The sequence below is a fragment of the Gammaproteobacteria bacterium genome (assembly GCA_013214945.1).
Taxonomy (GTDB): Bacteria; Pseudomonadota; Gammaproteobacteria; order Enterobacterales; family Psychrobiaceae; genus Psychrobium.
This window is the reverse complement of the sequence record JABSRT010000004.1, coordinates 57,672-115,342: the sequence shown is the minus strand read 5'-3', so window position 1 is coordinate 115,342 and position 57,671 is coordinate 57,672. Positions and strand designations below refer to the sequence as shown.

Annotated in this window: 54 protein-coding genes, 4 tRNA genes and 1 pseudogene (2 of these 59 cut by a window edge); 17 read left to right on the top strand and 42 right to left on the bottom strand. The window is 42.5% G+C overall.

Annotated elements, in window-relative coordinates; translation table 11 throughout:
- The 3 genes from HRU23_03735 to HRU23_03725 all read left to right on the top strand — a co-directional run.
- Nucleotides 1-527, top strand: the 3' portion of a protein-coding gene (locus HRU23_03735; protein ID NRA53229.1) for an ABC transporter ATP-binding protein. The gene continues 223 nt to the left of window position 1, outside the view; only the last 527 of its 750 coding nucleotides appear in the window; the start codon falls outside the window, past its left edge; its stop codon occupies nucleotides 525-527.
- Nucleotides 517-3,054, top strand: coding sequence for a hypothetical protein (locus HRU23_03730; GenBank protein ID NRA53228.1), 2,538 nt, complete (start codon nucleotides 517-519; stop codon nucleotides 3,052-3,054). Before HRU23_03735 ends, HRU23_03730 begins: the two co-directional genes overlap by 11 nt.
- A 204-nt stretch (nucleotides 3,055-3,258) precedes the next feature.
- Entirely contained in the window at nucleotides 3,259-4,359 is a 1,101-nt protein-coding gene (locus HRU23_03725) for an arginase family protein (GenBank protein ID NRA53227.1), read from the top strand.
- 66 nt (nucleotides 4,360-4,425) lie between these two features.
- Here HRU23_03725 and HRU23_03720 read toward each other — a convergent pair whose 3' ends face one another.
- Nucleotides 4,426-4,926: a hypothetical protein gene (locus tag HRU23_03720; GenBank protein ID NRA53226.1), complete on the bottom strand. Its 501-nt coding sequence runs from the start codon at nucleotides 4,924-4,926 to the stop codon at nucleotides 4,426-4,428.
- Between the two features lie 488 nt (nucleotides 4,927-5,414).
- On the opposite strand from HRU23_03720, the gene HRU23_03715 reads away from it, so the two are divergent.
- Nucleotides 5,415-5,666: a hypothetical protein gene (locus tag HRU23_03715; GenBank protein NRA53225.1), complete on the top strand. Its 252-nt coding sequence runs from the start codon at nucleotides 5,415-5,417 to the stop codon at nucleotides 5,664-5,666.
- A 564-nt stretch (nucleotides 5,667-6,230) separates the two neighbouring features.
- Here the strand turns inward: HRU23_03715 and clpX are convergent.
- From clpX to tig, 3 genes are all read right to left on the bottom strand, one after another.
- Nucleotides 6,231-7,508: an ATP-dependent protease ATP-binding subunit ClpX gene (gene clpX / locus HRU23_03710; protein ID NRA53224.1), complete on the bottom strand. Its 1,278-nt coding sequence runs from the start codon at nucleotides 7,506-7,508 to the stop codon at nucleotides 6,231-6,233.
- A gap of 97 nt (nucleotides 7,509-7,605) precedes the next feature.
- Nucleotides 7,606-8,217, bottom strand: a complete 612-nt coding sequence (gene clpP / locus HRU23_03705) for an ATP-dependent Clp endopeptidase proteolytic subunit ClpP (GenBank protein ID NRA53223.1) — start codon at nucleotides 8,215-8,217, stop codon at nucleotides 7,606-7,608.
- A gap of 414 nt (nucleotides 8,218-8,631) precedes the next feature.
- Nucleotides 8,632-9,939, bottom strand: a complete 1,308-nt coding sequence (gene tig, locus HRU23_03700; GenBank protein ID NRA53222.1) for a trigger factor — start codon at nucleotides 9,937-9,939, stop codon at nucleotides 8,632-8,634.
- Nucleotides 9,940-10,354: 415 nt separating this feature from the next.
- On the opposite strand from tig, the gene HRU23_03695 reads away from it, so the two are divergent.
- Entirely contained in the window at nucleotides 10,355-11,032 is a 678-nt protein-coding gene (locus HRU23_03695; protein ID NRA53221.1) for a DUF3334 family protein, read from the top strand.
- Nucleotides 11,033-11,480: 448 nt separating this feature from the next.
- On the opposite strand, the gene HRU23_03690 is transcribed toward HRU23_03695, so the two are convergent.
- From HRU23_03690 to HRU23_03675, 4 genes are all read right to left on the bottom strand, one after another.
- Nucleotides 11,481-11,557: transfer RNA gene (locus tag HRU23_03690), tRNA-Pro, on the bottom strand.
- Between the two features lie 56 nt (nucleotides 11,558-11,613).
- A tRNA-His gene (locus tag HRU23_03685) sits at nucleotides 11,614-11,689 on the bottom strand.
- 29 nt (nucleotides 11,690-11,718) lie between these two features.
- Nucleotides 11,719-11,795, bottom strand: a tRNA-Arg gene (locus HRU23_03680).
- Nucleotides 11,796-11,819: 24 nt separating this feature from the next.
- Nucleotides 11,820-11,896, bottom strand: a tRNA-Pro gene (locus tag HRU23_03675).
- Nucleotides 11,897-12,167: 271 nt separating this feature from the next.
- Here HRU23_03675 and folD point away from each other — a divergent pair.
- Nucleotides 12,168-13,025, top strand: a complete 858-nt coding sequence (gene folD, locus HRU23_03670) for a bifunctional methylenetetrahydrofolate dehydrogenase/methenyltetrahydrofolate cyclohydrolase FolD (GenBank protein ID NRA53220.1) — start codon at nucleotides 12,168-12,170, stop codon at nucleotides 13,023-13,025.
- Nucleotides 13,026-13,110: 85 nt separating this feature from the next.
- On the opposite strand, the gene HRU23_03665 is transcribed toward folD, so the two are convergent.
- The 10 genes from HRU23_03665 to HRU23_03620 all read right to left on the bottom strand — a co-directional run bounded on the left by HRU23_03665 (nucleotide 13,111) and on the right by HRU23_03620 (nucleotide 20,785).
- Nucleotides 13,111-13,281 (bottom strand): hypothetical protein, encoded by a 171-nt coding sequence (locus HRU23_03665; protein ID NRA53219.1) that lies wholly within the window; start codon nucleotides 13,279-13,281, stop codon nucleotides 13,111-13,113.
- A gap of 9 nt (nucleotides 13,282-13,290) precedes the next feature.
- Nucleotides 13,291-13,785, bottom strand: a complete 495-nt coding sequence (locus HRU23_03660; protein ID NRA53218.1) for a phosphatidylglycerophosphatase A — start codon at nucleotides 13,783-13,785, stop codon at nucleotides 13,291-13,293.
- On the bottom strand, nucleotides 13,782-14,744 hold the full coding sequence (gene thiL, locus HRU23_03655) for a thiamine-phosphate kinase (protein NRA53217.1): 963 nt from the start codon (nucleotides 14,742-14,744) through the stop codon (nucleotides 13,782-13,784). The genes HRU23_03660 and thiL overlap by 4 nt, the downstream gene beginning before the upstream one ends.
- 8 nt (nucleotides 14,745-14,752) lie before the next feature.
- Nucleotides 14,753-15,169 carry a transcription antitermination factor NusB gene (nusB, locus tag HRU23_03650; GenBank protein NRA53216.1) on the bottom strand — a complete coding sequence of 139 codons (417 nt, stop codon included), beginning with the start codon at nucleotides 15,167-15,169 and terminating at the stop codon, nucleotides 14,753-14,755.
- A 16-nt stretch (nucleotides 15,170-15,185) separates the two neighbouring features.
- Nucleotides 15,186-15,656: a 6,7-dimethyl-8-ribityllumazine synthase gene (ribE, locus tag HRU23_03645; protein NRA53215.1), complete on the bottom strand. Its 471-nt coding sequence runs from the start codon at nucleotides 15,654-15,656 to the stop codon at nucleotides 15,186-15,188.
- A gap of 234 nt (nucleotides 15,657-15,890) precedes the next feature.
- Nucleotides 15,891-17,000, bottom strand: coding sequence for a 3,4-dihydroxy-2-butanone-4-phosphate synthase (ribB, locus tag HRU23_03640; GenBank protein NRA53214.1), 1,110 nt, complete (start codon nucleotides 16,998-17,000; stop codon nucleotides 15,891-15,893).
- Nucleotides 17,001-17,141: 141 nt separating this feature from the next.
- Nucleotides 17,142-17,795, bottom strand: a complete 654-nt coding sequence (locus HRU23_03635) for a riboflavin synthase (GenBank protein ID NRA53213.1) — start codon at nucleotides 17,793-17,795, stop codon at nucleotides 17,142-17,144.
- Nucleotides 17,796-17,813: 18 nt separating this feature from the next.
- Nucleotides 17,814-18,923 carry a bifunctional diaminohydroxyphosphoribosylaminopyrimidine deaminase/5-amino-6-(5-phosphoribosylamino)uracil reductase RibD gene (ribD, locus tag HRU23_03630; protein NRA53212.1) on the bottom strand — a complete coding sequence of 370 codons (1,110 nt, stop codon included), beginning with the start codon at nucleotides 18,921-18,923 and terminating at the stop codon, nucleotides 17,814-17,816.
- The gene (gene nrdR / locus HRU23_03625; GenBank protein NRA53211.1) at nucleotides 18,920-19,375 is read right to left on the bottom strand and encodes a transcriptional regulator NrdR; all 456 of its coding nucleotides are present in this window, start codon (nucleotides 19,373-19,375) and stop codon (nucleotides 18,920-18,922) included. Before nrdR ends, ribD begins: the two co-directional genes overlap by 4 nt.
- A 159-nt stretch (nucleotides 19,376-19,534) precedes the next feature.
- The gene (locus HRU23_03620; GenBank protein ID NRA53210.1) at nucleotides 19,535-20,785 is read right to left on the bottom strand and encodes a serine hydroxymethyltransferase; all 1,251 of its coding nucleotides are present in this window, start codon (nucleotides 20,783-20,785) and stop codon (nucleotides 19,535-19,537) included.
- Between the two features lie 448 nt (nucleotides 20,786-21,233).
- Here HRU23_03620 and HRU23_03615 point away from each other — a divergent pair, with 448 nt between their 5' ends.
- A complete protein-coding gene (locus HRU23_03615) occupies nucleotides 21,234-21,992 on the top strand; it encodes a GGDEF domain-containing protein (protein ID NRA53209.1) in 759 nt (252 codons plus the stop codon).
- Nucleotides 21,993-22,034: 42 nt separating this feature from the next.
- Here the strand turns inward: HRU23_03615 and HRU23_03610 are convergent, their stop codons facing one another.
- The 3 genes and pseudogenes from HRU23_03610 to HRU23_03600 form a co-directional block, all read right to left on the bottom strand.
- Nucleotides 22,035-22,352, bottom strand: a complete 318-nt coding sequence (locus HRU23_03610; GenBank protein ID NRA53208.1) for an NIPSNAP family protein — start codon at nucleotides 22,350-22,352, stop codon at nucleotides 22,035-22,037.
- Between the two features lie 93 nt (nucleotides 22,353-22,445).
- A pseudogene (locus HRU23_03605) lies at nucleotides 22,446-22,670 on the bottom strand (DUF1272 domain-containing protein).
- A 42-nt stretch (nucleotides 22,671-22,712) separates the two neighbouring features.
- Nucleotides 22,713-23,141 carry a rhodanese-like domain-containing protein gene (locus tag HRU23_03600; protein ID NRA53207.1) on the bottom strand — a complete coding sequence of 143 codons (429 nt, stop codon included), beginning with the start codon at nucleotides 23,139-23,141 and terminating at the stop codon, nucleotides 22,713-22,715.
- Nucleotides 23,142-23,261: 120 nt separating this feature from the next.
- Here HRU23_03600 and HRU23_03595 point away from each other — a divergent pair, with 120 nt between their 5' ends.
- Complete coding sequence (locus HRU23_03595; protein ID NRA53206.1) at nucleotides 23,262-24,218, top strand: helix-turn-helix domain-containing protein; 957 nt, start codon at nucleotides 23,262-23,264, stop codon at nucleotides 24,216-24,218.
- A gap of 80 nt (nucleotides 24,219-24,298) precedes the next feature.
- Nucleotides 24,299-24,673 carry an MmcQ/YjbR family DNA-binding protein gene (locus HRU23_03590; GenBank protein ID NRA53205.1) on the top strand — a complete coding sequence of 125 codons (375 nt, stop codon included), beginning with the start codon at nucleotides 24,299-24,301 and terminating at the stop codon, nucleotides 24,671-24,673.
- A gap of 24 nt (nucleotides 24,674-24,697) precedes the next feature.
- Here HRU23_03590 and HRU23_03585 read toward each other — a convergent pair whose 3' ends face one another.
- Both HRU23_03585 and HRU23_03580 read right to left on the bottom strand, forming a co-directional pair.
- Nucleotides 24,698-25,495: an AraC family transcriptional regulator gene (locus HRU23_03585; protein ID NRA53204.1), complete on the bottom strand. Its 798-nt coding sequence runs from the start codon at nucleotides 25,493-25,495 to the stop codon at nucleotides 24,698-24,700.
- A gap of 16 nt (nucleotides 25,496-25,511) precedes the next feature.
- The gene (locus HRU23_03580; GenBank protein ID NRA53203.1) at nucleotides 25,512-25,973 is read right to left on the bottom strand and encodes a carboxymuconolactone decarboxylase family protein; all 462 of its coding nucleotides are present in this window, start codon (nucleotides 25,971-25,973) and stop codon (nucleotides 25,512-25,514) included.
- Between the two features lie 249 nt (nucleotides 25,974-26,222).
- Here HRU23_03580 and ettA point away from each other — a divergent pair, with 249 nt between their 5' ends.
- Nucleotides 26,223-27,887 (top strand): energy-dependent translational throttle protein EttA, encoded by a 1,665-nt coding sequence (ettA, locus tag HRU23_03575; protein NRA53202.1) that lies wholly within the window; start codon nucleotides 26,223-26,225, stop codon nucleotides 27,885-27,887.
- A gap of 151 nt (nucleotides 27,888-28,038) precedes the next feature.
- Nucleotides 28,039-28,392 carry a PilZ domain-containing protein gene (locus tag HRU23_03570; protein NRA53201.1) on the top strand — a complete coding sequence of 118 codons (354 nt, stop codon included), beginning with the start codon at nucleotides 28,039-28,041 and terminating at the stop codon, nucleotides 28,390-28,392.
- Between the two features lie 57 nt (nucleotides 28,393-28,449).
- Here the strand turns inward: HRU23_03570 and radA are convergent, their stop codons facing one another.
- Nucleotides 28,450-29,829 (bottom strand): DNA repair protein RadA, encoded by a 1,380-nt coding sequence (gene radA / locus HRU23_03565; protein ID NRA53200.1) that lies wholly within the window; start codon nucleotides 29,827-29,829, stop codon nucleotides 28,450-28,452.
- 199 nt (nucleotides 29,830-30,028) lie between these two features.
- Here radA and HRU23_03560 point away from each other — a divergent pair, with 199 nt between their 5' ends.
- The gene (locus HRU23_03560) at nucleotides 30,029-32,449 is read left to right on the top strand and encodes a PilZ domain-containing protein (protein ID NRA53199.1); all 2,421 of its coding nucleotides are present in this window, start codon (nucleotides 30,029-30,031) and stop codon (nucleotides 32,447-32,449) included.
- A gap of 127 nt (nucleotides 32,450-32,576) precedes the next feature.
- On the opposite strand, the gene serB is transcribed toward HRU23_03560, so the two are convergent.
- Nucleotides 32,577-33,347 (bottom strand): phosphoserine phosphatase SerB, encoded by a 771-nt coding sequence (serB, locus tag HRU23_03555; protein ID NRA53198.1) that lies wholly within the window; start codon nucleotides 33,345-33,347, stop codon nucleotides 32,577-32,579.
- Nucleotides 33,348-33,881: 534 nt separating this feature from the next.
- Between serB and HRU23_03550 the strand changes: the two genes are divergently transcribed.
- On the top strand, nucleotides 33,882-34,505 hold the full coding sequence (locus HRU23_03550) for a hypothetical protein (GenBank protein ID NRA53197.1): 624 nt from the start codon (nucleotides 33,882-33,884) through the stop codon (nucleotides 34,503-34,505).
- Between the two features lie 4 nt (nucleotides 34,506-34,509).
- Here the strand turns inward: HRU23_03550 and deoD are convergent, their stop codons facing one another.
- From deoD to prfC, 7 genes are all read right to left on the bottom strand, one after another.
- The gene (deoD, locus tag HRU23_03545) at nucleotides 34,510-35,214 is read right to left on the bottom strand and encodes a purine-nucleoside phosphorylase (protein NRA53196.1); all 705 of its coding nucleotides are present in this window, start codon (nucleotides 35,212-35,214) and stop codon (nucleotides 34,510-34,512) included.
- A gap of 24 nt (nucleotides 35,215-35,238) precedes the next feature.
- Nucleotides 35,239-36,453 carry a phosphopentomutase gene (locus HRU23_03540; protein ID NRA53195.1) on the bottom strand — a complete coding sequence of 405 codons (1,215 nt, stop codon included), beginning with the start codon at nucleotides 36,451-36,453 and terminating at the stop codon, nucleotides 35,239-35,241.
- Nucleotides 36,454-36,462: 9 nt separating this feature from the next.
- Nucleotides 36,463-37,803, bottom strand: coding sequence for a thymidine phosphorylase (gene deoA / locus HRU23_03535; protein NRA53194.1), 1,341 nt, complete (start codon nucleotides 37,801-37,803; stop codon nucleotides 36,463-36,465).
- Between the two features lies 1 nt (nucleotide 37,804).
- The gene (gene deoC, locus HRU23_03530) at nucleotides 37,805-38,578 is read right to left on the bottom strand and encodes a deoxyribose-phosphate aldolase (GenBank protein ID NRA53193.1); all 774 of its coding nucleotides are present in this window, start codon (nucleotides 38,576-38,578) and stop codon (nucleotides 37,805-37,807) included.
- Between the two features lie 101 nt (nucleotides 38,579-38,679).
- Entirely contained in the window at nucleotides 38,680-39,504 is an 825-nt protein-coding gene (locus HRU23_03525) for a TatD family hydrolase (protein ID NRA53192.1), read from the bottom strand.
- Between the two features lie 147 nt (nucleotides 39,505-39,651).
- Nucleotides 39,652-40,563 (bottom strand): porin, encoded by a 912-nt coding sequence (locus HRU23_03520; GenBank protein NRA53191.1) that lies wholly within the window; start codon nucleotides 40,561-40,563, stop codon nucleotides 39,652-39,654.
- 1,309 nt (nucleotides 40,564-41,872) lie between these two features.
- Nucleotides 41,873-43,453, bottom strand: a complete 1,581-nt coding sequence (gene prfC / locus HRU23_03515; protein ID NRA53190.1) for a peptide chain release factor 3 — start codon at nucleotides 43,451-43,453, stop codon at nucleotides 41,873-41,875.
- Nucleotides 43,454-43,653: 200 nt separating this feature from the next.
- Here prfC and HRU23_03510 point away from each other — a divergent pair, with 200 nt between their 5' ends.
- Nucleotides 43,654-43,965: an SCP2 sterol-binding domain-containing protein gene (locus HRU23_03510; GenBank protein NRA53189.1), complete on the top strand. Its 312-nt coding sequence runs from the start codon at nucleotides 43,654-43,656 to the stop codon at nucleotides 43,963-43,965.
- Between the two features lie 44 nt (nucleotides 43,966-44,009).
- On the opposite strand, the gene HRU23_03505 is transcribed toward HRU23_03510, so the two are convergent.
- The 3 genes from HRU23_03505 to HRU23_03495 form a co-directional block, all read right to left on the bottom strand.
- Nucleotides 44,010-44,252, bottom strand: a complete 243-nt coding sequence (locus HRU23_03505; GenBank protein ID NRA53188.1) for a GlsB/YeaQ/YmgE family stress response membrane protein — start codon at nucleotides 44,250-44,252, stop codon at nucleotides 44,010-44,012.
- 123 nt (nucleotides 44,253-44,375) lie between these two features.
- Nucleotides 44,376-44,960, bottom strand: coding sequence for a YceI family protein (locus tag HRU23_03500; protein NRA53187.1), 585 nt, complete (start codon nucleotides 44,958-44,960; stop codon nucleotides 44,376-44,378).
- A gap of 45 nt (nucleotides 44,961-45,005) precedes the next feature.
- The gene (locus tag HRU23_03495; GenBank protein NRA53186.1) at nucleotides 45,006-45,539 is read right to left on the bottom strand and encodes a cytochrome b; all 534 of its coding nucleotides are present in this window, start codon (nucleotides 45,537-45,539) and stop codon (nucleotides 45,006-45,008) included.
- Between the two features lie 495 nt (nucleotides 45,540-46,034).
- On the opposite strand from HRU23_03495, the gene acnB reads away from it, so the two are divergent.
- The 3 genes from acnB to HRU23_03480 all read left to right on the top strand — a co-directional run bounded on the left by acnB (nucleotide 46,035) and on the right by HRU23_03480 (nucleotide 50,155).
- Nucleotides 46,035-48,632 carry a bifunctional aconitate hydratase 2/2-methylisocitrate dehydratase gene (gene acnB, locus HRU23_03490; GenBank protein NRA53185.1) on the top strand — a complete coding sequence of 866 codons (2,598 nt, stop codon included), beginning with the start codon at nucleotides 46,035-46,037 and terminating at the stop codon, nucleotides 48,630-48,632.
- Between the two features lie 96 nt (nucleotides 48,633-48,728).
- Complete coding sequence (locus HRU23_03485) at nucleotides 48,729-49,241, top strand: NUDIX domain-containing protein (GenBank protein NRA53184.1); 513 nt, start codon at nucleotides 48,729-48,731, stop codon at nucleotides 49,239-49,241.
- A gap of 146 nt (nucleotides 49,242-49,387) precedes the next feature.
- Nucleotides 49,388-50,155 carry an enoyl-CoA hydratase/isomerase family protein gene (locus tag HRU23_03480; protein NRA53183.1) on the top strand — a complete coding sequence of 256 codons (768 nt, stop codon included), beginning with the start codon at nucleotides 49,388-49,390 and terminating at the stop codon, nucleotides 50,153-50,155.
- Between the two features lie 33 nt (nucleotides 50,156-50,188).
- Here HRU23_03480 and HRU23_03475 read toward each other — a convergent pair whose 3' ends face one another.
- The 7 genes in view from HRU23_03475 to HRU23_03445 are tightly spaced (at most 48 nt apart) and all read right to left on the bottom strand, a layout consistent with a single transcriptional unit that may run on beyond the window.
- Nucleotides 50,189-50,482, bottom strand: coding sequence for an antibiotic biosynthesis monooxygenase (locus HRU23_03475; GenBank protein ID NRA53182.1), 294 nt, complete (start codon nucleotides 50,480-50,482; stop codon nucleotides 50,189-50,191).
- A 48-nt stretch (nucleotides 50,483-50,530) separates the two neighbouring features.
- Nucleotides 50,531-51,829, bottom strand: coding sequence for a putative O-glycosylation ligase, exosortase A system-associated (locus tag HRU23_03470; protein ID NRA53181.1), 1,299 nt, complete (start codon nucleotides 51,827-51,829; stop codon nucleotides 50,531-50,533).
- Nucleotides 51,822-52,895, bottom strand: coding sequence for a glycosyltransferase family 4 protein (locus HRU23_03465; protein NRA53180.1), 1,074 nt, complete (start codon nucleotides 52,893-52,895; stop codon nucleotides 51,822-51,824). The genes HRU23_03470 and HRU23_03465 overlap by 8 nt, the downstream gene beginning before the upstream one ends.
- Nucleotides 52,892-54,781, bottom strand: a complete 1,890-nt coding sequence (locus HRU23_03460) for an amidotransferase 1, exosortase A system-associated (GenBank protein NRA53179.1) — start codon at nucleotides 54,779-54,781, stop codon at nucleotides 52,892-52,894. The genes HRU23_03465 and HRU23_03460 overlap by 4 nt, the downstream gene beginning before the upstream one ends.
- Nucleotides 54,782-54,799: 18 nt before the next feature.
- Nucleotides 54,800-55,891 carry a glycosyltransferase gene (locus HRU23_03455; protein NRA53178.1) on the bottom strand — a complete coding sequence of 364 codons (1,092 nt, stop codon included), beginning with the start codon at nucleotides 55,889-55,891 and terminating at the stop codon, nucleotides 54,800-54,802.
- Complete coding sequence (gene xrtA, locus HRU23_03450) at nucleotides 55,888-57,411, bottom strand: exosortase A (GenBank protein NRA53177.1); 1,524 nt, start codon at nucleotides 57,409-57,411, stop codon at nucleotides 55,888-55,890. The genes HRU23_03455 and xrtA overlap by 4 nt, the downstream gene beginning before the upstream one ends.
- Before the next feature lie 12 nt (nucleotides 57,412-57,423).
- Nucleotides 57,424-57,671, bottom strand: partial view of a FemAB family PEP-CTERM system-associated protein gene (locus HRU23_03445; protein NRA53176.1) — the final stretch only. It continues 793 nt past the right edge of the window; only the last 248 of its 1,041 coding nucleotides appear in the window; its start codon lies beyond the right edge, outside the window; its stop codon occupies nucleotides 57,424-57,426.

Sequence of the window (57,671 nt, the reverse complement as noted above, 5' to 3'; positions counted from 1 at the left end):
TAGACTCACCAAGCCAGGGTCAAGTATTCCTCGATGGCGCGCCATTGCACCAGTTAGATGAAGAGCAACGAACCAATGAACGCAGAAAAAAAGTCGGCTTTATTTTCCAGTCTTTTTTACTGTTACCAGCCTTAACCGCACTAGAGAACATTATGCTGCCAGCGCAACTGGCTAATATTGCCGATGCCGAGCAAAAAGCGCGGCAGTTGCTTGTTGACGTAGGCCTGAGCGAGCGCGCTAATCACTACCCAAATCAATTGTCGGGTGGCGAACAACAACGTGTAGCAGTAGCACGAGCGTTTATTACCGCGCCTAAAATATTATTCGCCGACGAGCCGACCGGTAATCTAGACAGTGAAAATGGTCATCGGATAAGCGAACTGATGTTCAAGTTAAACCGTCAGCATTTAACCACCTTGGTATTAGTCACCCACGATCAGAAACTCGCCAGTCATTGCCAGCGTGTGTTAAACATGGATTGTGGCACCATCATTAACACCGAAAAAGAGCTTTCCGATGTGGTTTAAACCTGCCAAACAAATGCTTATAAAGCAGCTAAAACGCGGTGAATTAACAATTTTGATAGTCGCAATTGTGCTGGCGGTTAGTTCGGTATTTTCGTTAAGCGGTTTTGGCGAACGCTTAAATTTAGCATTGACCCAAAAAAGCAGTGATTTTTTAGCCGCCGATCGGATATTGTCCTCGGCCCATCCCCTGCCCGAATCATTATTAAAGCAAGCAGACAACTATGCATTGCGTCACGCCCAATACTTAACGTTTAACTCGGTGGTCTTTAGCGATCAGGAGATGACGTTAAGCAATAGCAAAGCGATTGCGGGTCCTTATCCATTACGGGGCCAACTGCGAGTTAGCCAGCAGCCGTTAACCGACGCCAGACTAGAGCAACAGGGCGCCATAATTTCAGGCCCGCCACCGCGCGGGGAAGTATGGGTTGCACCTGAGATCCTGATAAAATTAGACGTTAGCATTGGCAGTCTAGTCGCCATTGGTGAGTCAGATTTTATTATCTCGGGCATTATTACCTTTGAACCCGACGCAACCTTAAACATTTTCGCGATGGCGCCACGCATTATTGTTAATTTAGCCGACATTGCGGCCACCCAAATTGTTCAACCCGGCGCAAGGTTACAATATCGCTATTTATTTAGCGGCACCGATGCCCAGTTAAAGTCGTATTATCAGGCGATAAAACCGTCATTGCAAAGCAACCAAAGCTGGCAAGACATCAAAAATGAGCGATCACCACTGGGTCATGCGCTAGAGCGTGCTAGTCGTTTTTTAATGTTAGCGAGTTTATTAGGGATTATTCTCGCCGCGACCGCTATTTTTGTCACGGCATCAAGCTATAGTCAGCGTCAACTAGACACCGTCGCGTTATTAAAAACCTTAGGCACACCAGACCGAGTTATCGTTAAAATGTTTACCTTTCAACTCGCAACGATCCTTGGTGGCAGTATCGTCATTGGCTTGATCGCAGGTTATGTCTTGCAGCAATCAGCCTTTGCGTTAGTCGGCTATTATTTACCCCAGAGTTTACCGCAAGACTTACCTGGTATTAGTGTAAATTCCATCGTGATTAGTGTATTAACCGGGCTTATTTGCACCATTATGTTCAGTGTCACACCAATGCTCAAACTGTTTCAGGTACCAGTTATGCGGGTGATAAAACGCGACCTCACCGGTGGTCACAATAACCGCTGGCTCAACGGCGTCATCTTTTCCGTCGCGATATTTTGCTTGCTGTGGCTCTACAGCAAAAATTTCACCCTCAGTTTTATTATTTGGCTAGTCGCTGTCATCATCGGCCTGCTGTTAAGTGTCTTGGCCGCCGTTTTTATTGGCCTATTACATCGACGCAAATTTAACGCCGCCAGCCCATGGCAGCTAGCCATTAGCTCGCTGCACCAGCGAACATTACAAGCCAGCAGCCAGATTGCCAGTATCGCAATTGCAATTATGCTGATGTTAATTATTACTTTGCTTAACAATGAGTTGGTTGATGAATGGCGCAAGCAGATCCCAAGTGATGGTGCGAACCATTTTTTAGCGAATATCACCCCAGATCAAATAGGCCCAATTAAAGCTCTGATGAAGCAGCATCAGATTAAAAATAGCGATCTATACCCGGTGACCCGCGGTCGGGTTTCTGCAATCAACCAAGACAAAATTAGTGGCTATGACAGTGAAAACAAACCTCACTCTCAGGCTAACAACACTGGCCGAAAAGGCTTTGGTCGCGAATTGAATTTAACTTGGCGTACCAACAGGCCGACCAATAATCCATTAGTTGCCGGACAATGGTGGCAAGGTGATGAAACCGAGAATTTAGTGTCGATTGAGCAAGGCGTCGCCAAACGCTTATCGATTTCGCTTGGCGATCGGCTGACCATTTTAATCGGACAAGACGAGTTAACCGCACACGTGAGCAGCATTCGAAAAGTGAACTGGCGCAGCATGAGCCCGAATTTTTTATTGATATTTAATCGCGCAGCACTTGGTCACGTCCCTTCAACCTATATATCATCATTTTATTTACCGCGCGACCAACACCCAATGCTCGATACGTTACTGCGAAGTTATCCAACCCTCTCAGTGATCAAGGTTAATCGAATTATTAATAAGCTGCAGACAATTATTGAACATGTCGCCCTCGCGCTAATGTATATCATGGTGTTAGTGGTTTGCGCTTGTTTATTGGTTTTATTGGTCCAAATTCAGGCAAGTTATCAACAGCGCCATCAAGATTTAGTGATTATGCGAACCTTAGGCGCAAGTAAAAAACTGCTGCAACAGGCGATTAGATTAGAGTTTTTGATGATGGGCGCATTAGCCGGCTTTATTGCCAGCTTAACCACAGAGTTAGCGTTATGGTTAATTCAAACCTATGTCATTGAAATGACTTGGCAGCCGCACCCTTACCTATGGTTGCTGGCAACGCTTGGCGGCGCGGTGTTTGTCGCACTGGTTGGCACCCGAGCCTGCCGACAGTTAATGATATTATCGCCCAGTCAATTGATTCGGAATTTATCCTAGTGTTAACAAAAAGCAAAATAAATTAACTTTGATTTTTATGCTGCAATTGGCACGATTGCAGCCATTATCTGCTGGCTTTTGCATAGTTACTCGTAAATGCGCATAGCCATTCATTACGAGTAAGCGCCATGGCCGAGTGACACTTGATAAAGTTGAGACTTCTGATTAAATAGCCCGATATTTGTAACATTCGCAGGAGTCCTTATGACTAATTGGTCACAATTACAGACAAAAATAAATCAATGCCTTTGCCCTCCAGGCAATGGGGTATTTACGGTTAATACGGCGCAAGAACGTAAAGCGTCCCTGCATAAGCACCTTTATGGTTCAACTGAAAATGTTGAGCAAGCGTGGCAGCAACAAATTACCGAGCTGGCACAAGACAACCGCCCCGCTCTGTTAGGTGTTTGCAGTGATACCGGTGGTGGCATTTTACGTGGCGCCAACTGGGGACCACTATTTTTACGCCAAGCGTTGATCGCGAGTGAATTTAAAACCGATTATTTTGATCTGGGCGACATTCGCGTCATTCCTCACCTGCTGCATGATAAATATCTCAATGAAGCGACTATCAGCAATTGTCGTAAAGCGCTTTATGGCGATGCTAATTCAAGTTTACCGGTAAGTCCGCTTTCTATTACCGAAGATTTCTGTGACGATTTTTATCAGACCTTTCCAAACAAAAACCTTTTTGCCATTGGTGGCGATCATTCAGTCAGTTACCCACTGGTAAAAAGCTACTTAAAAGCAAAAAAAGCCCAAGGTAAAAAGGTCGCGCTAATCCATTTTGATGCTCATACCGATTTATTGGTTGAGCGTTTAGGCATCGACATCTGTTTTGGCTCTTGGGTTACCCATATCCTAGACGATTTACCAAGCCGCGACATGGCATTTCAGTTTGGGATCCGTTCATCTGGCAAACCGCGCGAGCATTGGGAGTCAACCTTTGGTGTTCGCCAGTATTGGACCAAAGACATCAATGAACGCGGCGCTCAAACCGTTGTTAGTGAAGTCATTGAAAAGCTTCAGGCCAATGGTATTGAAGAGCTGTACGTCAGTTTTGATATTGATGCACTCGATGCTCATTATGCAGCAGCAACAGGCACCCCTGAGCCCGACGGACTATCACCAAGCCAAGCCGTCACTATTTTGAGTGAATTGGCTAAAGTCTTTAAAATAACGGGGGCTGATATGGTTGAGATTGCACCATTTTTAAATACCAATGAAGACGGTGGCAACGATCGCGAGAAAACCCTCGCGGCAGGTAGTGAGATTAGTGCGCTATTAATTAATGCAATGAGTTAACTAACTCTCTCTCCCTATCAAGGACCACATAAGGTCCTTGATAGGGAAAATCATCATTCAAGCTGCTTAGAAGTTTAGTTTGACATCAATGCCCATCAGTAATCTCTGCTCTTTCTTCTTAAATTCAATCTGCTGCCATTGTGCCTTAAGTGAAATTCGCTTATTTAAGCGCCAATGAGTAGAAAGGCCCCAGTAAAGTGAGTCCTGTTGTTTCGACAAAATATATTCATTATTATTGGCTGACCATGATAAAAGTCCGGCATTTCCTGACACAATAAAGCGATCATAAACCTGGGTGCCAATCACCAAATTAGTCGCTGTTACTGCTTCATCTTTATTCACTAAGGTTAATTGCCGCTGGTCAAGCCCGACTCCGATATATTGATTGAGCCAAAATGAAAGGTCGGTATTGTTCATGGCCATATAGTCAGTTTGAGCAGCAGAAATGTTAATGTCGTTAAGCGGTTGATCGGCTCGGACATTCGCACTAACAAAAGACCAGCAAAACACCATCAAAACTAAATACTTTGGCGTAAAGTGCAGGCGTTTAATAGCATATATTGTCATCAAGGTTCCTAATGCAATGGATACTACGTTTATATTAGTTCTATATTAAAATAGATGCGTAAGTTTTACTGCCGGAACTTAGCGCGTAAGAGATTTAAAGATGGCCAAATGAGTAAAGATTGTCAAGTGCTTTGCTTAATTTTAAGTCAAACTTAAGACAAAATAGGACGATATGTGTATTTTCCCTTAATAATAATCGAGCAAAAACTAGCCAAAATATTGCATTTCCAAGGCCAATAGTCTGGTTTTATTACCATTACTGGAATGCTATAAACGTCCAGTAGATTAGATTTTAATACGTTTAAAAAAGATTCATCGCAAGCTGGTGAACAATGATTGACAACGACCAAGATCTAAATGATAATGATTATCACTAAGGGATAATTAAGGGCTCTCTAATGATTTGGTTACTCATTACAACATTCTACTCCAGCATACTAATATTCGTTTCGTTAGGGGACCCTAAGTCCTCTCAACAAAAAAACCCCTTGTTTACGCAGCAAATTGCAAGCCTATGTCGTATTATCGGCATTGTTAGCCTAGCGTTTACCGGGGTATTATGGGTAACACTACACGGTTGGCAATACGGACTTATAGCCTTGGTAACGACGGCTATAGCTAACTTTTCATTGCTTTTCTTTACGAAAAATCGTTTAAGCCAAGTGGTCGCTGGCACAACGTTGTTAATTGGTTGTAGCTTTTTAGTCACCACGATTAAAATGGTTACATTAAGTATTTAATACCGCTTTCTACGTTGTACTAAAGTGTTGTCATTTGAACAGCAAGTCGTCGTAAATCCATCGCTACATCGGCGGAGTTCCTGATGCCAATGGCATCAGGATTCGGCCTGCGTTCGGGGCTCTGGATCAGCATCCCGACAATTGCTCCTCGATAACTGCTCCTGCGTCATTTTAGAGTCGTTCATCCCTGAACTACTGCATTACTCTAGTTACGGCCGTCCATAGCCTAAATGCATTGTCCTCATGTCTTACATTCGTGTAAGAACATGCTGCTCAAGCAGGCTTTATCCAATACCAACCCTTTCAATCGACTACGAGCATAGGCAACAGTTAAGGAGAACAGAGCCGATGGTATTAAGTGACTAGTCAATTGATAGTAAAAGAAACGAATGAGAACAAGGGATTTATTTACATGTGTAGTCACTCTACATGGAAAATAAATAACGCTGTTGCCTACAGGACGTAGATAAGGGGCTGATTTCTTAATTATCGAAGCGGGTAATAGTCTATTATTGAAGATAAAAAAAAGGAGCCAATGGCTCCTTTTTTGTGCTCTAATTAAGATTAATCTTGAGCAGAGGCTGTTTTTGACTGGTTTTCATAGATTAAAATCGGGGCAGATTCACCCTTAATTACCGAGTCATCGATAACACATTTAACCACACCTTCAATCGATGGTAAGTCATACATCGTATCAAGTAATACTTGCTCTACGATTGAACGCAAACCACGTGCACCTGTTTTACGAGCCATAGCCTTGGCAGCAATAGCTGTTAGGGCGTCTTCTCTAAATTCAAGCTCGACTCCTTCCAATGCCAATAACGCAGCGTATTGCTTAGTTAGTGCATTTTTAGGCTGACATAGAATTTGAATTAATGCTTCTTCGTCTAACTCAGTTAATGTCGCAACAACAGGTAAACGACCGATAAACTCAGGAATAAGACCATACTTCACTAAATCTTCCGGCTCAACCTTAGCAAAGGTATCCGATAAACTCTGTTTGTTAACGTCTTTAACCTGCGCGCCAAAACCAATGCCAGAGCCAGTATGAGCGCGTTGCTCAATCACTTTGTCTAAGCCAGAAAAAGCGCCGCCACAAATAAACAATATTTTAGAGGTGTCGACCTGTAAAAATTCTTGCTGTGGGTGCTTACGGCCCCCTTGTGGAGGTACCGCGGCAATCGTTCCTTCAATGAGCTTAAGCAATGCTTGTTGCACGCCTTCACCTGAAACATCACGAGTAATTGACGGATTGTCTGATTTACGTGAAATCTTATCAATTTCATCTACATAAACAATACCACGTTGTGCTTTTTCGACATCGTAATCACACTTTTGCAACAACTTTTGTATGATATTCTCAACATCTTCCCCGACATAACCGGCTTCGGTTAGCGTGGTAGCATCAGCCATGGTAAAAGGCACGTCTAACATTCTTGCCATTGTTTCGGCTAATAGCGTTTTACCACTACCGGTTGGGCCAATGAGTAAGATATTACTTTTGCCTAACTCAACGCCTTGAGACTTATCAGCGTTTTGTAAACGCTTATAGTGATTATAGACAGCCACCGATAACACTTTTTTCGCATGTTGCTGACCAATCACATAATCGTCTAAATTAGCACGGATTTCATGTGGCGTAGGCAGTTTATCTGTCTCGCTCGCTTCGATCTTTTCTTTTACTTCTTCTGTAATTATGTCAGTGCATAAATCAACACACTCATCACATATATAGACAGAAGGACCAGCAATTAACTTACGAACTTCGTGTTGGCTTTTGCCACAGAAAGAACAATATAGCAGTGTTTTGCTATCGCTATCGCCTTTGGTGGTGTCGGTCATTGAGTATCCTCACTGGATAAAATATTTATATTACGAGTGTATTACAAACTGAGCCGAAACCCAACACTCGGGTGTGCAAAAGGAGACTTTAAACCAATTAACGTTTAGTCAAAATTGAATCAACTAAACCATAATCAACTGATTGTTGAGCGCTCATAAAGTTATCTCTATCAGTGTCTTTCTCAACGACTTCAAGTTCTTGGCCAGTATGTTCAGCCAACAAGCTATTTAATTTATTCTTGATGCCTAAGATTTCTTGCGCATGGATGGCAATATCAGAAGCTTGGCCTTGGAACCCGCCAAGTGGCTGATGAATCATCACGCGAGAGTTAGGTAAACAATGACGTTTGCCTTGCGCGCCGCCTGCTAATAGGAATGCGCCCATGCTAGCAGCTTGACCAATACAAACAGTGCTTACGTTTGGCTTAATAAATTGCATTGTATCGTAAATAGCCATACCAGCAGTTACAGAACCGCCTGGCGAATTGATATATAGGAAAATATCTTTATCTGGATTATCAGCTTCAAGAAATAACAATTGAGCAACCACAAGGTTAGCCATATTATCTTCTACTGGGCCAACCAAAAATATAACACGCTCTTTCAACAAACGTGAATAGATATCAAACGAACGCTCTCCCTTAGGCGTTTGTTCAACAACCATAGGCACTAAAACGTTTTGTGGTGACAAGTTATAATTATTTTGCATTAATTTATATCCCTAAAAATTCCTGTTATGTAATTATTTATACCTGTAAACAACGATTTTATAAAGTAAAAATTCACTTACATTGAAGTTTAATGCCGATTTAAATATACAACTGGCTTTAATCAACAAATCATCGCCCTGAACGGGTATTTTAATCGACCAAACCCTTGGTCTGCACTAGCTGTTATTATCAGTGTGCGCAATAACCGACCGCCGTGCAAGCTCTTACTGTCAAATGCCATACCATTGCACTGTAATGCATTGGCGGCAACAGTAAAGCCCCGAGCTTGGCTATTAAGTATTTTCATCATACAGGTAGTAATTTATTCAGCTTAACAATAAGTCATACCAGCTAAATACAAAAAACTCGCATGGGTGACCCCATACGAGCTTTATTTTATATTAACGAATTAATTAAGCAGATTGCTGCTGGATCATATCGTTAAATGCTTTTGCCGCTTCAGTAACTGTCGCTGCTGCAAGAATAAATTCAATTGCTTGATCTTCTACAGCAAGATCTTTCATTTGCTGCATTAATTTTTCGTCGCTGTTGTAGTAGTCGACTACTTCTTTTGGATCTTCGTACGCAGCTGCCATGCCATTGATCATTTCTGATACTTGTGCATCGTTAGCTTCAAGCTTGTTAACTTTGATGATTTCACCTAGTAACAGACCAACTTGAACGCGACGTTTTGCTTGCTCTGCAAACAATTCATCAGGTAGTTGTGGCATGTTTGCTGGGTCAACTTTACCACCAAAACGCTGCATCGCTTGTTGACGTAAAACATCAACTTCGCCTTTAATTAGCGCAGCTGGTACTTCAATTTCGTTTACTTCGATTAAGCCATCGATAGCTTGCTGCTTAACGTTAGATTTTACTGATTGAGTCAGCTCGCGTTCCATGTTCTTACGCACGTCAGCTTTCAGCTTCTCAACACCACCTTCCTCAACACCGAATTTTACTGCAAATTCGTCATCAAGCGTTGGCAACGTTTGGCCTTCAACTGTCTTTAAGTTCACAGCGAATACCGCTGATTTACCTTTAAGGTTTTCAGCGTGGTAATCTTCAGGGAATGTTACTTCGATATCAAACTCTTCACCGGCTTTGTGGCCGATAACTTGCTTTTCAAAACCAGGGATCATGCGTTCTTCACCTAGGTTTAAAGTGAAATCTTGTGCTTTTCCGCCTTCGAAGTCTTCGCCGTCAATTGAACCAGAGAAGTCTAAAATAACACGATCGCCTTTCTTAGACTTACGTGCTACTGACTTGAAAGTAGCGTGTTGCTTAGTAAGCGTCACTAACATTTCTTCTAAATCTTTGTCAGTTACTTCAACGATTGGCTTTTCAACTTTAACTTGATCTAAGTTTTTAACTTCAAATTCAGGGTAAATTTCAAAAGTCGCAGTAAATTCTAAATCAGAACCGTGTTCGTTTTTAACGATATCTAATTCTGGCATTCCAGCTGGGTTTAATTTTTGTTCTACAACAGCGCTGTAGAAGTTACGCTGCATTAATTCACCAGCTACTTCTTGACGTACGGCAGCGCCGTAACGTTTACGAATAACAGTGGCAGGTACTTTACCTGGACGGAAACCGTCAATACGCTGAGTCTTAGACAATTGGCCAAGACGGGTTTTTACTTCAGTATCTACTTGCTTAGCTTCTACTGTAATGGTTAGACGGCGCTCTAGGCCCTGAGTCGTTTCAACTGAAACTTGCATCTGCATACCTCAAATATATCAATAGGCCCTGCGGGCTCGGTCTTTATAGTTAAATAACCATAAATGTAAAATTTCACGTTACGAAAGCACCGCGCCAAATGACGACTAATATACTCCACAGTAACGAGACTAATATTTCGGACGCGACATTATAACGATGCTACCCCATAGAGTCGAGTATCACGTAAATATAGTTTAATGTCATCAAGCTACTTTATTAGGGCTGGCGGGCAAAAAAACAAGGGCTTGTCGATTTTTTTTCTAAAAAACCTCTATTTAATCCAAAAATCATCGCTATCGCCATAATTAAACGGCGTAAAGTATCTAAGTACTTTGTTGTAGATTTCAATTTGTTTTTTATTGTATATTATCTAATATATTGGCATTTAAATTACAATGAAGGACGGAAAAATACATGAGTAAAACAACTGTTGTAACAACCGACGATATTCTGCTTAAATTATGCAACTCGGTCTCGGGTGTACTAAGCGCGGCAACCCATAAAAAAATTAATCATGCAGCGATGGTCCAAAAAATTGCTCGAACCAGTTTAAAACCTGATATTGGTTGTTTCGTTATTTTTGACGGTGGTTTCTCAGGGCTAGTAATTATCAACTTCACCGCGGCATCAGCCATGGAGATTTATCGCGACTACCTAATTAGCATGAGCATGCCAGAAGAAGAATTAGCCAAAAATCACTTGTCTGACGACGTCAGTAATGTGATGGGTGAATTGATGAATCAAATTCTAGGTAAATTTATTGCTACGATAAGTCGAGATCTGCAAACATCGATAAACCAAAGCCAACCTAAAATGTTAACGGTTAACCAACAGCTTACTATTTCAATAGAATCAAATCTTTATCAGCCAATTTCTCGCCGAGTTTCGTTTACAACAGCTCAGGGTAATGTGTTTTATCTTGAATTTTCTATTGATCAAACAGAATTTATTCAAATAAAAGAGTTTGAAGAAGCGGATCAAGAATACGATCCAGACACGTTAATTGAACAGCACCAAAACATTCCACAAGTTACTGATACCCCTGTTGAAACTAGTAGCGAAATAGACCTAATGGACGAATTAGGCATTTAACGTTTATTTCTATAATTGAGCATCACCTTGGCCCTATAGCAACTGATGGGTCAAGGTTTATCAACACCCCTCCCCTACCAACTCGTAAAGCTAATGACAGTAAATTCTTATCCTGTTGTGCATTGACACAATTTATTGAGCCGAGACGATATCTGTGTGCCCTAATCATTTTTGTAATGCTAGAGAAAAAACATCGACTAAAATACAATGAACTAATAATACCAATTAAATTTATGATTTTGTTATGCGTCGAGAGAATTAATTAATGGGATTGGTATAACATTTAATTGTAATGAGAAATTGGACAATGCAGGTATAAGTTGGTTTGATTTTGAAACTAGAATGAAACTTGAATTTAAAACAGAGAATTTATTTATTTTTATTGAAATTTAGCTATGGGTTTTACTTAGATTGGAACTGGAAGTTTTACTAGATGGGTTAGAAAAAGTGGTCGGTGATAGAGGATTCGAACCTCTGACCCTCTGGTCCCAAACCAGATGCGCTACCAAGCTGCGCTAATCACCGACATATTTTCTATCTTACTGCCAAGGTTTTACACTTGGGTTTTCTTTGCAAACTAATGGGGTGGCTAATGGGGCTCGAACCCACGACAACCGGAATCACAATCCGGGACTCTACCAACTGAGCTATAGCCACCACTGAGTATTGCTTACTTACTAAATTAATGGCGCACCCGGCAGGACTCGAACCTGCTACCCACGGCTTAGAAGGCCGTTGCTCTATCCAGATGAGCTACGGGCGCTCTGCACACTTAATTTAAAATAAGTGGTCGGTGATAGAGGATTCGAACCTCTGACCCTCTGGTCCCAAACCAGATGCGCTACCAAGCTGCGCTAATCACCGACATAATCTATTACCTTAACAACCTAGTTAATCTAACAAATTGTTATCTACAAGAATTACTCCTTGACGACGGAAGCGGATATTACAGAGGTTATTCCCAGCCGTCAAACCTTTTTCGACAATTAATTTCGTTCGCTCATTTAGCATACAACAGGGCTAGTAGCCCCTGCTTTGCTTTTAATATCGAGATTAATAATAACATTGATCGTAGTCACACTTTTGCAGGTATGGCATAATAGCCGCTCTTGAATTTAAGGAAATAAATAGGTCGATGAGCGCTCGGATTATTGATGGCAAAGCCGTTGCACAAAAAGTACGAAATAACGTTGCGAATGAAGTAGCAATCCTTAAAGAAGCTGGCCAACGGATCCCAGGCTTAGCCGTGATCTTGGTTGGACTAGACCCAGCCTCTCAAGTTTACGTCAATAACAAACGTAAAGCCTGCGAACAAGTAGGCTTTATCTCACGTTCGTACGATTTACCTAGCGATACGTCCGAGGAAAGCTTACTGGCGCTTATTGACGAGCTTAATGATGATCCAAGCATCGACGGTATTTTAGTGCAGCTACCGCTACCTGGTCATATCAATACCATAATGGTACTTGAGCATATTCTGCCGCATAAAGATGTTGATGGTTTTCATCCCTACAATATTGGCCGTCTTGCGCAACGTAACCCGGCATTACGTCCTTGCACGCCTAAAGGCATCATGACGCTGATTGAATCTACGGGGATCAAAACTCATGGCTTAGATGCTGTCATTGTTGGCGCTTCTAATATCGTCGGCCGACCTATGACGCTTGAGTTGCTACTCGCAGGCTGCACCACAACTACTTGTCACCGCTTCACTAAAAACTTAGAACAAAAGGTTCGTGCTGCTGACTTATTAGTCGTTGCAGTAGGTAAACCAGGTTTTATCCCAGGAGAGTGGATTAAAGAAGGCGCGATTGTGATCGATGTTGGGATCAACCGCCTCGACAATGGTCGTTTGGTTGGTGATATCTGTTTTGATGTTGCTAAAGAGAAAGCGGCTTGGATCACCCCAGTTCCTGGTGGCGTCGGCCCAATGACCGTGGCTACCCTAATTGAAAATACGTTAATTGCAGCAAAGAATCATCAGAAAAATTAATCATAGTAGTTAATTAACCAGAATTCAGGTTAACTAAAAAAGGCGTTGATAATATCAACGCCTTTTTTGATCTCGCCACTTGCTATTATTGTCGCGCTAACCAGCGCTCAACAATTAATACCACCACCGCCAAGACACACCAGCTAACCAATAGCAGAATAGCCAAAACAGGGAAAGGCAACACGTCAAACAGTGCCATGATAACAAACGCGACAACTAGTGCGGCAAATAACCAGTGCGTTGCAATATTTCGCATTATAGCTCGCTAGCCCAGTGGGTAATAAGCATGAATACCTTGCAAACAAATTGCTGCAAAAATACCGGCTAAAACATCATCAATCATTATGCCAAAGCCACCTTTAACATGACGATCTAGTAATTTTATTGGCCAAGGTTTGAGAATATCAAAAAATCGAAACAGCGCAAACCCAATCAGAACAGCCAACCAACTAACAGGTGCCGCGATTAAGGTAATTAACATGCCAGCAATTTCGTCCCACACAATCGCACCATGATCATGTACCGCCATGTCATTGGCCGTTCTTTCACAAAGCCAAAAACCGACGACAGTGATAACCAATGTAATCAGCAGATATGCGGTCAGCGACAAATCCATCATCAAATAGTACAACGGAAAGGCGGCCAATGTGCCAAAAGTTCCCGGCGCTTTAGGGGCTAAACCCGTGCCAAAACCAAGGGCTAAAAAATGAATAGGATTAGTAAGAGATAGCTTAGCTAAGCTAGGATCACGATGTTTCAAAAGTGGCTAAACCCCTTGATATCAATAGTGGCTGGTTTATTGTTTTTAACAAACTCAACCCCACTACCATTATGAATTTGGCCAACACAATGAACCGAGACTCCGGTATGTGCTAGCAGCGTGTCAAGTGAGCCTAATGCGGCAGGCGGCACGGTAAAGCACAGTTCATAGTCTTCACCACCACCAAGTCCAAGCTTGATCCCCAGTTCATGGTCCGTATTGGCCAACAAGGCATCAGACAACGGAATGCTGTCAATATCGATCACGGCCTTGTAGCCTGATGCTTTGGCAATATGACCAACATCGGCCGCTAAGCCATCAGAAATATCAATCGCCGCTGTCGCGACACCACGTAGCGCTTGGCCGGCCAATAACCTTGGGGTCGGGTAATAATGCTTTTTCAGTAATTTATCGTGATCGTCTGGCGATAATTCTACCGTACCAGCTAAGCTTTGCAGCCCGAGAGCTGAATCGCCTAAATTACCAGTGACACAGATCCAATCACCAACATTAGCACCACTACGCGTCAATTGCTGGCCTTTAGCGACTTGCCCTTGAACGGTCAAAGTCAGGCTTAAAGGCCCTTTCGTGACATCACCACCAATGAGTTGAATATTAAAGTAGTCAGCCGCTTCAAAAAAGCCGGCACTAAAACTTTCAAGCCAAGTTTCATCGACTGATGGCAGTGTGATCGCTAACGATACCCAGCTTGGGGTTGCCCCCATGGCCGCCAGATCACTTAAATTGATAGCTAAGCTCTTGTAACCAAGGGCATGAGCAGGAATGTCAGGAAAGAAATGAACCCCAGATACTAAGGTATCTGTGGAAACAGCCAGTAATTGTTCAGCCTGTGGCGCTAACAAAGCGCAGTCATCTCCAATAGGTAAAACGACATCCGTTCGTTGCTGTTGGCGGTTTTTAAAAAACCGCTCAATTAGCTCAAATTCACCACAAGCCATAAAACCTACTATTTTTGTTTACGCAAACGCGCTAAAGTTTTATCTAAAACACCGTTAACAAATTTATGGCTATCGTCGGCAGCAAATGCTTTAGCCAGCTCAATAGCTTCATTGATAATCACTTTAAATGGTGTGTCTGATAAATCTCTTAATTCGTAAGTTGCTAGACGCAGAATAGCGCGATCAATTTGATCAACTTCATTAACACCACGATTTAAATAAGGACGGTAAATATCATCAAGGTCGAAACTATTTTGGGTTACCCCAAGTAGTAACTTACGGAAATACTCAACATCGACCCCTTTAATGTCGTGGTTAGTCAAAAACTCAAGTTCAACTTCAGCCACGGCATTATCCGTCATTTGCCATGAATAAATGGCTTGTAGTGCAAGACGGCGTGCCTTGCGGCGTTCAGATGGTTTCATCTACTTCTCTTCCTATTTATGCGTCTAGCTGACGCATTACATTAATCATTTCTAAGGCACTAAGCGCTGCTTCAGCACCTTTATTTCCGGCTTTAGTTCCTGCACGTTCAATAGCTTGCTCGATCGTGTCGGTGGTTAGTACTCCAAAGGCTACTGGAATAGTATATTGCATAGCAACCTGTGCTAAGCCTTTATTACATTCACCAGCAACAAATTCGAAATGAGGCGTACCGCCACGAATAACTGCACCTAGGGTAATAATTGCATCAAACTCACCTTTAGCAGCAACTTTTTGAGTTGCCACTGGTAATTCAACAGCACCAGGAACACGAACAAGAGTGACATCATCTTCACTCATGCCACCAACGCGCAGTAACGTATCTAATGCGCCTGACACAAGTGAATCAACGATAAAGCTGTTAAAACGTGAAACAACAATTGCCACCTTGGCATTTTGAACCTGAAGATTACCTTCAATAACTTTCATGATTTGACCTTATTTCTATCAATATGCTGGTTTATGTATTCCCAGAACACTAGGTGATAGCGCTGGAAAAAAGTGCCGCAATGATAACACAGCATCTGCAAAAAACGCATCAGCATTATGCGTAAAGAGTGGCTAAAGTGATCTAGGGCTAAATTTTAAACAAAAAAAGACAAGCCAGTAAAATACTGCGCTTGTCTTTTAATAAATTTGCGAACAAATTTTTAGTATTAATGGTTAGTCAGCAATGTACTCAACCACTTCCAGACCAAAGCCAGATAACGCATGATAACGTTTAACTGAACTCAACAAATTCATTTTACTAACGCCTAGGTTAGCTAAAATTTGCGATCCAACACCAACGCGACGAGAAGTGCCCTGCCATTTAGCAGCCACTGGCTTTTCGCCGTTGTCTTCTAGCTCAAACGCTTTCAACTGCGCCAATACTTCTTCGTTGCTTTGCTTATTTGCGAGCAAGATTAATACGCCATTTTGCTCGGCAATACGCGCCATCGCTTTATCTAATGGCCAGCTCCGGTTTTGTGAGCGATCGCTTGCTAACAAATCATTAAACGTGTTTTGCAAGTGAACCCGAACGTTAGTCACGCTGTCGCTATCGATATCACCTTTAATCATCGCGTAGTGCAGTTGATCATCAATCGTGTCACGGTAGGTTACTAAGTCAAACTCACCGTAACGAGTCGGTAATTTACACTGTGACTCTTTAATGATAGTCGTTTCGTTAGCGTTACGGTATTCGATTAAATCAGCGATGGTGCCAATTTTAATTCCGTGTTGCTCAGCAAAAATTTCTAAATCAGGACGTCGCGCCATGCTGCCGTCTTCTTTTAAAATTTCAACAATCACACTGGCCGGTTCACAACCCGCTAAGCGTGCTAAATCACAGCCAGCTTCAGTATGACCAGCGCGGGTTAGCACGCCACCATCTTGCGCCATCAGCGGAAATATATGACCCGGCTGCACAATATCGGCCGCCGTTGCATTAACACCTACTGCCGCTTCCACAGTGCGCGAGCGATCAGCGGCTGAAATTCCGGTTGTGACACCCGTAGTCGCTTCAATCGACACGGTAAAGTTAGTCGAAAACTGTGCTTTATTGGCATCAACCATCAACGGAAGGTTAAGCAACTCACAACGTGCTTTGGTCAACGTCAGGCAAATTAAGCCGCGACCATGCGTTGCCATGAAGTTAATCCCTTGTGGAGTGATTTTATCTGCCGCAATAATAAGGTCGCCCTCATTTTCACGATCTTCATCATCCATTAAAATAACCATTTTTCCTAAACGGATATCTTCGATAATGTCTTCAATTTTGTTCAATGCCATGACGAAACCTTAAGTATGTGCTGCTAAAGCTCTTATGAGAGCGAAATACGACGGACGATAATGATTAAATCGTTTTTTACAGGTAGATAGTTTGTTATACATGTGTTTGAACCCGACCTTTTTCAAGGCCTAGTTTAACATTTATTTTAAAAAACCGCTGCGTGCTAATAAATCCATGGTGACCGAACCTTGCTGCTCTTGCTTATTCACTTGCATTAGCCGTTCAAGGTAACGCGCAATTTGATCAACTTCCAGATTAACTCGGCTGCCAATTCTAAATTGGCTAATGGTTGTTTCACTCGCGGTATGTGGCACGATAGTCAAACGTAAACTGTCTTGCTCAAGCCCATTAACCGTCAGGCTAATACCGTCAACAGTAATTGAGCCTTTGTGCGCAATATAGCGCATTAGCTCAGTCGGTGCTTTAATCCAATAATCGGTGCTACGGCCATTGCTAATAATCCGCTCGACAGTGCCAACACCATCAACATGACCACTGACCATATGGCCGCCTAACCTTGTGGTTGGCGTAACGGCTTTTTCTAAATTTATTTTTTGACCGAGCTGATAATTGGCAAATCCGGTCAAACGTATTGTTTCAGACGACACATCAGCAAAAAAACTGCTGGGGGTTAATTTAACGACGGTTAAGCAAATACCATTACTGGCAATGCTATCGCCCAATTTTACATCGGCTAAATCTAGACCATTGGTGCTAATTTCTACTTGATAATCACTGCCGCAATTTACCAATTTTTTCAGCTGACCTACCGCTTCAATAATTCCAGTGAACATTGTTTTTTCTCAATTTATTTAATAATTAGGCGTGGCCACAATCCGAATATCACGGCCGACCATGCGTACATCGTCAAACGTCAGCTCAACTAACTGATCCATTGCGCTCATCTGTGGCAAGTTAAATAAACCTTTGCCCAAATCGCCAATTAATTTTGGCGCCTGATATACCACAAGTTTATCAACTAACTGCTGACTTAACAAAGCGCCACATAAGCCAGCACCCGCTTCCACCCATATCGAATTAATGCTGCGGTTAGCCAATATTTTTAATACCTGGCTTAAATCAAACTGACCGTCTCCTGCAATTATCAATTGCTCGACATGCTGGGGCCACTGATTATTATCTTGTGCTCTGCGCACTAAAATAATCGGCGATTTTATGCCGACCATTTTATGGCTAGGTAAAATCTTGTTGCCGCTGTCAATGACTACCCTAATAGGTTGGCGTAACTGCGCTTGATTAATAACATCACGGACGCCACCGAGTTCATCCCAGCGTAAATTCAAGCTTGGGTTATCGCTTAATACGGTGTCAGAGCCGGTTAAAATTGCGCAATGCTGGGCCCTAAACTGCTGAACATCAATCCGGGCATCAGGGCCGGTAATCCATTGGCTAACGCCGTTATTTAGCGCGGTGCAACCATCGAGAGTTACCCCTAACTTAACGGTTACCCAAGGCATGTCAGTGGTCATGCGTTTAATAAAACCCGGGTTAAGTGCTTGTGCCTGGCTCTCTAACAAGCCAGAGCTTACTTGTATGCCCGCTTGTTCGAGTTTGGCGATACCACGCCCTGCCACTTGCGGATTAGGATCAACCATCGCAATCACAACTCGGGTAATGCCAGCGTCAATTAAGCCATTGGCGCAAGGTGGTGTTCGACCAAAATGACTACACGGCTCAAGCGTAACATAGGCCGTTGCACCAACGGCCTCAGATCCTGCCTCGCGCAATGCATTCACTTCAGCATGACCTTCACCGGCGCGCTGATGATAACCACCGCCAATGATTTGCTTGTTTTTAACTAAAATACAGCCGACATTCGGGTTAGGCGACGTCGTAAAGCGGCCTAACTTAGCGAGATTAATCGCCTGTTGCATGTATTGGCGGTCGCATTGCTCACTCATTCGTTGTTATCCAGCTTGGCTATCTCTTTACCAAATTCTTCAACATCTTCAAACGCGCGATAAACCGAGGCAAATCGAATGTAAGCGACTTTATCAAGCTGCTTTAATTCGTCCATCACTAAATTACCAACAAAAGCGGTTTCAAGTTCGCGCTCACCCGTTGCGCGCAGTTTCGATTTAATTTGATGAATCGACTGTTCAATCAGATCAATGCCGACAGGGCGCCGTTCAAGAGCCCGCAACATGCCGTCACGTAACTTGTCTTCATTAAAGGGCTCGCGCGCGCCGGTGGTTTTAATAATTCGAGGCATCACCAACTCAGCTTGCTCAAACGTGGTAAAACGCTCCTGACAGCTGGTACATTGACGACGACGACGTACCTGAGCACCGTCGGACACTAGACGTGAATCGATAACCTTGGTTTCACCGGCTCGACAAAATGGACAATGCATAACTTACCTTAACCCTTACCGTGACCAACAAAACTTAATTATGAACAAACTGTTAGGTTAGCTGGTTAGTACAGCCAAAAACGAATAATGGCCGCCAAAGCGACCATTATACATATTCTCAGATAAGGGGTGTACCCTCGTGACAATTAAGCCAACTGATTAGCCATATACAGGCAAACGAGCACAAATTTCTAACACGCTTTTCTTAACGCGCTCAGTAACTGTTTCGTCACCGATGTTGTCAAGAACATCACAAATCCAACCCGTTAGTGCTTTAGTATCGCTAACTGTAAAACCACGACGAGTAATAGCTGGCGTGCCTAAACGCAAACCTGACGTGATAAACGGTGAACGCGGATCATTAGGAACCGAGTTTTTGTTTACCGTAATAAATGCACGACCCAACGCGGCGTCAGCATCTTTACCAGTGTAGTCTTTACCGATTAAATCAAGTAATAATAGGTGGTTAGTCGTACCGTTAGACACTACTTTGTAACCACGTTCGATTAATACTTCAACCATTGCATTAGCGTTATCTAATACCGCTTGCTGATAAACTTTGAATTCTGGTTGTAACGCTTCTTTAAATGCTACCGCTTTAGCCGCGATAACGTGCATTAATGGGCCACCTTGACCACCAGGGAATACGGCTGAGTTTAATTTCTTTTCTACCGCTTCGTTTGCACGAGCCAAGATTAAACCGCCACGAGGACCAGCCAGCGTTTTATGGGTAGTCGTCGTTACAACATCAGCAATGGGTACTGGGTTCGGGTAAAGACCCGCAGCAACAAGACCTGCAACGTGAGCCATATCAACGAATAAGTAGGCACCTACTTTATCGGCGATGTCACGAAAACGCTGCCAATCAACAATGCCAGAGAATGCTGAGAAACCAGCAATAATCATTTTAGGCTTGTGCTCAAGTGCCAATGCTTCAACTTGTGCGTAATCAATATCACCCGCGTCATTTAAGCCGTATTGCTTGGCGTTATATAATTTGCCAGAAAAGCTAACATGAGAACCGTGAGTTAAGTGACCACCGTGAGCCAAGCTCATACCTAATACAGTATCGCCGTGCTCAAGTAGCGCTAAAAATACCGCTGAATTAGCTTGTGAACCTGAGTGCGGTTGCACGTTAGCGTAATCGGCACCAAATAATTCTTTAGCACGGTCAATCGCTAAAAATTCAGCTTTATCAACGTACTCACAACCACCGTAGTAGCGCTTGCCCGGGTAACCTTCAGCATACTTATTAGTAAGCTGTGAGCCTTGTGCTTCTAAAACACGAGGACTACAGTAGTTTTCTGAAGCAATTAATTCAATGTGCTCTTCTTGACGGGTAGTTTCTTGGGAAATAGCTTCAAACAATTCAGGATCGAAATCGGCAATGGTCATATCACGTTTAAGCATCATTAAGCTCCGCAGATAGTTAATATAAAAAATAATGGCGCTATTCTACCTGCCAAACGTTATAAATCCTAGCCAAAATCAGCCTTTTTCAATTCAAAAATGTCTAGTGTTATATCTTAATATTATGATAGCCATCACGGACTAATTTCACGTTAAGGTGGTGACTGAGTAAGTCTCTGCTTAATTCACCACAAAGTGAGTAATTTTCGTATTAGCAGGCGCTGCTATGTCTACTTAATTGACTATAAATACCGGTGTTTATGTGGCCAATATCCCCCTAATATTTAAGGTCTTGTCCCGATCTTAATCCCTCAGATCGTATTAGCAGCCACTCTCTGGTCAAAATTATCCGTCATATTTACAACGAGCGACTATAATTAGCGACTAACCAAAACACCAGCCGCTGTTAATGGTCTGTGTAAAATGGTTATAACAAGGATTTAACCCCATGAGACATCGACTAGAGCCGCTTGGCCGAGGCAACTTGGTCTTATTAATCACCTGTTTGGCTATTATTTTAACCCTCAGTCTTAACACGGCTATTATTTATTTCATTACTCATAATTTTGAACATTTATTGCGATCTAACATAAAAACTTTTGTCATTGCATTAATTGTTACGCCCTTGCTGTCTTGGTACCTCGTTGGCTTATTATACAAATTAGATAAACTTGAAAAAGAAATGACCTTTCTTGCCTCTTACGATTCATTAACCGGGCTTTTTAATCGCCGAGCTTTCTTTGTATCTTGTGACATCGCTTATAACTTGGCACAGCGCAACCAACAGCCTTACAGTATTCTTGCAATTGATATGGATTTTTTTAAACAGATAAATGACCAGTTCGGCCATGCTTGTGGCGATAAGGTACTGGCTGAGTTTGGCGAGTTATTAAGTCAAATGTGCCGTGAAAGCGACATCAAGGGTCGACTCGGCGGCGAAGAGTTTGCGGTATTTTTGCCTAACACCATTTGCTCCCAAGCCGAGGCGTTCGCCGAAAAGTTACGCCAACAAATCCATAATCAAAAGCTCACTCACCAAGATAATAAGATCAGCGTGACAATAAGCATTGGTATATCTACCAGCCCAGCTCATGAGTTCATTAAAGTAGAGCAAATATTAAACCAAGCCGATGAAGCGCTTTACCAAGCGAAAGGCCAAGGCAGAAATATCGTTGCAATATTTAAAACGGATCCTGTCACGGCGTAGCTATTGCGAACAATTGACACCCATCGCCGACTAATCAGTCAATTAACTGAAAACGGGTCGTAAGAAACTACGCTCATAGCTGACAATACAGCGTGTTGCTTGGGCGTACTCAAATGCCGCGATACATCTATTATCTTTAGCCGCCTTGCAGCGGTAAATTTCATAAGCGCCAAGGCTTGGAAAACTAAATATCGCCAATGCAATATTATTGGCCCCTTCCGATGGCAAGAAATAGCCAAGATGATTTCCGCCAAACTGATTCACTAACGGGATCCATAATTTTGCATAGTGTTCGAATTCAACCAGTTTATTTGGATCAATCACATAACGTAAATAACAAGCGACTGTATGTTCAACAATACCCTCTTCTATGATATTCGGTTCTGTGATACTCGGGCCTGTGATATTAGCTTCAGTGATACTCTGCTCAGCGGCTTTACCAACCCTGCGATGTGCTTTTAATACCCGCTCGGTTGACGCAGGGTTATTTACTAATGCAGCGGCTGGCCTGATCGGTCGTGGCACAAAATTACCAGCACAGTTTGGACAAGTAGCATTTAACACAGTGCTGGCGCAATGCGCACAAAAAGTACACTCGAAACTACAAATAACTGCCTCGGTTGATTGCGGTGGCAGGTCCTTGTCACAGCATTCGCAATTTGGTCTTAAAACTAACATTACAATTCCTTAGCTTAAAAATTAGAAAAACAGGCTATTACGTTATTCGACAGTAACGGATTGCAGTGAAGACACATCAGCTTGAACCAAAGAGAACCCCTCATCTAACCAGCCAGTAACACCGCCAATCATTTTTTTGACCGGCCGATTAAGTTTTGCCAATCTAATCGCCGCTTTTTCGGTGGCATTGCAATGTGGCCCGGCGCAGTAAACCACAAAGAAGCTATTGTCGGCGAAACCCACCAAAGACTCAGCCGTAATTTTTTGCACTGGCATGCTAAGCGCTCCAGCGATATGAGCTTGTTGATACATAACCGTACCTCTGACATCAAACAACACGAAGTCTTGCCGGTTATTGCTGATGGCATGGTGAACATCCCAGCAATCCGTTTCATATTTAAGTAAGTTTTCAAAATGGGCTAACGCGTCTGCACTAACTGCTGCAGCGGGCCTAGAGACGGCTGATGACATATTGGGTGATCTCATTTATTGATTGAATACTTATCTTAGCCAGTTACTCGCCCATTCATAATTGGCTTATAAGACACATTACGTTAAGATTAAGCCAAGCTCCATGTCAGGTATAAAGTTATCAATAAAGTCGCGATATTAAGCTATCAAAATGTCTCTTTGTTTGAGCTAGGGTGTGCTACTGAATTTTTTACCCTGCCCAGACCCGAGTATGACAACTGGTATCAAGGTGAAGTGGTCAGCTTTACTGACTCGCTCGTCTCATCGGCCGGCGGCATTGAACTGCGCGTTAAAAAAATTGATAACTTAGCTGACTATAATATTTTGGTTATTCCAAGCTGGGATCCCATCAATCCCGAATTATCCGAGCACATAAAGCAATTGGTTGTCGATTTTCATCAGCAAGGCGGCAAGCTATTATCTTTTTGCTCCGGCTCTTTTTTCATTGCACAATGTGGCCTGTTGGCCGGCCGAGATGCCACCACTCACTGGCGTTATGCCGACAGGTTTAAACAAAACTATCCCGACGTCCGATTTGTTAAAGATGTACTTTATGTTTATCAAGATCGCATTGGCTGCTCAGCAGGCAGTGCTGCAGCGCTCGATTTTTGTCTTGAAGTGGTCAGGCGAGACTTTAGCCATCAAATTGCCAACCAGATAGCTCGGCGTTTGGTGATCCCAGCCCACCGTGATGGCGGTCAATCGCAATTTGTCGAAACCCCGATGGTCGAACATCAGTCGCTGTTTGCCAGTACTTTAGACTGGGCGATTGAAAATTTACAGCGCCCAATGAGTATTGACGAAATGGCGACAAAATCAGCCATGTCACGGCGTAGTTTTGATCGCCATTTTAGAGCAAGTATTGGAATGAGTCCCAAAGAATGGCTGACAAGCCAACGATTGCAACTGGCCAAATCCTTGTTAGAAAGTACTAGCCACACTATCGAGCATATATCAGAGCAAACGGGCTTTAATAATGCGATGAACATGCGACATTATTTCCGCCAACAACTGTTGATTTCACCAAGCCAATATCGACGCCAATTTTCGACGAGACCAACCAATACCACAGCTTAAATTGGCCGTGATTAATACTATGACTAATATCGATGAATAATACAGATGACTAATACCGATGAATAAGTGCGGGAATAAACATGACATATGATCAATTCAATATTTTTTGCGGCTCTTTGCCTGTTACTTCACACGTTGTGCAATGGGGCAATTCTGATGTCTGGAAAGTGGGAGACAAAACGAGTGGTAAAGTATTCGCTATTGGTGGTTGGGGCAACGGTGATAACCCCGCATTTACCTTTAAAACCTCGGCGCTCAATTATGAATTTTTAAAACAACAGCCGGGTTATCGACCAGCGCCCTATTTTGCCAACCGCGGCATGAAATGGATTCAGGCTTATGACGTCACACAGGATCCCGACGCGCTACAATATTACCTTAAAGAATCGTATCGCTTAGCCTCTTTGAATTTGACCAAAACCAAGCAACGCGAGCTGGGGCTGAATCAGCAATAAAAGATCAGCGGTTGCAAATTAAATTTACGCTTTTAGCAACAGAGTAAATTTTTTCGGTGTGATTTGGGCAATATTTTTAAATTCTCGCGTCATGTGAGCCTGATCGGTAAAGCCCTTTTCTAACGCCAGAGTTGCCAAATCAATATCAGGATTATGTTTAAGTGAGTTACGGGTATCATTAACACGCATAATCCTTTGATAATGTTTGGCGGTAATGCCAAGCCATTTTTGACATTGACGTTCGAGTTGCCGTTGACTTAGCCCGATATTGCCACTGATTTTTGCAATGTCGCCCGTTAAATGCCCCGTCGATTGACGCCTTTGTAAGTCATCAAGTGCTTGGGTCAATGAGTAAGGAGGCGATTGCGCTACACCGAGCAACTGATGTAACCAACGATATAAGATAACGATTTGTGCGTAATGACCGCTGACCTTGCTTAAATCGTTAAACAAAGCATTAAGCGCTGGCAAATGCTGACCTTGCGGCTCTAAAGCCAGCGACTGTTCGGCAAACACGGTCAATACTCCCAGAGCTGCCGCCGGATGAAAGCGCACCCCCACCAGTTGTGAGCCTGGCGCCAGGCTAATGGTCTGCGCTTGTGTCGACACGGGTTGCAAAATCACTCCCGGCGAATGTGTCACCCCTGCCAACTCAATGTTTCTCGTTAAATTAAATATAATACCGCTGCCAGCATCGCCATATAACCACCGAGTCAGCGACTGCTGCTGGTTTAGTGAGGTCGATGCAACCCACAACCCCTGGATATGGGTCGATAATAATGCTTGAGGCTGAAAGAGTGTAAAATCGATACTGGACTCCACGTGATTTATAACGGCTTTAACTGGGCTGATAAATGCCAACTTCGGGTTTAAAGGCTTTGACAATTCTATTCCAACTGTTGATGGCATTAACCGCAATCGTCAAATCAAACAAACCACGCTCACCAAAAATTTTAACCGCCGCTTGATAATCTGCATCGTTTATTGTTTGCCCGCTGGTAACTGACTCACTCCATGTTAAAGCACTTTGCTCATGCTGGGAATATAATGGCATATCGCGCCAGGCGCTTAAGCCGATAATTCGCTCGGATGTTTCGCCAAGCTTAAACGCATCTTTGGTATGCATGTCGATGCAATAGGCGCATTGGTTAATTTGAGAAATTCGCAGTTTAACTAACTCCCAAATTGCCATTGTCACGGTATGCTCGCTCGTGAACTGCTGGTTTAGGTATTTTTCCTGTTCAATTAAGATCGTCATCGCTTGCGGTGATATCGTGAAGTGATTTAATCGTTTTGTCATGATCTTGCCTCTGGTTAAAAACTTAATATTAAATATTTAACCAGCACGTTTATTGAATATTTTCGACATTGTGCCAACGAACCTTACGGATCAAGCGATCAGTAATGCAGTTCAATCGACTGCTGATTTATCGTTTATTGACCAAATAACTTGCCGCGTAGAGTACCAAGCTAATTAGCCATACACTGATTACGATTTTTTGTTTACACTAGTCCTAGACTCAAAATTGATTAACGCTAAGGAACCACAATGGCTCAATTTATTTATTCAATGCATCGGGTTGGCAAAGTCGTGCCACCGAAAAAGCATATCTTAAAAGACATTTCTCTCAGCTTTTTTCCTGGCGCAAAAATTGGTGTGCTCGGATTAAACGGTTCAGGTAAGTCAACTTTACTGCGCATTATGGCCGGACTTGATACCGATATTGAAGGTGAAGCTCGTGCGTTGGCCGATATCCGAATTGGTTACCTGCCGCAAGAACCCGTATTAGATAATGAAAAAACAGTGCGCGAGTCGGTCGAAGAAGCTTTTAAAGAGGTTAAAAATGCCTTAGTACGGCTAGATCAGGTTTATGCTGAATACGCCGAAGAGAATGCTGATTTTGACAAATTAGCCAAAGAGCAAGGCGATTTAGAAGCATTAATTCAAACGCAAGATGGTCATAATCTTGATAATGCCCTTGAACGTGCGGCCGATGCACTACGCCTGCCTGATTGGGATCGTAAAATAGGTATATTGTCGGGTGGTGAACGCCGCCGAGTCGCACTTTGTCGTTTACTGCTTGAAAAACCCGATATGTTATTGCTTGATGAGCCAACCAACCACCTTGACGCAGAATCAGTGGCATGGCTGGAACGTTTCTTACATGATTACCCAGGCACGGTGGTCGCCATTACCCACGATAGATATTTCCTCGATAATGTCGCAGGCTGGATCTTAGAGCTAGACCGTGGTCAGGGCATTCCATGGGAAGGTAATTACTCAAGCTGGCTAGAACAAAAAGACGCCCGCTTAAGTCAAGAAAAATCACAAGAGAAAGCCCGCCAAAAATCGATTGCCAAAGAGCTGGAATGGGTTCGCTCAAACGCAAAAGGTCGCCAAGCAAAAAGCAAAGCACGGATGTCACGTTTTGAAGAACTAAACCAAGCTGATTTTCAACTGCGTAATGAAACCAACGAGCTCTTTATTCCACCAGGACCACGCCTTGGCGATCAGGTTATTGATATTAACAACCTGACTAAGTCTTATGATGGCCGAGTGCTGATTGACGATTTAAGCTTTAGCATTCCCAAAGGGGCTATCGTTGGCATTATTGGTCCTAACGGCGCGGGTAAATCGACCCTGTTCAACATGATCACCGGCCGTGAGCAGCCAGACTCTGGCACGATAGTCATTGGCGACTCAGTAAGTTTAGCCAGTGTCGACCAGTTCCGCGATGACATGAAAGACTCCAATACCGTATTTCAAGAAATTACCGATGATCAAGACATTTTAACCGTCGGTACCTTACAGATCCAGTCACGAGCTTATGTCGGTCGCTTTAACTTTAAAGGCGGCGATCAGCAAAAACGCATTGGTGATTTGTCGGGTGGCGAACGTAACAGAGTACACCTAGCTAAGTTACTCAGAGCGGGTGCCAATGTTATTTTACTCGATGAACCAACCAATGATCTCGATGTTGAAACCTTACGTGCACTCGAAGATGCCTTGCTTGATTTCCCGGGCTGTGCCTTGGTTATTTCTCACGATCGCTGGTTTTTAGATCGAGTCGCCACCCATATCCTTGATTATCGTGACGAGGGTAAGATAAATTTCTATGAAGGAAACTACAGCGACTACGAAAAATGGCTCAAGGAAACCTTAGGTGAAGCCGCCACTCAACCGCATAGAATAAAATACAAACGTATTTCATAAGTCCGACTATACTCAGTGTAAATCATGGTTGAGGTCTGTTATCGCCTGCTTCAGCCATTGATTTAAAACAAAAAAAACTTGCCAATCACGCCTTAGCTATCTTAGGCTATAATTAGAAGGGTTTTTTGAAAATAATCTAGGGATCAGGACAATGGAAGAAAAGCGACTATTTCAACGGATACTCTTTAGCCACGACGCCACTTTGGTCGATGCTACGGGCAAATGGCCAATTCAGATCCTGGATCTGTCGCTTCATGGTTTCTTATGCACCGAACCGGCTAATTCAACTATGCAGCTTAATCATCTTGCCAGCTTAGTGCTAAAACTTGATGATCAACACAGCATTACCATCAATGCCAAACTTGTTCATATTGATAATCAGTTACTTGGTTTTGATAATCACGATATCGATATTGATAGCATTTCGGAACTAAAGCGACTGGTTGAACTCAACCTTGGCAATGATGAGTTGCTGCACCGTCAACTTGCTGAGTTAGCCCGTTAATCATCAGCATTTTCAAAATTGATGTTCTCAATGCGAAAATAAACGGGCTAGCCAAGATCAAAAAAGCGCCTCAATTGCTTGGGTTAGTTTTTTAACTCCAATAACTTCCATGCCGGCGGGTAATATCTTAGGCACATTAGCAGCCGGTACTATCGCCCTAGTAAACCCGTGCTTGGCCGCTTCGTTTAAACGTTCTTGACCACTGGGCACCGGTCTTATTTCCCCCGCTAAGCCAACTTCGCCAAATACCACTAAGTTATGCGGCAGCGCCTGGTTTTTAAAGCTCGACATCATCGCCATCAATAACGCTAAATCAGCGGCAGTTTCGGTAATTTTCACCCCACCAACGACATTGGCAAATACATCTTGATCCGACATTTGAATGCCTGCATGACGATGTAATACCGCTAATAAAATAGCCATTCTATTTTGCTCAAGACCCACCGCTATCCGCCGTGGATTAGGCATTTGTGAGTAATCGACTAACGCTTGCAACTCAACCAATAAGGGCCGCGTTCCTTCCCATAGCACCAATACCACAGAGCCCGGACTTTCTTCGTCGTCACGACTTAAAAAGATTGCTGACGGGTTAGTGACTTCTTTTAAGCCTTTGCCCGTCATCGCAAACACACCTAATTCGTTGATCGCGCCAAAGCGATTTTTATGACTTCGCATTGTTCTAAATCGACTATCAGTCGTACCATCAAGCATAATCGAGCAATCAACGCAGTGCTCTAATACCTTGGGCCCAGCCAGCGCACCGTCTTTAGTGACGTGACCAACTAAGAATATTGCCACCCCAACTTGCTTGGCAAATCGGGTTAAAAAGGCAGCTGATTCTCTGACTTGCGCGACACTACCTGGGGCCGATTGAATATCGCCCACATGCACAACCTGAATCGAGTCAATCACCATAATTTTAGGCCGTTCTCTATTGGCGACTTCACAAATAGCTTCCACTGAGGTTTCAGACAACATTTTCAGTTTGTCAGTGGGTAATCCTAAGCGGTTGGCCCGCATGGCAACCTGTGATAGCGATTCCTCCCCAGTGACATACAAAGCCGGCATGTTAGCCGCCAATCGACACATCACTTGCAGTAACAAGGTGCTTTTACCTGCGCCAGGGCTGCCGCCGATTAAAATAGCGGAACCTGGCACTATTCCCCCGCCGAGCACTCGATCAAATTCCTGATAGCCGCTCGGAATTCGTGGCAACGCGGTTAATGAAATTTGATCCAAGGTTTGCAATGTATTATCACTCGCTCCTGCATAACCAGAAAAACGATCACTGCGCTCATTCGCTTTGGTATCTTTCGCTGTCTCAAGACGCATTTCCGTAATAGTGTTCCACTCTTTACAGGCACCACACTGCCCTTGCCATCGGGCATGCTCGCTGCCACAATCATTACAGACATAAACTGATTTTATCTTTGCCATAGCTCTCATTTATTATTTGTACTTTAGGCGCACTTTTTGCATGATTCATTATTAAACATCAGCACAATAAATTGCACGTACTACCCTTGATGGCGCTAATTTATCACGATCATGGTTATTTTTTTAGTATTTGTGCGTTACGATAATAAATTACCCCCTGATGTACAGAATATTTTCATGATTTGAGGCACCGAATTAAATGACGACAGAGACTGAACACAAGCTGCTTCAAACAGTAATCCCTTATTTTAATGAACAAAATTTTGACACTCGCTTTGATCGAGCGACTCATCAATTGTCAAAATCTCAACGCTTTTTATTAAAAATGGAACTTAAACGACTATTTGCCCCGTGCCCACGTAGCATCGACTTACGCGGTAAAGTAGACACCCCTTGCCAACCGTTTGAACATTTAGGTAAAACTCATTACTTAGATCCAACCGCTCTTGAATTGTTTGAGCATTCATTGGCAACGTATAACAGCTATACCATGGGGGTATATGAAGAAGTCACCAATGCACAAAACAGCTATCGCGCGAAACAACAACAACAAGATCAGACGCGTCGTGATAAGTTAAAAAATCAACATTTGCGCGTAACCCCAACTAATACAACAGAACAAACCCTGCCACTTCATCATAGCGAACTTATCTCGTTAAGCGATTTTCATCAGCGTTGTGAAGAACGTATTAATATCGTAACAAAAATCCAAACTCGCTTGTTCAACGGCCACCACTTGCACGGGATAACGTCGAATGTATCTGTAAGTGGCTGCAAAATTAAAATACCAGCTCAGTATCAGATCAGCATAGATCAAACTATTTATATTAATTATTTAGCTATTGAGCGTAACGATGAGCAACAACTGATTAAGGACATCGCTTATACTGTGCTAGGGGTTACTCAACATAATGATATGTTATGGATTAATTGTGTGCGTCAGCATAAAGATATGGCAGTATCACAATTCATCCATCAATTTATTAAAGCTCAGCGTCAAGCCTCAACCGTTGATACTTCGCATATTATCGAAGCAATTCGAAGCATTGGTTATCAGCAGCTTCTTATAAATAAAGTATCGGGTATTCCGTTGTTTTTTAGTCAGCACGACAATCAATATAAGCTTGAGTTGGCCTTATGTAATTACGATAACAAACAAATTTTAACTTACTGGCAAAATCAAAGTAATCTGCAAAAAATCGCTGCTGCTTTCCCAACAAAACGCTTAAAGCAATTATTAGCGGGTTCGTATGATATTCACAGCACCATTTTATATTGCTTTACCCATGTAGCCCGAGGCAAAAAATATTTTTACAGTGCCACCGCACAAGAATTAGCACAAACTGGTTTATTTGATTTATTCAGCTCTTTTGGCGGTGCTAAAGACAGCTGGCAGGTTTACCAACTGACCTTATGCCCAACCATGAATTATCAATGGCAATTACCTGAGGTACTGCCAACTCATTTGATTAAACAAGAAAAGATATCAGCAGAGCAACACAAGCACTTACTAAAGTTGCACAATATCGAAGTAATGGCTTACTTAATTCCAATATCAGATCAAACGAGTAAAACTCTCTATCAGCAGCGAACAGTCGCCAATAGAGACCTTTCCCAATTAAAACAATTTGGTCACAGTGATTCGGTACCTGAAGGGCTTAGTTTGATCGACACCAATCAATTTGCCCTGCGCCTAGAAGACAGATACAGCTATCAAACAAAAGTATTTCTTCACCATAACAAAGAAGTAGTCACTGGAAAAACCATTGATTTTTCAACCCAAGGCATGCAAATTCAACTGACACGTTCTATCGCTTGCCAAAAGCAAGATACCGTTAACATTCAAATGCCATTGTTAGAGCGCTCTTCAGGCAGTGAAAAAGCATCCTTTATCAGTTACGAAGTGATGCGAGTTACCCCTGACGGTAAAACGTTGAACCTGAAAGTCATCAGCTCAAGCGAGTACAGCGATGGTCCCAAACAGCTTTATTTACTAATAAAAAAGAATAAACATAAATTAACGGCGCAAGTTTCACCGCCACCGCTATTAACTAAATCTCTTAATTTACTGTTTTCTAATCATATTAGTAGTTTATATTTGATGATCGCCAAGCAAGGTATCAACTATAAAATTGCCAAAGTGGTTAAGCCATCTGACAGTAATCGTCTGTTTAATTTATTCTCGGTATTATCGGCCGATCCGCAATGGTGCAATATGGCGCCCTTAACCAGAAACAATTTGTTTAAGGCCATCTTTGAGCAGCCGATCAAACAGCTATCATCTACACCGATAAGCATCACTAACGAAATATATATTCAACTTAACCGCGGTACTCGTGGCAGCGAATATACTTATGTCACGAAAATTGCTGCGGAACTTACCACGGAAGAGCAGCACCGAGAGTTTATAGAACAACCACAAGGCCAGTTTTACGCGATTAGAGTAGCGGTTAAATTAACCGATAAAATTGATTATAAATGCGTGTCACGAGAAATTATTTACGCGGCTAAGCAAGCCAGTTTTAAAACCCGCCAATTGCAGGCTGAACTTGACAGCATTGTCGCGGTTGCCGAACTAATCGATATTACCGAGGAAGTAAAAAATCGTTATAGCCAATAACGGGGCTATAAGTTGCCTTGCAGAGTTGGAGCGAAGAGATGAGCGCAAAGATGAACGGCAGAAAAATACTGGGCTAATTAAACGGCCGAGTATTTGACTGCGTATTGGTTCATGGTGTCTCGAGCAATTACCTAGTCAGCAACGCGATTACAGCGCCTAAATCACCCTGATTAATTGTAATGCTCGCTTGCTGCTGCACTAAAGGTTTAGCATGAAATGCTATGCCTAAACCAGCTTGCTCCATCATCAGCAGGTCATTGGCACCGTCACCAATCGCAATCGTTTGGCTTAATGGCACATTGTATTTAGCCGCAAGTTCAACCACTGTTTCAGCTTTAACTTGCGCATCAACAATCCGCCCTGTCACCTCACCAGTTAACGCGCCATCGCAAACTGAAAGTACATTAGATACCGCATCATCAAGCCCCAATTGCTGTTTTAAGTTATCAGCAAAATAGGTAAAACCGCCCGAGGCAATCGCCACTTTCCAGCCGCTGGCTTTAAACTGTGCAACGAGTTCGACCATGCCTGGCATTAAGGGTAAATCGGTCGCAATGCGGTCAAGTAACGACAATTTAATGCCTTGCAGCTTAGCAACGCGCGCTCGTAAACTTTGAGCAAAGTCTAATTTCCCCTGCATCGCTAGCTCAGTTATCTGTGATACTTCTTCGCCAACCCCAGCTAATTTGGCTATTTCATCGATGCACTCAATAGTAATACTGGTTGAATCCATGTCCAGTACCACTAGCCCTGGCAAATCAAGCCGTGGTAATTCGCGTACCACATTCACGTCGCCCCCCCATTGAGCCGCAATGGCGTTCAAAGAGACCAAGTCAAGATGGTTGTTAGACAGTAATTCAAAAGATTGGCAATTAAGTGTTTGTTTAATTGGCAACATCGCTAACAGATTACTTGCAGCATACTCGCAACAACGCGTAAACAGCTCACGACTAATCACTGGTGCCGTAATTACCAAGCGTTCGAGCGCCGCTGGCCAAGCAATTTGTTTTGCCGATATACTTAATAATGGTTGGACCGTTGGTACCGCATCGTTGCAGGGCAACAATACGGCTGGCACACCACTCTCACCAATCGCAACACAGGTTTTACTGTGATGCTCGCCAGACAAATAATCATAAACATTTAAAGAATCAGCAACATAAGCATTATACTGTGACACAACAACCCCTTCGACAATGAAATTTTGGATTAGACTTGCTAAAAAACGACACTAACCTATCAAAAAATAACAACAATTGATATTAGCAAATAATATTAACTTGCCGGCCTTTTGTCTTTTCAAATAAATAATTACCTTTTATTCAAATAGCTAGTAGTATTTCAAAGTGAAGACTAACCGTGTAACTCTCGTTTAATATAACCTGAGTACCGGATAAACTAATCTTAAACGGACAAATTTTAAGGAACGGCAGTGATCAGCATTCGAGCCCTTAACAAGCACATTATCATTAATCGCTTAAGTCAGTTATCGCTGGCGATTTTGCTGTTACTCTTTTTAGCCAGCTTGTTGTGGTTTTCTGACCAACAATCTCAGCAATTACGCCAGCAGCAACAGCAAGCAGTAACTGAATTACTGAAACAACAACTTGGCCTCGCGGCAACGATGGGGCTTAAATTAAATCAGCAACAGCAGTTGCAATGGTTAGCGCAATCACTGAGTGAGTCTCCGCTACTTAATGGGGTATGGATCCACCGAGCTGATGGCACATTAATGGCCGAATCAACTAAGGCAATGCCCGGCGAGTCAATCTTGCTGGTGACTGAAGTGCGTCAGGATAAGTTGCTTGGTTATTTAAAACTAAGCCTCAATAAAAATGAATTTATTGCGCCAATTGTCGCGATACAGCAACAGCAATTGCAATGGCATCAGTGGTCTTTAGTACTGGCAGGTATTATTGGTTTTTTATTAGCACGCGCCTTGTCGCAAAAGCGAGCACGCTATCAGCTAAGAAATTCTGTGTGGCGTAATCAAAAAAAACAGGCTGCTAAGCAACAACTTATTGCACATAACAGCCCAGACATAAGCGAAAAATAACGATTTAAATCAGCGACTCTAGCGTCAATTCAATCATGTCATTGAACGTGGTTTGACGCTCTTGCGCTGTAGTGACTTCGCCAGTTCTGATATGATCAGAAATGGTGACAACACAAAGTGCATTAGCGCCATATTCAGCAGCAACACCGTATAAACCCGCCGCTTCCATTTCAACTGCCAACACATTCATCTTTTCACAGGTATCAAACATCGTTTCATTAGGTGAATAAAATAAATCTGCGGTATAAACATTGCCGACCTTAGCACTGACGCCTTTGGCTTTAGCCGCAGTAACAGCGTTAGCCAGTAGCTCATAATTGGCGATCGCGGCAAAGTCGTGCCCTTGAAAACGACCACGGTTAACGCCTGAGTCAGTACACGCACCCATCGCAATAATAACATCGCGAATTTTAACGTCTAATGAAATAGCGCCGGCAGTGCCAACACGGATCAGGTTTTTAACCCCGTACTCAGTAATAAGTTCTTTGGCGTAAATAGAAATAGACGGAATGCCCATGCCGGTGCCCATCACAGAAACTTTTTTACCTTTGTAAAAACCGGTGTAACCCAGCATGTTGCGAACGTCATTAACCTGAACAACGTCGGTTAGAAATGTATCGGCAATGTATTTTGCACGCAGCGGATCGCCTGGCAACAAAATTGATTCGGCAAAATCGCCAACGTTGGCACTAATATGTGGAGTAGCCATAAGGTATCCTTTATGTATTAATTGTTATAAAAACGACTTGCCATAAGCAAGTGGCTCAAGTTGTAAGTAAGTCGCAATGCTTTGTCCGATGTCGGCAAACGTATCACGCAGGCCAAGATCGCCACCGGGAAATGATCGGCTGAAAAAGATTACCGGAATGTGTTCGCGGGTATGGTCACTGCCAGGCCAAGTGGGATCACAGCCGTGATCAGCGGTTAACACCAGTAAATCATCATCGCCCATTTGGGCAATAAATTCTGGTAACCTTGTATCAAAATATTCCAGCGCTGCGGCATAACCAGCAACGTCGCGGCGATGACCATAAGCCGAATCAAAATCAACAAAGTTAGTAAAAATAATGCTGTTACTTGGCGCCGTTTGATGCGCGATTAAGGTAGCATCAAATAAATCGGCTAATCCGGTCGCCTTAATTTTTTGAGTAATGCCTTGCTGAGCATAAATATCAGCTATTTTACCGACACTTATAACCTCGTGTCCGGCATCAGCCGCGAAATCAAGTAAGGTTTTTGACGGTGGCAACACCGAAAAGTCACGGCGATTACCGGTTCGGGCGAAATCACTGGCGTCATTGCCAATAAACGGCCTGGCTATCACGCGACCAATGTTATAACTCTCGAGTTCTTCACGCACAACCAGGCACAGCTCTAGCAGCGGCTCTAAGCCAAAGCTTTCTTCATGACAAGCAATCTGAAATACGCTATCACTTGAGGTATAAAATATCGGCTTGCCAGTCGCCATGTGCTCAGCGCCCAGTTGTTCTAAAATGGTGGTGCCAGAAGCATGACAGTTGCCTAAAATACCCGGTAAATTACAACGTTTAACTATGGCAGCAATTAACTCCTCGGGAAAAGAATTTTCTAGCTCACTAAAGTAACCCCAGTCATATAATACTGGCGCACCGGCAATTTCCCAGTGTCCGCTTGGGGTATCTTTACCTGAACTAATCTCTTTGGCGTAACCGTATTTAGCGATTGGCGTTATTGATTGATCAAGTCCGGCCGGAAAATAATCCGAGCTGCCAAAACAGGCATGGCCTAGCCCCAGTTTATTTAGATTAGGTAAGGTCAGCAGCCCTTGCCGGTTTACATCGGCTTTACCGCTGGCGCAAGCTTTAGCAATGCTGCCAAAGGTATTTGCCCCGACATCACCAAAATCGATCGCGTCTTCACTGGCACCAATGCCCAGCGAGTCGAGCATCATTATTGTTACACGTTTCATCTTGACCCCTTATTGCTGATAGCGAATCACTTCATGCACTGTTGGTAACGAAGCCGGCAGCTCAGTGGTCGAGTCAGCAATGACAATAGACTGTTCAATCATACTCTGTGCACGGTTAAAGTCATCCATCGTCGCCGCATGGACCATGGCAATCGGCTGCTGGTTATCAAGGTGCTGACCAACGGTTGCAACGCCTGACAAACCAACTGAATAATCGATAATATCGTCAGCACGGCGGCGACCACCACCAAGTTCAACCACACTAAGTCCAATTTGGCGAGTGTCGATCCGCTGTAAAATACCGCTTTGCTTGGCAAATACTGGGCGAATAATTTTCGCTTGCGGCAAATACTGCTGATAATTATCAACAAAATCAACTGGGCCACCAAGTTTAGCAACCATTTTGGCAAACACTTCCGCCGCCTGACCGTTGCTTATCACCTGATTAACTTTGATCCGTGCCAATTCGTCGGTCGCCGCCAAGCCGCTTAACGTCAGCATTTCTGCCGCTAACGCGACCGTAACTTCGTGTAAACGCGGGTTGTGCAGTTCATTACGTAAATATTTAACCGCGTCGACCATTTCAACGGCGTTGCCGGCACTTGCTGCTAATAACTGATCCATGTCGGTAATTAGCGCGCTGGTTTTTACCCCTGCGCCAGTAGCAACGTTAACAATGCTGTGCGCTAATTCCTGTGCTTGACCCAATTCGGCCATAAATGCGCCACTGCCAGTCTTAACATCCATCACTAGGGCATCAAGACCTGCGGCCAGTTTTTTAGCCAAGATAGAAGCCGTGATCAATGGCACAGACTCCACGGTCGAAGTCACATCGCGAATACCGTATAAACGTTTGTCGGCCGGCGCTAAGTCACCGGTTTGGCCAATAATCGCAACACCAACTTCTTTCACGGTATCGCGAAATAGTGCGTTGCTCGGCACGGTCGTGTAACCAGGAATAGCGTCGAATTTGTCTAAGGTACCGCCGGTATGGCCCAAACCACGACCAGCGATCATTGGCACATAACCACCACAAGCGGCGACAATAGGCCCCAACATTAAACTCACTAAATCGCCAACGCCCCCAGTCGAATGCTTATCAACCACCGGGCCGGCTAAATGTAACGATTGCCAATTAAGTACTTCGCCAGAATCACGCATGCCTTTGGTGAGGGCAATTCGCTCTTTCATGGTCATATTCTGAAAATAGGTTGCCATGGCAAACGCACCGATTTGCCCTTCACTGATGCTGTTGTCGGTAATGCCAGCAACAAAAAAAGCGATTTCAGCATCGGTTAGCTCTTGGCCATTACGTTTGCGTCGAATAATTTCTTGTGGTAAATATTGCATCTTAATATCCTTGTGATTTCGCCATATTATGTGATTTATCTAAGGTATGAAGTAAATTATCTAATAAACTGCTGGCGCCAAATCGGAAGTTTTCTGGCCCAATCCATTCGCTAGACAAACTTGACTGAGCGATTGCAAGATAAGCAGCAACATCTACAGCATTTTTAACACCGCCAGCGGCTTTAAAGCCACAATGGCCACCTGTTTCAACAATCGCTTCAAACATCGCCTGTGCCGCCTCAAGGGTGGCATTAACCGCGACCTTGCCGGTTGAGGTTTTAATAAAATCGGCCCCAGCCGCTATCGCGATTAAACTCGCTTCTTTAATTAAGGCGGGATCTTTTAATTCACCGGTTTCTAAAATGACTTTTAAAATGACCTGTTCGCCACATGCTTTTTTACAAGCCTGGACCAATTGACTGCCTATCTCGCGATCTCCGCCAAGTAATGCTCGGTAAGGAAAAACAACATCAACTTCATCTGCGCCTAACGCAACCGCTTGGGCTGTTTCATTAACAGCTGCTGCAACGTCACTATTGCCGTGCGGAAAATTAGCGACGGTAGCAATTAATACATCGGTTGATTTTAATTGACGCAGGGTTTGCTTAGCAACTGCAATGAACTGGGGATAAATGCAAATAGCAGCGGTTTTACCCGCGGGTGATACCGCTTTATGACAAAGTTCAATCACCTTTTGCTCGGTATCGTCGTCATTGAGCGTGGTTAAATCCATTAATTGGATCCCATAATACGCGGCGCGTTCAAGATCAGTCATTAGACATTCCAGTAAAGAATTATAAGTTATATCAAGATTAGTTGGACAGCGAGGTACGAGTCAAATTTGGGCTGATTTAAAGTTCAACAATTGCTATGTGATCACATTTGTAACAAAAACATTTCGCGACAATTAGTTGTTGTCGTCGCAGCTATTGTCGCTAAATCGGTTCCGGTTAACTCACTCAAGGTTTGTGCAATCAGCGCAATATTAACAGGTCGATTCACTTGGCCTTGCATGCCATGCAATGGCATGTCTGGGGCGTCGGTTTCTAAGACTAGATTGACCAAATCAAGCTGACTAACCAAGCCGCGTATTTTGCTCGCTCGTGGGTAAGTAATCACCCCGCCGATCCCAAGCTTAAAGCCAAGTTTTATAAACTCATTGGCCTGCACGGCACTGCCACTAAAACCGTGCACCACGCCGCCACGTTTAAGCTTAAAACGGCGTAGTTGCTTTAAGAGCGGATCATAGGCTTTATGGGCATGACAAATCACCGGTAATTCTAACTCACTGGCTAATTTTAGTTGCGGCACTAATACTTCGAGTTGAGCATGTAACGGCGTATCAATCGCACCATCAAGACCAATTTCACCAATCGCGATAATCTGCTGGCGATTGCTTGTTGCCAAACTCACTAAACGTTCAAGTTGATTATTAGCTTGCAAAAAATAAGGGTGAATGCCCAAAGCCGGATAAACATGCTGATGTGCTAGGCCTAATGCCAACACAGCTTGCCAGTTGTCGCAGCTAATGCTCGGTACTATTATTCCGTCAACCCCGACCGCTTTAGCGGCTGAAATTTGTAACTGGACCTCGCCCATTCGAGCAAAATCAAGGTGGCAATGGCTATCGATGTAGCTTAAGGGACTAGTTGCGTGGGGGTTAGCTACATAAGGATTAGTTACGTAAGGATTATGTTTCACAAGGGGTACTTATGCTAGGAGTGGTGATGTAAGAAAGAGTTTTACATGATTTCATCTGGTTAGTATAACCAGATTAGTACTTTATTTTAAGCATTAAAAAACCGGCCCAAAGGCCGGTTTCGATAACATAATTAAACTAAGTCAGGCTTAGAAGAAGTAAGTTACACCAACAGCAACGTCTGTACTGTCTGATTCTTCCATGTTGAAGAATGCAGCTTCAGCGTAAACATACATGTTGCTAGACAGGTTGTGTAGCGCTTGAACACCAACAACTGAAGTTTTGTCATCATTCTCTTCTGAAGTATGAGATAGAGATAATACGTACTGGTTAGCACCGGCAGTGTAGATAGCGTTAGCTATAGCAATGTCAGATACATTATCACGTGTGTGGAAAGAACCAACTAGCTTTAGGTTATCCATAGTGTAAGTTGCGCTAACACCGAAAGTGCTTTTCGCGTCGTCGCCAGCAGTATCGTTAGAATCCATACCAAGTGCAACAGTTAATGCATCAGCGCTGTAAGCAACACCAACTTGGAATGCGTTTGAACGGTCATCATCAGAAGCGTCTAATTCAACTGCTGCGAATACCTGGAAACCTTCCATTGAAGATGAAACGAACTGAACTAAATCGCCTTCACCAGTTGTGTAGTTATCTGAAGTTGCAACACCTAGTGCTTCGAAGTCATTACCTTTATCGATAAACTGTTCGTACACAGAATCGTCAGAACCAACCCAAACTTTACCAAAGCTACCTTTAACACCAACATAAGCTTCATCTAGTTTAAGAGTACCTACAGCTCCAGATTTATCATCAGCGTTAACACCGTCAAATTCAATTTTCAAGAAGCCTTCAAGCTCATCATTGATTTGATGAGAGTGTGAAAAACGAATAGTTGAGCCGTTATCAACTAGACCTGAAGTACCACCACCGTTAACGTCAGAATCAGAGTGAGTCCATGCTAGTTGGATGTTACCTGAGATAGTAGGCATTTCTGCAGCGAAAGCAGAAGTAGATAGTAATGTAGCAGCGATTGCTGAAGCAATTATAGTCTTATTCATTTTGGTCTTCCTTTGTGTATGTTAGTTATCTCAATTAAATTTTTCTTAGTGAAAATTTAAATTGAAGGGGTTGCCCCCTGTTTATTAAAAATTTACAAATTTTTTATCTAGATTTTCAAAGCATCTATTAATAATAAAAAATTGTGTCAATTAGATGACAAGATGTAAATTTTAGTTAAAAACCTTGTCAACCTTAAGGTTTGTAATTTTTAGCGCTTAACTTAGCCTCGCAACATTGTAACTGATTATCAGTCGCAACACCCACTAAACTTTACTTAGCACTTATCTAAAAATTCGCAGGGCTAATTTTAGTTAGCAAATTTTTAGATAAAGACTCTTTTTTATTTCGAACGCCAAATTATAGCGCGAATCGAATTACTCTTTTTTTGGTATTTCCCAACCAAACTTCAGTGCTTCAATTTATCGTATATTTTTAAATATTGGCTAAACAGTGGCTTATATCTTGTTGCCATTGCTTAAAAACGTATACATTTTTAATGCAAAACAGTTCAATGTGCAAATGAAAATTGTTATTTTTTTTATTAAAATTTATTTAAACTCTAGATAAATTAAACTATACATATAAATTTCAAGTAGTTAAGCCAGGGACAACTCTAAAACAATTTCGTTCAAAAATGAACCAATCATTAACTTTTATTGGCTTTTTTTTGTGTTTATTATTTTTCAGTCGTATTCATTATCAAAAAAAATCGATCTTGCTCTAACGTAACTCGAACGCATTTTCACTTTTTCATCCTGAACTTGACATGACACTGACAACAAAACTAACAATAAGTTCACATCACGTACTGGCCAGCTGGTGTATTTAAGCCAAAAACCACCACCAATGTCAATTTTATTGTGCACTTATCACAAAAATAAATTCACAAATTAACATTTTACTTACAAGTGCTAGGGTTTAGGTACTACAAGATGGGTAAAAACTCAACGTTATACTTAGAAGTGTTATGAGACCTTTGCGGTCAGTTTTTCTGATTAACGTTAAATTTATCGCTAGCAATCATTTCCGCGACGCTTATTTTTTACAGTAAAAGATAACGCCTCAAATAATGAGTGAGATGATACGCTAGTTATTACTCGCTAAATTTTAGAAAGCATCTATGGCAATACCGGCAACGGAAAACTGTCTGTGATTATTTAGCGACGACTAAGCAACGCTGCAGAGGGTTTCTAGTAAGTTTTAATGATGGGTTAAGCTGGTGACATAATAAAAAACCGCAGGTCATTATGCATGCCTACGGTTTCTTTTATTCTTAACTGTGGTTAAGAGCTTTGTAAATGACTGCGATTAGTTTTCGCGGGTCTCTCTGAAAGTGATCTCAGGGTGACGCTCGTAAGCTAAGCTTAAATTAACGCGAGTTGGCGCAATGTAAGTTAAATTATTACCACCATCTAATGCTAAGTTATCAAAAGCTTTTTTCTTGAATTTTTCCAACTTAATAGCGTCATCACACGACACCCAACGAGCGGTTGAAACTCCAACTGCCTCATAAATAGCTTCAACTTTGTATTCTGATTTTAATCGTGCGACTACCACATCGAACTGGAGTATGCCGACCGCACCTAAAATTAATTCGTTAGAACGCAGTGGTCTAAATACTTGCACTGCGCCCTCTTCAGAAAGCTGAATTAAGCCTTTTTGCAGCTGCTTCATCTTCAACGGATCTTTTAACAAAATTCGACGGAACAATTCAGGGGCAAAATTAGGAATACCAGTAAACTTCAACGCTTCACCCTGCGTAAAAGTATCACCAATTTGAATAGTGCCGTGGTTATGCAAACCAATGATATCACCCGCTACAGCTTCCTCTGCCTGGGTGCGATCGCCCGCCATAAAGGTTAATGCGTCTGAAACGTTAACGTCTTTGCCTATGCGCACATGGCGCATTTTCATGCCCTTGTTATATTTACCAGAACAAACTCGCATAAATGCAATACGATCACGGTGTTTCGGATCCATATTGGCCTGAATTTTAAAAACAAAACCAGTAAACTTTTCTTCAGTCACTGCAACTTCACGCTGTTCAGCAATGCGATTAATTGGTTTTGGTGCCCATTCAACGATGCCGTCGAGCATATGGTCAACGCCAAAGTTACCCATCGCGGTACCAAAAAATACTGGGGTTAACTCGCCCGCTAAATACATTTCTAAATCAAAAGGGTTAGATGCACCTTGGATAAGTTCCATCGACTCACGCAATTCCTGGGCATAATCACCTAAGGCTTCGTCTACTTCAGGGTTGTCTAAACCTTTGATGCTTCGAACTTCCTGAATCGTATGTCCCTGGCCAGATTGATAAAGGATAACTTCATCACGCAAAAGATGATAAATCCCTTTAAATTCTTTACCCATGCCAATTGGCCAAGTAATAGGTGCACATATAATGTTTAATACGGTTTCAACTTCGTCCATGACTTCGAGTGGGTCAAGTACATCGCGATCGAGCTTATTCATAAAGGTAACAATGGGGGTTGTGCGCAGTCGCGTTACTTCCATTAATTTAATGGTACGGGCTTCGACCCCTTTTGCTGCATCAATCACCATTAAACATGAGTCAACAGCGGTTAGGGTACGGTAGGTATCTTCCGAGAAATCAGCGTGGCCGGGAGTATCGAGTAAATTAATAACTGAACCAGCATAAGGAAATTGCATCACTGATGTGGTGATCGAAATACCACGCTCTTTTTCTATGTCCATCCAGTCAGATTTTGCGTGCTGACCCGACTTCTTGCCCTTTACCGTGCCCGCTTTTTGCAGCGCCTGTCCAAACAATAATACTTTTTCTGTAATGGTTGTTTTACCCGCATCGGGGTGCGATATGATCGCGAAGGTACGGCGTTTATTCACCGCGTCAGTAAAGGTTGTCATAGCTAGTGGGCATCTCTGTAATTTAAAACCGCGCAATTATAGCCGATTTAACTAAAAATAAGCCATTAAAGAAACAATCAAAGCTGCGTTGTTTGAACTATTGAACAAAAATAGCGGTGTACAAAAATATTTGACATCATCAAGCGACGTGATAACTTAGAGGTCAGACCACGTACCACATTATTATATTTGGAGAAATTATGTCAGTAATTAACGAGTACCAAGAAATTTTAGCCAGTAAATTTAATGCCAATGCCGCAAGCGGTGTTGATGAAATATTTCAATTTGATCTAGAGGGTAGCTATTTTCATTTAGTTATTGCCGACGGTGCTTATGAGCTTTTAGACGGTGAACACGATGATCCTTCGGTAACCTTATCTTTAGCTAATAAAACTCTAATTGGTTTATTAGATGGCAGCGTTAATGGTATGACAGCATTTATGATGGGAAAAATTAAAGCCACTGGCAACATGATGTTGGCAACTAAGTTAACTCAGTTATTTCCTGCGTAACTTCAATACGCAATTGCAGCGACCCATAGTGAAGTCGCTGCTGATTACAAATAACTATTAACTTTGTTATAAATAAAAAGCAAAACAAACGCCCCAGTAGTTGCCGTTACTATACTGACTAAATTAAAACTGTCGGTTGCGCCACCCCCTAATTTACTGCCAACAAACGCCCCAGCGATGCCTAACAAGGTTGTTTTAATAAAACCACCACCGTCTTTATCTGGCATTAGCCATTTTGCGAGCATGCCGGCCACAAAACCCAATGAAATCCATACAAAATAACTCATGTTTTCTTCTTACTAAATATATTAAGGAAATAATGGCTCAAGTCGGGTTAACCATTGCTTAATTAGCGCGCACAAAAAAGCCAGTCGATGACTGGCTAAAACAAAGGAAGATTTGTTTTGTAACTACTTTTGTTGAATTCCTTCAAACGAGAAGTAAAGTTCAACTTCTTGAGATTTTGGCCCAAGATTTTTCATAATATTGTAATCAGTAAGCTTCAACGTGGTGCTGCCTTCAAAACCAGCACGGTAACCTCCCCACGGATCTTGACCTTCACCTATTTTGTTTACGTCAATCGTAATTGACTTAGTCACGCCATGTAACGTGAACTGGCCCATTAATTTACCCTTACCTTCAGTGCCTGGCTTATAGCTGGTACTAACAAACGAAGCCTGTTCAAATTTGTCTACATCTAAGAAGTCATCACTGCGTAGGTGCTTGTCCCGTCGTTCATGATTAGAGTCGACACTTGCGGTATCAATTGTTACTGATATTTTACTGGCAGCTTCATTGTTTTGATCATAGCTAAAATCACCCTCAAACTTATTAAAGCGACCTAATAACCAGCTGTATCCTAAATGTTGGATCTTAAACTGAATAAAAGAGTGAGTATCTTTAGTATCAATCTTGTATTCTGCAGCCTGAGCCACCGAGCTAAATCCAGCAACTAATACTAGGGCTGTTGCAACAACCGTGTTACGTAGTTTCATGTTATAACCTTATATTTTTTATTTAAAAATTTATTTTTATACACATTACAGCATCCGGCGTAATGTGTCATCGCCGCTAATAAGATGATGTTTTATTGCCGCTGCGCCATGACCGAGTGCAAGGACAACCACCAACCAAGCAGACCAATAATGGATATCACCTGCTATGTCTTCTTGTTGGTCAAAAATCTTACCTATAATAGGAACTTCTAACAAATCAAACAGGATCATGGGTTGGCCACTGGCCACTATCAGGTAACCACTGACCAAAATAATAAATGTCACCAAGTACAATAACAAGTGCGCAAAATGGGACGCAGCGACTTCGAACTGAGACAATTGAGGTAAGGCTGCAGGTGCCGCGGTAAATAGTCGCGCAATCACACGACTGCTCATAATAAGCAACAAAAACAAACCAATCAGCACATGAAGCTGTGGCGCCGTTTGATACCAGGTTGAATAATAATCGAGATCGGTCATCCATAAACCAAGACCAAATAGCCCAAAAATCAACAACGCTGCAATCCAATGCAGGATCCGGCTTACATAACTATACTTTTCTACCTCTGGGCTTGTCATTATCGTTTCTCACCTAAAATATGCTGCTAATGATACGTAATATTAGCACGGTAAACAGACCAATATTTTTGTCTAATAGTTCAACTTTTTTAATCTATTGTCGCTGCAATCGACCGGTGAACATTACCCACCAGTGCATTCACGAAAGAAATACCAAGTATAATCCAAACTTATATCGTTTTAAGGCATAATATGGCTCATCTAGCCATACGTCTAATCTTTTTAGTTAGCCGTTTTTGGTAAATTTACCTAACTCAATCTAGGTGCATAAATTGGAAGACTTCGGCCTGCGCTTTATTTCATTGCCTTGCTGCAAACTCTAGCATTCACATTGCCGTACAAGGTAACTATTATAATAGTTATTAGTTTATTGGCTTTTTGATAACCCATATTATCAAAAAGCAATTGAAATGGACCAGGGCAAGCATACCTTGCAATTTTACTGCATGATTATAAATAACATAATTTTCAAATTATGAATAAAGAGGAATTGTCGTGTTAACAGCATATCGTAGCCACGTTGAAGAACGTGCAAGTCAGGGCATCGTACCCTTGCCACTAAACGCCGAGCAAGTAAATGGACTAGTAGCACTACTTAAAAATCCACCAGCAGGTGAAGAAGAGTTCATCGTCGACCTTATCACTAACCGTGTACCACCAGGTGTTGATGACGCAGCTTATGTTAAAGCGGGTTTTTTAGCGGCGCTAACGACTGGTGAAGCAAGTTCGCCACTTATCTCAGCTGAGCATGCCACGCAATTGCTAGGCACCATGCAGGGCGGTTACAATATCGACCCATTAATCAATGCATTAGACAATGACGCGTTGGCTTCGATTGCTGCCACTGCACTTTCTCATACCTTATTAATGTTTGATGCGTTCCATGACGTTGAAGAAAAAGCCAAGGCGGGTAACGCAGCGGCACAACAAGTGATGGAATCTTGGGCTGCTGGCGAATGGTTTACTGCTAAACCTGCTGTCGCTGAAAAGCTTAGCCTCACTGTTTTTAAAGTGACTGGCGAAACCAACACCGATGACTTATCTCCAGCACCAGATGCTTGGTCTCGTCCAGATATCCCATTGCACGCACTAGCGATGCTTAAAATCGAGCGTGAAGGCATTAATCCAGATGACGACGGTGAAATTGGCCCAATCAAACAAATTGAAGCACTACAAGCCAAAGGTTTCCCATTAGCATACGTGGGTGATGTTGTTGGTACGGGTTCTTCTCGTAAGTCGGCGACCAACTCTGTGCTTTGGTTTATGGGCGATGATATTCCTTATATTCCTAATAAGCGCGGCGGCGGTATCTGTATCGGTGCTAAAATCGCTCCGATCTTCTTTAACACCATGGAAGATTCTGGCGCATTACCATTAGAATTTGATGTATCAAACCTAAACATGGGCGATGTTATCGACGTTTACCCATACAAAGGTAAAGTAACCGCACACGGTTCAGAAGAGATCATCACTAAATTCTCGCTTAAAACCGAAGTATTATTCGATGAAGTTCGTGCCGGTGGCCGTATACCATTAATCATCGGTCGTGGCCTAACCGCTCGCGCTCGTACTTCTCTTGGTCTTGGTGAAACTGATTTATTCCGTAAGCCAGTCGATATTGAAGCAAGTGACAAAGGCTTTACTCTTGGTCAGAAAATGGTTGGTAAAGCATGTGGCGTTGACGGCATCCGTCCTGGTCAATATTGTGAGCCTAAGATGACTACCGTTGGTTCTCAAGATACTACCGGTCCAATGACTCGTGATGAGCTTAAAGATTTAGCTTGTCTAGGTTTCTCAGCTGACTTAACGATGCAGTCTTTCTGTCACACGTCGGCTTACCCTAAGCCAGTTGATGTAAACACTCACCATACGCTTCCTGATTTCATCATGAACCGTGGCGGCGTTTCACTTCGTCCAAACGATGGTGTGATTCACTCGTGGCTAAACCGGATGTTACTACCTGATACCGTTGGTACTGGTGGTGATTCACATACGCGTTTCCCATTAGGTATTTCGTTCCCAGCGGGTTCTGGTCTAGTCGCATTTGCTGCGGCAACGGGTGTAATGCCACTTGATATGCCTGAATCAATCCTAGTTCGCTTTAAAGGTGAACTAAACCCAGGTATTACCCTACGTGATTTGGTTAATGCAATCCCATACTACGCGATTGAAAAAGGTCTATTGACCGTTGAGAAAGCGGGTAAAATCAATGCTTTCTCTGGTAAAATTCTTGAGATTGAAGGCCTGAGCCAACTTAAAGTTGAGCAAGCGTTCGAACTAACAGATGCTTCTGCTGAACGTTCTGCTGCTGGTTGTACCATTAAACTAGACAAAGAACCAATCATCGAATACTTAGAGTCTAACATCGTTATGCTTAAGTGGATGATCAGCGAAGGCTACGGCGATGTTCGTACTATTGAACGTCGCGTACTTGCGATGCAGGAATGGATTGCTAACCCAGAACTAATGGAAGCCGATAAAGATGCAGAATATGCTGAAATTATCGAAATCGATTTAGCTGATGTTAAAGAGCCTATTCTAGCGTGTCCAAATGACCCAGATGATGTTGAGCTGCTTTCTAAGCTAGCTGGTACTAAGATTGATGAAGTGTTCATCGGTTCTTGTATGACTAACATCGGCCATTTCCGCGCCGCAGGTAAATTACTTGAAAACTACGGCGGCACCTTGCCAACACGTTTATGGGTAACACCACCAACGAAAATGGATGCAGCTCAGTTAACTGCTGAAGGTTACTACAGCATCTTCGGCAAAGCCGGCGCTCGTACAGAAGCACCTGGTTGTTCACTATGTATGGGTAACCAAGCCCGTGTTGGTGATAAGGTAACTGTTGTTTCAACCTCGACTCGTAACTTCCCTAACCGTCTAGGTAACGGCGCTAACGTTTACCTATCTTCGGCAGAAGTTGCAGCGGTTTCATCAATATTGGGTAAACTACCTACTGTTGAAGAATACATGAGCTATGCAGCGCAACTAGATGCCACTGCTGCTGATACGTACCGCTACTTGAACTTCGATAAGATGGAAGCGTATACCAAGAAAGCAGACAACGTGATTATCCAACAACCTGCTTAAGTGCTAGTTGATTTAATTACTATCTGACAGGAGCCTCGCATAGCGAGGCTTTTTTTGTATAATGAGCGCTTTCTATCTTCAATCATTAATTTTTATATGCGCCTATTAAAATCCAGTTGCCACCCAGATGTTATAACCGGGGGCCGCTCATTTCACCGTCAAGCAACTCGAGCCATTGTACTTAGCGGCACCAATATCTTAATGCTCTACACTGAACGTTATCATGACTACACCTTACCCGGGGGTGGCGTTGATGAAGGCGAAGATTTAATTGCTGGCTTAATCCGTGAGTTACAAGAAGAGACCGGAGCTAATAACATTTCCAACATTGTCCCATTTGGTAACTACGAAGAATTCCGCCCCTGGTACAAAGATGATTTTGATACCATGCATATGGAATCGTTTTGCTATACCTGTTCAATTGATACAGATCTTGGCCAAACGAGCTTTGAAGACTATGAAGTGACCAATGGTATGCGCCCTGTTTGGATTAATATTTTTGATGCGATTGCGCACAATGAAAACACACTAAAGCACAGCGAAAAGAAAGGGATGTCGATAGAAAGGGAAACTTTTTTACTCAAGTTGATATCTCAAGAGTTATTGTAAGAACTCTTGGCCGTTATAACTATAATGGTCGGCTATGTTGTACTAAAGTGTTGCCATTTGATTAGCCTGGTTAGTATGCTTGCATCAAGAGTTCAAATCTTATACTGTTCAAATTAAAACAAGCGTTTAACAAGGCCAGTAGCGATATGATCAATCCACATATACTTAGCACAACCATCAATAACACTATTAAACACATTGTGATCAACCGGACAAAGGCTAAAAACGCCTTAACCGGTGCGATGTACCTTGAACTGGTTCAGGCGTTAACACAGGCAGACTGTGATAATAATATTCGTGCGATCATAATTTCCGGTGATGAAAATGTTTTTTGTGCTGGCAATGATTTAAAAGATTTCTTAAGAAATCCGCCTCAGGATATTAATGCGCCGGCCTTTAAGTTTTTAATCACCATTCACCAATTAAAAAAGCCACTAATAGCAGCAACTGCAGGACCAGCTATTGGCATCGGCACCACGATGTTATTGCATTGTGATTATGTAGTTTCCAGTAACAACACCTTATTTAAAATGCCATTCACTAGCCTTGGTTTGACTCCTGAAGGAGGTTCAAGCTTATTATTGACCCAATTAATGGGCCACAGAAAAGCAGCTGAGCTTATTTTACTCGCTAAGAGCTTTGATGCCCAGACAGCGTTAACGCTCGGCATAATCAATCAGGTGTGTGATGAGGGAGAAGTAATACAACAGGCGATATCGGTTGCACAAGCAATGGCAAGTCAACCCCCAAAGGCAATACAAGCGAGTAAAGCAGTAATAAAAGCGCCATTTGTTGAGCCAATTAAGCAAGCCATTTTAGCTGAGGCTGAAGTTTTCATGACGCACCTCGACAGTGATGAAGCGCGTGAAGCCCTAAGTGATTTTATCGAAAAGCGAACACCAAAAGTTAACTAACTTTGAGTCAAAAGTCGATTTGGGCTGACAGGATTATGACAAGGCTTGCGGGCTTAATATTTTAACTTTTTCGTCATATTTCAACATCAGCTGAATCGACTTATTAGCATCGCGGCGCGACTGCGATTGATACCAGCGCTCCCAACAACGAACATTATCCCAGTTGGTAATAATGGTTCGAATGTTGGGGCTATTAACATCACCATAAGATGTGCCTGAAATAAAACCTTTGGCAGCCATCACCGCAACTAAGGTTTTTTTTATTTCGCGATCATAAGTACTGCCCATATCTTCTGCTAGCACACGCTCTATAATTACTTTTATCATTAATATCAGCTTCTCAATGCTCGTTGACGACTATCTAGGTATACCGCATTAGCCAACACGTTGTAAAGCAGGATCATTTGATACTTCTGTAACTTTTGCTTTTTCTTTTAATTGCTGCATCACAACAAAATAGACCGCACAAATAGTAATTAACATGTGATAAGGCAAGTCAAAATACGATAAACCTAAGAACATCCCCCCGCTAGCATAGGCAATAAGACTAAGTTGTAACATTCGACACAGCAGATCTGCCCACTGTAAATCTTGATGTTTTTTGGCAACTTTTTGAACTTTATTAGCCAGTCGCCATGCTGAAAGCCACATCGCGATATAGATGCCTAAACCAAGCCAGCCTTGCTGAGCTAATACTTTAAAGTAAATACTATGGGCATCATGAAAGTTTTCAGGATCAGGTGAGTAGAGGGCAAAGTTAACTCGATTAAATGCGCCAAAACCATCACCGACCGGATGAACAGCGGCTAAGTTAAACGCCATGCGCCATGCGTTGAATCGCCCTTGAATAGAGCCATCATAAGAGGCTTCATCATTTTGAACAATACTCGACATCCGCTGATGCCAAGAGTCAGGCATAAACTGATAGCCAATTGGTAATAAGAAAATTAGTAGTATTATGGCGATAAACTTTTTATCACTCTTTAAGACAAAGAAACCAGCCAATGCGATTAGTGCGACCAAGGCACCGCGAGAGTGAGTACCGAGCACCGCAGCAACACATAACAATATACTTATCGCTATTAAATGTTTGCACCATTTTTTATCGACTGTATGCATCAAGTAATACATCACTGGCACAATCATCAGCAAAGTCAGACCTAATTCGTTGTTACCTTCAAAATAACCACCTGGCGGTCCCCACACGCGATCTTTACCACCATTTAATATAACAAAAATCCCGCCTTTTACGCCATAAAAACCAATGCTAGCGCAAATAACCCACAACGCCTGATCGATCCTCTCGCGATTAGTTAACATCATATAAATTAGAAAAGTAAAAAACTGCACTTTTAAAGTTTGAGTGTAAATTTGCAAGGCACCAAAATCTTTCGAGCCAATCAGTGTCGATAGCAACATCGATAGATTAAAGATCAATAACCAGACAATGGGAGAGTGCCAATTAATCGTTTTTTTCTCTTTACTTAACATCAAGGAAATTATAAACGCGATTGCGACAAGCTGGGCCGAAGGGAAATGCAACATGAAACCCCAAGACAATTTATGCGGCAACATATAACTAATCCAACACCAAGTAAGCACCCCATAAAATGGTTTTTTTAAGGTCATAATGATCAGACCAATGATAATGACCAACAGTACAATATCACGCATCTTGATTTATCACCTTGTGGTAGATTTGTTCAAGTAATGGAATAACCTCCAATGGTGAAAATTGCTGCACCATCTCACGTCCCCCCTGCGCTAACTTCAAACTCAGCTTAAGGTCCGCAATAACCAATGCCAGTTTTTGTGCAATGGCTGTCGGCTGTTCTGGCGGAACAAGCAACGCTTGGCAACCATCTTTAACTAAAAATGGAATTCCTCCGACATTACTAGTGATAACAATAACGCCACATGCTAATGCTTCAATAATAGAATTGGGGGTATTGTCGACAATACTGGTATTTAATAAAATATCGGATGATTGATACAGTTTAGCGATTTCACTGCGACTTAACCGCCCAACAAAGTTAACCTTATCACTGACTTCCAACTGTATGGTTAGCTGCTCTAATGCCGTTAATTCGCTGCCACTGCCTGCTATCGTTAACTTTGTATTAGGATGATTGTTGCAAAAGAGTGCAAAGGCTTTAATTGCTGTGGCGTTATCATAAATAAGCTCTAAATTTCGAGTCACTACAAGGTGCAAACAGCCAACCGACAGGTCAGGTTCTTGATAATCAAAAATTGATAAATCGACAATATTAGGCACGACTTGCGACGGTAAGTCGTATTGACTAAATATTTGACGCAAGAATTCACTTGGCACAATAATAGCATCAACACGGTGAAAGGCACCTTTGATGTAAGGCCAAGATTTAGCAAAAAACGGCTTAGCATTACCACCACGGTAGTTGACAATAACTGGCACTTTATACCATGAGGCGATATAAATCGCTGGCATTGCAAACAGATAGAATGACCAACCTGAATTAGCCATTAGATGAACTACTTGCTGTTTTTTTAACTGCGAAAGTAGCAGCCAACAATAGTGAAATAGCCGGAACAATGCGCGCAGCATAAATACCCGTCCGATCCACTGCGGACGATAGGCGCTATTTGTAGCTATGGCCGTTACCTCATGCCCCGCTTGTTCCAATAACCGACACAGCTGCTCTGTTTGCATCGCCATGCCGCCACTCGGTGGTGGTATCGGCCCAATGACAGCAATGTTCATTTTAGTTCGCTTGCTAAAAAGCGCTCAAACATTAATAGCGACCACAGTGCTGCGCTATTATCTCTAGAACCATTGATATGGCTTTTTAGCAGCCACTTTAACGCTGCAGGATCAAAGATACCGCTATTGAGCATGATATTAGACAATAATCCTTGTTCGAGCTTTTCTTTAAGCGGTCCTCTAAACCATTGAGCTAGAGGGATGCTAAAGCCCATTTTTTGACGATAAAGCACATCATTAGGTAAATGAGGCTCTAAGGCTTGCTTAAACACCGCTTTACCCTGCCCTTGTGCTAACCGTTCACTCGATGGAATATTGGCAGCCCACTCAATAAACTGATGATCGAGCAGCGGAACTCGTACTTCCAAGCTGTGTGCCATGCTAGCCCGGTCTACTTTAGTTAATATATCTCCGACCAAATAAGTCTTCATATCGATGTATTGAACTTGTGATAACGGATCTGTCGTCGCTGAGTTTTTGGCGTGATGTTTAAAAACGCTCACACTATTATAACCTTGCAACGAGGCTTTAAATTCCGCGCTAAATAAGCGCTGGCGTTCGTCATTGCGCAAAATTGACATGCTATTGTGATAGCCTTCAATCCAGTCAAATGCCATCGATTGAAAGGTAGTTTTAGCACGTAGAAATTTTGGTGCCCAGTCTAATTTTGGATAAACAGCACCAAGAAAACCAAACACCGGCTTTCTGAAACTCAATGGCAATAGTTGACGTAGTTTCTCTTCTTTAAGATGCCATTGATAACGCCGATATCCGGCCATTAACTCATCGGCACCATCTCCCGAGAGCGCAACAGTAACCTGCGCTCTCGCCATTTCACACAAGCGATAAGTCGGTAAAGCCGAGCTATCGGCATAAGGCTCATCATACAAGTCGGCAAGTTTATCGATTAGTACGTAATCATCGCTACTAATTTCTTTTATCTGATGTTTTGCTTTGTAGCGCTGTGCAACTTCAGTGGCAAAATCTGTTTCATTAAACCCTTTAGCATCAAAGCCAATTGAACAGGCGTTAACGGGTTCTTGCTGTAACGATGACATCATTGCGACGACACCAGACGAGTCAACACCGCCAGATAAAAAAGCCCCAAGCGGTACCTCAGATACTAAACGAACATCGACAGCCTGTTTAAACTGCTCAATGAGTTGATCCTTACTGTGTCCTAGCGGGTGTAAGCTTACATCAAATTGTACATCCCAATACTGAACTGGCTTTACCTGCAACGAGCCTTTTTCGAGTAAAATGGTATGACCCGGCTCTAATTTTTTAACTTGCTTGAAAATTGATTTTGGCTCAGGGATATAACCAAAGGTAAAATAATCTTCTATCGCTTGAGGGTCTAATTCGCGCGAGCATTGCGGGTGCTGTTTAAGCACCTTCAGTTCTGAACCAAAAATGAACTGATTATTCTCTAACAGGGTGTAATAAAGCGGTTTAATGCCCAATCGGTCTCGTGCCATAAACAAGCTGTCTTGGCGCTTATCCCACAATGCAAAAACAAACATGCCCCGCAAGTGGCTTACACAATCCACTCCCCACTGGGCCCAAGCATGCAGAATCGTTTCAGTGTCACTGCGCGTTTCAAATTTATGCCCTAACTCGATTAACTGCTCAGCCAGTTGTTTAAAATTATAGATCTCGCCATTAAAAACAATGCCGATATCACCACTGGCATTAAACATTGGTTGATGGCCACCAGCAAGATCAATAATAGATAAACGGCGATGGCCAAGTCCGATACCTGGCGCAAAGAAAAAACCATCGGCATCGGGCCCTCGATGATCTTGAGCTGTATTCATTTTTTCTAAAATATTACGGTCAATGTCGTCAATTTTTTTTAAATCAAATATCCCTGAAATCCCACACATAAAACATCCTGTTATTTATTATATTAAACGACGGTATAACTCAGCATAGTTGTTAACCATCAAACTGATACTAAAATTTTCCTCAATTCGTTGCCGCCCATTAATGCCATGCTGGTGGCAACAACTGATATCTTTAAGGTAATATTCTATCGCATCAACCATAGCGACCAGATTGTTCGACTCGGTTATTAAGCCCGTTTTCATATGCTCGACCAGCTCAGTATTACCACCAACATCTGTCGCAATCACGGCAGTGCCGGTCGACATTGATTCTAATATCGTATTGGATATGCCTTCCGCAGTCGACGCCAGTACAAAAACATCACTTTGCGCCAATAACGGCGCAATATCGGATCTATCGCCAAGTAAATGGCAATGTGAATTTAATTTTAGGCTCGCTATTTGGTCAGTTAATTGCTCACGATTGCTGCCATCACCGACGATAGTTAATTGGACATTATTATATCCAAGCTCATGCACAATTTTTGCTAGCGCATTAAGTAACAAGGGGTAATTTTTAACATCTACTAAACGACCGACCGCAATGATATTAAAATTTTCAGCTAAGGATTTAGGAGGATTTGTAAATAGCTCGCTATCAACGCCATTACAGATTAATTGAATTCGAGCTGGATCAATGAGAATTTGTTGCGCTAAATATTGCTGAGACTCGCCGGACAAAACAATAAAGCGGTCAATTAAAGGCTGAATTAAACGTCTCAACCAAATATGCTTGCGATTAAATTTAGCCAGTGGACCATCCCAGCCATGCTCTCCATGAACTCGTAATACGCCCAGCCCGATACAGGCTACTTGCGCTTCTATCGTCGAAAGATTTCGGGTATGCACTATCGACGGCTTTAATTGCTTAACAATAGCCCTTAAGCGCCCTAAATAGGAAATAGAACGCCCAGGTAGCTTCTCCAACTCATATATTTTTATCTCTGGTCGCGCCAATCTTTTCACAAACATTGGATCAGCATTACTGATACAAATAATGCTGTGACTAAATTCCTCGGCGGGTAATTTATTAATTAAATTAACCACGCCATTCTCAAGCCCACCAGTAGCGAATTTATAGACAACATGGCAAACATGAATTGGCTTCATAATGATTGAGCGCTCTTAATAGATGACAATGGCTGCTCTGCTACCCATTGTGATAATAGCTGCTGCCCTTGAATTAATCCTTGCGGACTCGACGGGTGAGCGACTGACACAGCCACAACATATAACGGTAATGATGACCCCGTTAGTGCCAATAACCCTTGAGATAACCTAACCCTAGCTTGACTGGCGATAAAAGTACCATCGATAAGATAGCTATAACGAACCAGTCGATGCAGCCCTTGCGCATTGACCAATTGCAGCTCAATAAAGTCCATTGAACCTGTTGTGGCTGGCAATTTCACTATTGTCTTGGCAACTAAAGACCAATATTGCTGATCGTACAACAAATTAGTCGATGTCAGCAGTTCACCTTGGGTTTGCCTATTTGCAAATTTAGCGACATATAACTCAACCTTATTTGTGCTACGTCCTAAATACATTGCAAGTGAATGTGAAAAATCAATTCCCCATAATGTTTGCTCTCGTGGCGTCATGTTAAATGGTGCTGATAACTTTATAATTGCCGGCTGTTGTGGCGGAACAACTGAGTCAATAGTGCGATTAAAAAGCAACGCCACCAATCCAGATATTGCAACCATGATAGTCGGCCAAACGTTAAATTGAGTTTGTTCTGAGCTAATCAACCGCGATTCAGCCTCTGGTTCGCTATCGCAAAAGAAACTGCCAAGATAAAACATCAGTAAGATAACAATCCCAAAAAATAACCAACCATACACCAGGTGATCAGCCCCTGTCGCATATTCCATATCCGACAAATGAGCAATTATTACGATAAGGTAAGCACGAATACCGTTAGCAATAATCGGAATAAAGAAAGCTAAGATCACAAAGAGTAATTGTTTATAAAAATATCGATAATTAAGATAAGCGTACAAGGTTCCTACCGCCAGCGAGGCGATCAAATAACGAATGCCAGAACAAGCAACAGCCACCTCAAACTTGCCAGATGGAATGGTAAGATATAAACCTTCATAAAAAACGGGGATCTGACTTACCTGCAGCATAAACACCGTTATTTCCGCCGTTATATGCTGTAACAACGGAATAATCGCATTACCAAATGGCACTGCAAAAATGACATAACACAGCGGGAATTTGTAATGCTTGGCAAAATCATCACCAAACACCATCCAATAACTGGCGACTATCCCACCAAACACGCCGAGCTGACGAAATACAGAAACTTCGAGCAACTGACCAATTAGCCACAATAAAATAAAACCGACGGTAACAGCCATTCCCCAGTAAGAGCCAACGACATTGGCCCGTAAAAATTGTGCGCGGTCACGAAAAAAGAGCCAACCAACGATAGGTAAAATGACAAAACCATGAGCGAAAGTCTCAGAAGTCGACCAGATTGTAATAGTGGCTACGATAGTTGACCAAAATAACATTGCCCATGTTGCGACTATCAATACGCCAATATAAGTATTGCGTAAATTACTCGCGCTTGATGATTGCTGTTCCTTCGCTGCACTGTGCAATGGGTTCATTTCCATTAAACCTTTTCCTTAGCCGAGATGTTTGGCCAACATAGGGCCTATTTGCTGACTAACAGCCAGTGGTAACTTCTGCCACAGCTTAATTAGCATTTTGTACTTAGGATTACTCGCTGATAATGATGGTAACCCTGTGCTTTTTACTAAGTAATACTGATAACACATCGGGGTAATATCCATGCCCCAATGTTTTTTATAGCGAAAAGATCCGCTATCAAGCTTACTACGTCCAAAATCAAAATAATGACAACCTTGCTTTT

What these genes read in the sequence shown, in the direction of transcription:
- HRU23_03730 (NRA53228.1), top strand. Translation starts at nt 517, where the DNA reads ATGTGGTTTAAACCTGCCAAACAAATGCTTATAAAGCAGCTAAAACGC.
- HRU23_03725 (NRA53227.1), top strand. Translation starts at nt 3,259, where the DNA reads ATGACTAATTGGTCACAATTACAGACAAAAATAAATCAATGCCTTTGC.
- HRU23_03720 (NRA53226.1), bottom strand. Translation starts at nt 4,926, where the DNA reads ATGACAATATATGCTATTAAACGCCTGCACTTTACGCCAAAGTATTTA.
- clpX (NRA53224.1), bottom strand. Translation starts at nt 7,508, where the DNA reads ATGACCGACACCACCAAAGGCGATAGCGATAGCAAAACACTGCTATAT.
- clpP (NRA53223.1), bottom strand. Translation starts at nt 8,217, where the DNA reads ATGCAAAATAATTATAACTTGTCACCACAAAACGTTTTAGTGCCTATG.
- tig (NRA53222.1), bottom strand. Translation starts at nt 9,939, where the DNA reads ATGCAAGTTTCAGTTGAAACGACTCAGGGCCTAGAGCGCCGTCTAACC.
- HRU23_03695 (NRA53221.1), top strand. Translation starts at nt 10,355, where the DNA reads ATGAGTAAAACAACTGTTGTAACAACCGACGATATTCTGCTTAAATTA.
- folD (NRA53220.1), top strand. Translation starts at nt 12,168, where the DNA reads ATGAGCGCTCGGATTATTGATGGCAAAGCCGTTGCACAAAAAGTACGA.
- HRU23_03665 (NRA53219.1), bottom strand. Translation starts at nt 13,281, where the DNA reads ATGCGAAATATTGCAACGCACTGGTTATTTGCCGCACTAGTTGTCGCG.
- thiL (NRA53217.1), bottom strand. Translation starts at nt 14,744, where the DNA reads ATGGCTTGTGGTGAATTTGAGCTAATTGAGCGGTTTTTTAAAAACCGC.
- nusB (NRA53216.1), bottom strand. Translation starts at nt 15,169, where the DNA reads ATGAAACCATCTGAACGCCGCAAGGCACGCCGTCTTGCACTACAAGCC.
- ribE (NRA53215.1), bottom strand. Translation starts at nt 15,656, where the DNA reads ATGAAAGTTATTGAAGGTAATCTTCAGGTTCAAAATGCCAAGGTGGCA.
- ribB (NRA53214.1), bottom strand. Translation starts at nt 17,000, where the DNA reads ATGGCATTGAACAAAATTGAAGACATTATCGAAGATATCCGTTTAGGA.
- HRU23_03635 (NRA53213.1), bottom strand. Translation starts at nt 17,795, where the DNA reads ATGTTCACTGGAATTATTGAAGCGGTAGGTCAGCTGAAAAAATTGGTA.
- ribD (NRA53212.1), bottom strand. Translation starts at nt 18,923, where the DNA reads ATGAGTGAGCAATGCGACCGCCAATACATGCAACAGGCGATTAATCTC.
- nrdR (NRA53211.1), bottom strand. Translation starts at nt 19,375, where the DNA reads ATGCATTGTCCATTTTGTCGAGCCGGTGAAACCAAGGTTATCGATTCA.
- HRU23_03620 (NRA53210.1), bottom strand. Translation starts at nt 20,785, where the DNA reads ATGCTTAAACGTGATATGACCATTGCCGATTTCGATCCTGAATTGTTT.
- HRU23_03615 (NRA53209.1), top strand. Translation starts at nt 21,234, where the DNA reads ATGAGACATCGACTAGAGCCGCTTGGCCGAGGCAACTTGGTCTTATTA.
- HRU23_03600 (NRA53207.1), bottom strand. Translation starts at nt 23,141, where the DNA reads ATGTCATCAGCCGTCTCTAGGCCCGCTGCAGCAGTTAGTGCAGACGCG.
- HRU23_03590 (NRA53205.1), top strand. Translation starts at nt 24,299, where the DNA reads ATGACATATGATCAATTCAATATTTTTTGCGGCTCTTTGCCTGTTACT.
- HRU23_03580 (NRA53203.1), bottom strand. Translation starts at nt 25,973, where the DNA reads ATGACAAAACGATTAAATCACTTCACGATATCACCGCAAGCGATGACG.
- ettA (NRA53202.1), top strand. Translation starts at nt 26,223, where the DNA reads ATGGCTCAATTTATTTATTCAATGCATCGGGTTGGCAAAGTCGTGCCA.
- HRU23_03570 (NRA53201.1), top strand. Translation starts at nt 28,039, where the DNA reads ATGGAAGAAAAGCGACTATTTCAACGGATACTCTTTAGCCACGACGCC.
- radA (NRA53200.1), bottom strand. Translation starts at nt 29,829, where the DNA reads ATGGCAAAGATAAAATCAGTTTATGTCTGTAATGATTGTGGCAGCGAG.
- HRU23_03560 (NRA53199.1), top strand. Translation starts at nt 30,029, where the DNA reads ATGACGACAGAGACTGAACACAAGCTGCTTCAAACAGTAATCCCTTAT.
- serB (NRA53198.1), bottom strand. Translation starts at nt 33,347, where the DNA reads ATGTTGCCAATTAAACAAACACTTAATTGCCAATCTTTTGAATTACTG.
- deoD (NRA53196.1), bottom strand. Translation starts at nt 35,214, where the DNA reads ATGGCTACTCCACATATTAGTGCCAACGTTGGCGATTTTGCCGAATCA.
- HRU23_03540 (NRA53195.1), bottom strand. Translation starts at nt 36,453, where the DNA reads ATGAAACGTGTAACAATAATGATGCTCGACTCGCTGGGCATTGGTGCC.
- deoA (NRA53194.1), bottom strand. Translation starts at nt 37,803, where the DNA reads ATGCAATATTTACCACAAGAAATTATTCGACGCAAACGTAATGGCCAA.
- deoC (NRA53193.1), bottom strand. Translation starts at nt 38,578, where the DNA reads ATGACTGATCTTGAACGCGCCGCGTATTATGGGATCCAATTAATGGAT.
- HRU23_03520 (NRA53191.1), bottom strand. Translation starts at nt 40,563, where the DNA reads ATGAATAAGACTATAATTGCTTCAGCAATCGCTGCTACATTACTATCT.
- prfC (NRA53190.1), bottom strand. Translation starts at nt 43,453, where the DNA reads ATGACAACCTTTACTGACGCGGTGAATAAACGCCGTACCTTCGCGATC.
- HRU23_03510 (NRA53189.1), top strand. Translation starts at nt 43,654, where the DNA reads ATGTCAGTAATTAACGAGTACCAAGAAATTTTAGCCAGTAAATTTAAT.
- HRU23_03505 (NRA53188.1), bottom strand. Translation starts at nt 44,252, where the DNA reads ATGAGTTATTTTGTATGGATTTCATTGGGTTTTGTGGCCGGCATGCTC.
- HRU23_03500 (NRA53187.1), bottom strand. Translation starts at nt 44,960, where the DNA reads ATGAAACTACGTAACACGGTTGTTGCAACAGCCCTAGTATTAGTTGCT.
- HRU23_03495 (NRA53186.1), bottom strand. Translation starts at nt 45,539, where the DNA reads ATGACAAGCCCAGAGGTAGAAAAGTATAGTTATGTAAGCCGGATCCTG.
- HRU23_03485 (NRA53184.1), top strand. Translation starts at nt 48,729, where the DNA reads ATGCGCCTATTAAAATCCAGTTGCCACCCAGATGTTATAACCGGGGGC.
- HRU23_03480 (NRA53183.1), top strand. Translation starts at nt 49,388, where the DNA reads ATGATCAATCCACATATACTTAGCACAACCATCAATAACACTATTAAA.
- HRU23_03475 (NRA53182.1), bottom strand. Translation starts at nt 50,482, where the DNA reads ATGATAAAAGTAATTATAGAGCGTGTGCTAGCAGAAGATATGGGCAGT.
- HRU23_03470 (NRA53181.1), bottom strand. Translation starts at nt 51,829, where the DNA reads ATGCGTGATATTGTACTGTTGGTCATTATCATTGGTCTGATCATTATG.
- HRU23_03465 (NRA53180.1), bottom strand. Translation starts at nt 52,895, where the DNA reads ATGAACATTGCTGTCATTGGGCCGATACCACCACCGAGTGGCGGCATG.
- HRU23_03460 (NRA53179.1), bottom strand. Translation starts at nt 54,781, where the DNA reads ATGTGTGGGATTTCAGGGATATTTGATTTAAAAAAAATTGACGACATT.
- HRU23_03455 (NRA53178.1), bottom strand. Translation starts at nt 55,891, where the DNA reads ATGAAGCCAATTCATGTTTGCCATGTTGTCTATAAATTCGCTACTGGT.
- xrtA (NRA53177.1), bottom strand. Translation starts at nt 57,411, where the DNA reads ATGGAAATGAACCCATTGCACAGTGCAGCGAAGGAACAGCAATCATCA.